Annotated in this window: 43 protein-coding genes, 1 pseudogene and 1 riboswitch; of the genes and pseudogenes, 31 read left to right on the forward strand and 13 right to left on the reverse strand. The window is 58.7% G+C overall.

The genetic code is table 11. The features are described from left to right. From IIC71_10300 to IIC71_10340, 9 genes are all read left to right on the forward strand, one after another. The coding region (locus IIC71_10300) for an acetyl-CoA C-acyltransferase (GenBank protein ID MCH7669568.1) at positions 1-854 on the forward strand (854 nt) is incomplete at its 5' end. Between the two features lie 7 nt (positions 855-861). Next, positions 862-3039 (forward strand): fatty acid oxidation complex subunit alpha FadJ, encoded by a 2178-nt coding sequence (gene fadJ, locus IIC71_10305; protein ID MCH7669569.1) that lies wholly within the window; start codon positions 862-864, stop codon positions 3037-3039. 143 nt (positions 3040-3182) lie between these two features. Continuing rightward, positions 3183-3488 carry a hypothetical protein gene (locus IIC71_10310; protein ID MCH7669570.1) on the forward strand — a complete coding sequence of 102 codons (306 nt, stop codon included), beginning with the start codon at positions 3183-3185 and terminating at the stop codon, positions 3486-3488. 48 nt (positions 3489-3536) lie between these two features. Next, positions 3537-3749: a hypothetical protein gene (locus tag IIC71_10315; protein MCH7669571.1), complete on the forward strand. Its 213-nt coding sequence runs from the start codon at positions 3537-3539 to the stop codon at positions 3747-3749. Between the two features lie 42 nt (positions 3750-3791). Then, positions 3792-4142: a hypothetical protein gene (locus IIC71_10320; protein MCH7669572.1), complete on the forward strand. Its 351-nt coding sequence runs from the start codon at positions 3792-3794 to the stop codon at positions 4140-4142. 58 nt (positions 4143-4200) lie between these two features. Then, entirely contained in the window at positions 4201-5751 is a 1551-nt protein-coding gene (locus IIC71_10325; protein ID MCH7669573.1) for an amidase, read from the forward strand. Then, positions 5748-6299, forward strand: coding sequence for a PAS domain-containing protein (locus tag IIC71_10330; protein MCH7669574.1), 552 nt, complete (start codon positions 5748-5750; stop codon positions 6297-6299). The genes IIC71_10325 and IIC71_10330 overlap by 4 nt, the downstream gene beginning before the upstream one ends. Then, on the forward strand, positions 6259-7320 hold the full coding sequence (locus tag IIC71_10335; protein MCH7669575.1) for a PAS domain S-box protein: 1062 nt from the start codon (positions 6259-6261) through the stop codon (positions 7318-7320). The genes IIC71_10330 and IIC71_10335 overlap by 41 nt, the downstream gene beginning before the upstream one ends. After that, entirely contained in the window at positions 7317-7532 is a 216-nt protein-coding gene (locus tag IIC71_10340) for an ATP-binding protein (GenBank protein ID MCH7669576.1), read from the forward strand. The genes IIC71_10335 and IIC71_10340 overlap by 4 nt, the downstream gene beginning before the upstream one ends. 21 nt (positions 7533-7553) lie before the next feature. Here IIC71_10340 and gcvP read toward each other — a convergent pair whose 3' ends face one another. Together gcvP and IIC71_10350 are read right to left on the reverse strand one after the other, a co-directional pair. Then, positions 7554-10406, reverse strand: coding sequence for an aminomethyl-transferring glycine dehydrogenase (gcvP, locus tag IIC71_10345; protein ID MCH7669577.1), 2853 nt, complete (start codon positions 10404-10406; stop codon positions 7554-7556). Between the two features lie 133 nt (positions 10407-10539). Further along, positions 10540-10629, reverse strand: a riboswitch (glycine riboswitch). Between the two features lie 103 nt (positions 10630-10732). Continuing rightward, on the reverse strand, positions 10733-11365 hold the full coding sequence (locus tag IIC71_10350; protein ID MCH7669578.1) for a hypothetical protein: 633 nt from the start codon (positions 11363-11365) through the stop codon (positions 10733-10735). Between the two features lie 177 nt (positions 11366-11542). Between IIC71_10350 and dnaK the strand changes: the two genes are divergently transcribed. The 9 genes from dnaK to IIC71_10395 all read left to right on the forward strand — a co-directional run bounded on the left by dnaK (position 11543) and on the right by IIC71_10395 (position 21305). Further along, complete coding sequence (dnaK, locus tag IIC71_10355; GenBank protein ID MCH7669579.1) at positions 11543-13432, forward strand: molecular chaperone DnaK; 1890 nt, start codon at positions 11543-11545, stop codon at positions 13430-13432. Beyond that, positions 13429-14112 carry a nucleotide exchange factor GrpE gene (locus IIC71_10360; protein ID MCH7669580.1) on the forward strand — a complete coding sequence of 228 codons (684 nt, stop codon included), beginning with the start codon at positions 13429-13431 and terminating at the stop codon, positions 14110-14112. Before dnaK ends, IIC71_10360 begins: the two co-directional genes overlap by 4 nt. Positions 14113-14136: 24 nt before the next feature. Next, entirely contained in the window at positions 14137-15051 is a 915-nt protein-coding gene (locus IIC71_10365; GenBank protein ID MCH7669581.1) for a J domain-containing protein, read from the forward strand. Position 15052: 1 nt separating this feature from the next. Beyond that, complete coding sequence (locus IIC71_10370; GenBank protein ID MCH7669582.1) at positions 15053-15439, forward strand: helix-turn-helix transcriptional regulator; 387 nt, start codon at positions 15053-15055, stop codon at positions 15437-15439. Positions 15440-15555: 116 nt separating this feature from the next. Further along, complete coding sequence (locus tag IIC71_10375) at positions 15556-16806, forward strand: branched-chain amino acid ABC transporter substrate-binding protein (protein MCH7669583.1); 1251 nt, start codon at positions 15556-15558, stop codon at positions 16804-16806. 209 nt (positions 16807-17015) lie between these two features. Beyond that, entirely contained in the window at positions 17016-17990 is a 975-nt protein-coding gene (locus tag IIC71_10380; GenBank protein MCH7669584.1) for a branched-chain amino acid ABC transporter permease, read from the forward strand. After that, positions 17987-19792 carry a hypothetical protein gene (locus IIC71_10385; GenBank protein ID MCH7669585.1) on the forward strand — a complete coding sequence of 602 codons (1806 nt, stop codon included), beginning with the start codon at positions 17987-17989 and terminating at the stop codon, positions 19790-19792. The genes IIC71_10380 and IIC71_10385 overlap by 4 nt, the downstream gene beginning before the upstream one ends. Then, complete coding sequence (locus IIC71_10390) at positions 19792-20583, forward strand: ABC transporter ATP-binding protein (GenBank protein MCH7669586.1); 792 nt, start codon at positions 19792-19794, stop codon at positions 20581-20583. The genes IIC71_10385 and IIC71_10390 overlap by 1 nt, the downstream gene beginning before the upstream one ends. Continuing rightward, positions 20580-21305, forward strand: a complete 726-nt coding sequence (locus IIC71_10395) for an ABC transporter ATP-binding protein (protein ID MCH7669587.1) — start codon at positions 20580-20582, stop codon at positions 21303-21305. Before IIC71_10390 ends, IIC71_10395 begins: the two co-directional genes overlap by 4 nt. Before the next feature lie 24 nt (positions 21306-21329). Here the strand turns inward: IIC71_10395 and IIC71_10400 are convergent, their stop codons facing one another. Beyond that, the gene (locus IIC71_10400; GenBank protein ID MCH7669588.1) at positions 21330-21962 is read right to left on the reverse strand and encodes a hypothetical protein; all 633 of its coding nucleotides are present in this window, start codon (positions 21960-21962) and stop codon (positions 21330-21332) included. Positions 21963-22152: 190 nt separating this feature from the next. On the opposite strand from IIC71_10400, the gene IIC71_10405 reads away from it, so the two are divergent. Further along, positions 22153-22980 (forward strand): amidinotransferase, encoded by an 828-nt coding sequence (locus IIC71_10405; protein ID MCH7669589.1) that lies wholly within the window; start codon positions 22153-22155, stop codon positions 22978-22980. Positions 22981-22988: 8 nt separating this feature from the next. On the opposite strand, the gene IIC71_10410 is transcribed toward IIC71_10405, so the two are convergent. Next, positions 22989-23276 (reverse strand): DUF427 domain-containing protein, encoded by a 288-nt coding sequence (locus tag IIC71_10410; protein MCH7669590.1) that lies wholly within the window; start codon positions 23274-23276, stop codon positions 22989-22991. A 382-nt stretch (positions 23277-23658) separates the two neighbouring features. On the opposite strand from IIC71_10410, the gene clpB reads away from it, so the two are divergent. The 4 genes from clpB to IIC71_10430 all read left to right on the forward strand — a co-directional run bounded on the left by clpB (position 23659) and on the right by IIC71_10430 (position 28429). After that, the gene (gene clpB, locus IIC71_10415; protein MCH7669591.1) at positions 23659-26232 is read left to right on the forward strand and encodes an ATP-dependent chaperone ClpB; all 2574 of its coding nucleotides are present in this window, start codon (positions 23659-23661) and stop codon (positions 26230-26232) included. A 138-nt stretch (positions 26233-26370) separates the two neighbouring features. Further along, the gene (locus IIC71_10420) at positions 26371-26718 is read left to right on the forward strand and encodes a PadR family transcriptional regulator (protein MCH7669592.1); all 348 of its coding nucleotides are present in this window, start codon (positions 26371-26373) and stop codon (positions 26716-26718) included. A gap of 237 nt (positions 26719-26955) precedes the next feature. Continuing rightward, entirely contained in the window at positions 26956-27468 is a 513-nt protein-coding gene (locus tag IIC71_10425; protein ID MCH7669593.1) for an NfeD family protein, read from the forward strand. Between the two features lie 43 nt (positions 27469-27511). Beyond that, on the forward strand, positions 27512-28429 hold the full coding sequence (locus IIC71_10430; GenBank protein MCH7669594.1) for an SPFH/Band 7/PHB domain protein: 918 nt from the start codon (positions 27512-27514) through the stop codon (positions 28427-28429). A 118-nt stretch (positions 28430-28547) separates the two neighbouring features. Here IIC71_10430 and IIC71_10435 read toward each other — a convergent pair whose 3' ends face one another. The 3 genes from IIC71_10435 to IIC71_10445 form a co-directional block, all read right to left on the reverse strand. After that, entirely contained in the window at positions 28548-30413 is a 1866-nt protein-coding gene (locus tag IIC71_10435; GenBank protein MCH7669595.1) for a hypothetical protein, read from the reverse strand. After that, positions 30361-30645 carry a hypothetical protein gene (locus IIC71_10440; protein ID MCH7669596.1) on the reverse strand — a complete coding sequence of 95 codons (285 nt, stop codon included), beginning with the start codon at positions 30643-30645 and terminating at the stop codon, positions 30361-30363. Before IIC71_10440 ends, IIC71_10435 begins: the two co-directional genes overlap by 53 nt. 84 nt (positions 30646-30729) lie before the next feature. Next, complete coding sequence (locus IIC71_10445; GenBank protein ID MCH7669597.1) at positions 30730-31647, reverse strand: prolipoprotein diacylglyceryl transferase; 918 nt, start codon at positions 31645-31647, stop codon at positions 30730-30732. 181 nt (positions 31648-31828) lie between these two features. Here IIC71_10445 and IIC71_10450 point away from each other — a divergent pair, with 181 nt between their 5' ends. Together IIC71_10450 and IIC71_10455 are read left to right on the forward strand one after the other, a co-directional pair. Continuing rightward, a complete protein-coding gene (locus IIC71_10450) occupies positions 31829-32968 on the forward strand; it encodes a M20 family metallopeptidase (GenBank protein ID MCH7669598.1) in 1140 nt (379 codons plus the stop codon). Then, positions 32950-33405, forward strand: coding sequence for a Cys-tRNA(Pro) deacylase (locus IIC71_10455; GenBank protein ID MCH7669599.1), 456 nt, complete (start codon positions 32950-32952; stop codon positions 33403-33405). The genes IIC71_10450 and IIC71_10455 overlap by 19 nt, the downstream gene beginning before the upstream one ends. 117 nt (positions 33406-33522) lie before the next feature. Here the strand turns inward: IIC71_10455 and IIC71_10460 are convergent, their stop codons facing one another. From IIC71_10460 to IIC71_10480, 5 genes and pseudogenes are all read right to left on the reverse strand, one after another. Further along, positions 33523-34245: an amino acid ABC transporter ATP-binding protein gene (locus IIC71_10460; protein MCH7669600.1), complete on the reverse strand. Its 723-nt coding sequence runs from the start codon at positions 34243-34245 to the stop codon at positions 33523-33525. Positions 34246-34287: 42 nt separating this feature from the next. Further along, positions 34288-36171 (reverse strand): amino acid ABC transporter permease, encoded by a 1884-nt coding sequence (locus IIC71_10465; GenBank protein ID MCH7669601.1) that lies wholly within the window; start codon positions 36169-36171, stop codon positions 34288-34290. Position 36172: 1 nt separating this feature from the next. Then, complete coding sequence (locus IIC71_10470; GenBank protein MCH7669602.1) at positions 36173-37174, reverse strand: ABC transporter permease subunit; 1002 nt, start codon at positions 37172-37174, stop codon at positions 36173-36175. Positions 37175-37300: 126 nt separating this feature from the next. Then, a pseudogene (locus IIC71_10475) lies at positions 37301-37480 on the reverse strand (ABC transporter permease subunit). Positions 37481-37932: 452 nt separating this feature from the next. Further along, positions 37933-39021, reverse strand: a complete 1089-nt coding sequence (locus IIC71_10480; GenBank protein MCH7669603.1) for an amino acid ABC transporter substrate-binding protein — start codon at positions 39019-39021, stop codon at positions 37933-37935. 560 nt (positions 39022-39581) lie between these two features. On the opposite strand from IIC71_10480, the gene IIC71_10485 reads away from it, so the two are divergent. Genes IIC71_10485 through IIC71_10500 form a run of 4 tightly spaced genes read left to right on the forward strand, consistent with a single transcriptional unit; the run spans position 39582 to position 43901 of the window. After that, positions 39582-40853: an adenylosuccinate synthase gene (locus IIC71_10485; protein MCH7669604.1), complete on the forward strand. Its 1272-nt coding sequence runs from the start codon at positions 39582-39584 to the stop codon at positions 40851-40853. Between the two features lie 6 nt (positions 40854-40859). Continuing rightward, positions 40860-42110: a phosphoribosylamine--glycine ligase gene (gene purD / locus IIC71_10490; protein MCH7669605.1), complete on the forward strand. Its 1251-nt coding sequence runs from the start codon at positions 40860-40862 to the stop codon at positions 42108-42110. Between the two features lie 49 nt (positions 42111-42159). Beyond that, a complete protein-coding gene (purE, locus tag IIC71_10495) occupies positions 42160-42606 on the forward strand; it encodes a 5-(carboxyamino)imidazole ribonucleotide mutase (protein ID MCH7669606.1) in 447 nt (148 codons plus the stop codon). Continuing rightward, positions 42603-43901: an adenylosuccinate lyase gene (locus tag IIC71_10500; GenBank protein ID MCH7669607.1), complete on the forward strand. Its 1299-nt coding sequence runs from the start codon at positions 42603-42605 to the stop codon at positions 43899-43901. The genes purE and IIC71_10500 overlap by 4 nt, the downstream gene beginning before the upstream one ends. A 34-nt stretch (positions 43902-43935) precedes the next feature. Here the strand turns inward: IIC71_10500 and IIC71_10505 are convergent, their stop codons facing one another. Beyond that, positions 43936-44358: a group II truncated hemoglobin gene (locus IIC71_10505; protein ID MCH7669608.1), complete on the reverse strand. Its 423-nt coding sequence runs from the start codon at positions 44356-44358 to the stop codon at positions 43936-43938. 131 nt (positions 44359-44489) lie between these two features. On the opposite strand from IIC71_10505, the gene IIC71_10510 reads away from it, so the two are divergent. Then, positions 44490-45185: an AzlC family ABC transporter permease gene (locus tag IIC71_10510; GenBank protein MCH7669609.1), complete on the forward strand. Its 696-nt coding sequence runs from the start codon at positions 44490-44492 to the stop codon at positions 45183-45185. Continuing rightward, a complete protein-coding gene (locus IIC71_10515) occupies positions 45178-45483 on the forward strand; it encodes an AzlD domain-containing protein (protein ID MCH7669610.1) in 306 nt (101 codons plus the stop codon). Before IIC71_10510 ends, IIC71_10515 begins: the two co-directional genes overlap by 8 nt. Positions 45484-45694: the final 211 nt, after the last annotated feature.

The raw sequence follows: 45694 nt of genomic DNA on the forward strand, positions 1-45694 counted from the left end.
TTCCGACCAGACTCAAGGCCTTTGCGAAGATTCGACCGAAAGACCTGGCACCGAACCCGCCGGCGATTGCCGAACGCACCACCGGCGAATCGATGGGTGACTCCGCCGAGAAGATGGCCCGCGAGAATGGTATCGCACGCGAAGATCAGGACGCGTTTGCGCTCCGCTCGCACCAGCACGCAGTCGCGGCTTGGGACGAAGGGATCTTCGCCAACGAAGTCATGAGCTTCCCGGTCGGCCCCACATACAAAACAGTCGTCACCCGCGACAACATTCCCCGAAAAGACTCCACCGCGACCAAGCTGGCGTCGCTGAAACCTGTCTTCGATCGCAAGTACGGCACCGTCACTGCGGGGAACGCATCCCCCCTCACCGACGGTGCCTCAGCCGTGATTCTCATGGAGGAAGCAACGGCGAAACGGCTCGGGTTTGAAAGCAAAGCAGCGATCCGATCGTGGGCTTTTGCATCAATCGACCCAGGGTGGCAACTATTAATGGGACCATCGTTTGCCACACCAAAAGCACTCGACAGGGCCGGCATGACACTTGCCGATATCGACGTCATCGACATGCACGAAGCATTCGCAGCACAGGTGCTTTCCAACGTGCAGGCCTTCGAGTCGGATAGCTGGGCGAAGAAATACCTCAACCGCGACAGCGCCATCGGAACTATCGACATGGGCAAATTCAACATCTACGGAGGCTCGATCTCGCTCGGCCACCCCTTTGCGGCAACCGGCACCCGCCAGATACTCACCATGGCGAACGAGCTTCAACGCCGCGGTGCCGGCACCGCGCTCGTCACCCAATGCGCGGCCGGCGGTATCGGCGCGGCGCTCGTGCTCGAGCGATAGGAACACGATGACCCAGCCAACATATAAAAACTTCTCATTCTCGATCGACGATGGAATCGCCACAGTCCTTATGGATAAGGCCGGGGCCAAGATGAACTCGCTAACACCAGAGTTCGGCGCGGAGCTCAACGACATAGTGGGACTCGTCGAAACCGACCCAGACATCAAGGCTCTCATCATCGGGTCTGCAAAACGGAACAACTTCCTTGCGGGGGCCGACATCCCATGGCTGTTCTCGCTCGACGATGCCGACGAGGCAATCGCCCTCCTGACGGATGGTCAGGCCATGTTCCAACGCATCGAGGACCTGCATACCAAACTGGGGAAACCCGTGGTTGCAGCAATCAATGGGGCATGTCTCGGCGGAGGGTGCGAGCTGGCCCTTACAGCGAGCATCCGAATTGCAACCGACAACAAGGCAACCGTTCTCGGCCAACCCGAGGTGAAGATTGGGCTGTTGCCCGGCGGCGGCGGGACGTATCGGCTCCCCAAACTTGTCGGTATCGCCACGGCGCTCGACCTCATCTTGACCGGAAAAAATGTCAGGGCTGCAAAGGCCAGAAGAATCGGTCTGGTCGACGAGGTCTGCCCGCAAGAGGTGCTCATGGATGTCGCCAGAGCACGCGCCAAGGCAGCTATCGGGGCAAAAACCTCGACACCTTCTGGTCTCGATCGGTTGAGGAGATTGCTTTCACCGCAGGGCATCCAGCAGCTCGCTCTAGAGGAGACACCGGTTGGCCGAAATCTGCTGTTCTCGAAGGCCGACGAAAAGCTACTCGCCAGCACAGGCGGCAACTACCCGGCGCCGATCGCTGCGCTGCGCTGCATACGCGCGGGTGTCGAACAAGGGGCGGAGGCCGGCAGTCGAGCTGAACTCGAAGAGTTCGCAAAGCTCGTCACCTCCGCCAAGGCAAAGGCCCTGATGTCTGTCTTCTTTGGCTCTACCGAACTCAAGCGCAACACCGGGATCGATAGCGATGCACTACCCAGAAAGGTTGAGAACGTGGGTGTACTCGGTGCCGGGCTCATGGGTTCTGGCATTGCAACGGTGAACACGACGAAAGCCGGTGTGCACACGAGGCTCAAGGATGTGTCGGACGAGGGCATCACAAAGGGTTTGTCCTACATACGAAGAGTCCTCGGCAAACAAGTCAAACGCCGCTGGATGTCTAAGGGTGATGCCGACAGGTTGATGTTCAAGGTCACCGGTTCCACCACATACGCGGGCTTTGAAAACATGGACGTCGTCATCGAGGCGGTGTTCGAAGACGTCGACCTCAAACGGTCGATGGTTGCCGAGATTGAAGCAATCACCCCAGACACGACAATCTTTGCGACGAACACCTCGTCGATCCCGATCACGGAGATCGCCAAAGGGGCAAAACGCCCCGGCAACATCATTGGCATGCACTATTTTTCGCCGGTCGAGAAGATGCCGCTCCTTGAAGTCATCGTCACTGACGCCACCGAGGACTGGGTGACAGCAACGTGTGTCAAACTCGGCAAGCGTCAAGGTCTCACGGTCATTGTGGTTCGTGACGGCGCCGGGTTCTACACCACCCGTGTCCTCAGCCCGTATATGAACGAGGTCGGACACCTCCTAGAAGAGGGGGTGTCTATCGAGGCGATCGACACTGCAATGGTCTCATGGGGGTTCCCCATCGGCCCGATCACACTGACGGATGAAGTCGGTATCGATGTCGGCGCCAAGATTGGCAAGATCATGCACAAGGCGTTCGGCGACCGGATGAAACCCGTGTCTGGATACGTCGCGCTCGTCGATGATGGGCGGCACGGACGCAAGAACGGCCGTGGCTTCTACACCTACACGGATGGGAAGAAGGGCGGTGTCGACGACTCGGTGTACGACGTGATCGGCGCTGCGGACCGCATCGATATGGACACGGAAACAATCCAACGCCGACTGTCGCTGCTTTTCATCAACGAGGCTGCGTTGTGCCTTGAAGAGGGCATCCTGCGATCAGCCCGCGATGGTGACATAGGCGCCATCTTCGGTCTTGGCTTCCCACCGTTTCGCGGTGGACCGTTCACCCACATTGACCAGGTCGGGGCCGTCACCATCGTCGAACAACTCGACGACCTTGCCGCCGCACACGGCGACCGCTACCAACCAGCCCAGATTCTTCGCACCCACGCCGCAGACGAGACCATGTTCCGAAACTAAGCCAAACGCAGCGGACCCGGCCAGTCTCGCCGCGGCCCGCGTGCTAGAACATTCGCGGCCCTGATGTTGACCCAGGTTGCCCCTGAAAGGGCGTAGGGGAATCCCTGATAGTTGTCTTGCGGTAGGTATGCGATCGTGTTTGGATGAGGAACATCGCACAGCGACTATTGGCAACCTTCGGTCTCACCGTGGCGACGGTAGCCATTTCTGCGGCGGCGTTTTGGGTGCGGTGGCGGGCTGAGGACTCGGTGGCGTCGTACGTCGAGCTGGTCCTGATGTACATGATTCCGGTGTGGCTGACACGGGTCGCGATTGAAAAATGGCGTCTCAAGGACCGGCGTCTGCTGTTTGTCGCCGGGTCGCTGTTCGGGTGGATGGTTGAGGGTGTCCTTGTCGCAGCCACCTACGAAGCGCTTCCATTGTCAGTCTCATGGACCGCATTTGCATGACATGCGCTGCTGTCGGTGGTGTGGCTGTGAGATGTCTTTCCGCGCTGGATGATGTCACGTCCGTGGATGCCGCTCGCCGCCGGGATCGGTATCCTCCAGGGTGCGTGGGCGATCATGTGGTGGACGGAAGACCCGACGCGGACAACACCGGCGGCGTTTACGATCTACACCGCAGCTACGGTTGTCGCGCTCGTTACCGGGTTTGGTCTGTGGCAATGGGCTCGCTCGCAGCATCCACTCAGTCAGCGGGCGGCGCAATAGGGAATCGCCGCACTCGCAATGTGGGGAACCGTAGCTGTCTTCATGCCTCTCCCGCTGGCCGTGCCTGTTGCGGTGTTTTTGTTCGGTGGCTCGATGCGGATACTGAAACACCGCACCCACCTCGAACCAGAGACACCGAGCTACCTGTCAACACCGAAGGTTCCAGCGACCCGGCTTTTGGTATTCGGGGCTTCCGCGGTGTCATTCGCAGCCGTCACCTACACCGTTGCGTACAACATGAACGTGGTGGCCCAAACCTCGATCTGGGTGTATGTCGTGACCGTCCCTGTCGGCTGTTGGCTGCTGTTGCGCGGCCTGCGTGCGGCACACCACTCGGTCCCCGGCGCGGCCCGAACGCCCATCCCCCAATCAGAAGTGACCATTCTGCGCTAACACGCGCCAGTAGCCACTACAGTGCGGCAAACTCTAGAGACACCGTCGAGGGAGTCACGTGCCGTTCACCGAGTATCAGGATTATGACGCCGTCGGGCTCGCTGAACTTGTGAGAACGGGGCAGGTCAAGCCTGTCGAAATCACAGAAGCCGCGATCGACGTCATCACCGACCGCAACCCCGCAATCAACGCGGTCATCGATACCTACTTCGAGCGCGCCCTTGAGATTCTCAACAGCGAATCGCTGCCATCGGGTGCGTTCCACGGCGTTCCGTTCCTTCTCAAGGATCTCCAGGCCGAAGCCGGACTACCGGTCAGCTACGGGTCGGTGTTCTTCAAGGACTTTGTTGCGCCAGCCAGCGACACGATCGGTAAAAGGATGCGCAACGCCGGCTTCAGCGTGCTCGGGCGCACCGCGTCCCCCGAGTTCGGTCTCCTCCCGACCACAGAGTCTCGCCTGTACGGCCCGACCAACAACCCGTGGGATCTGACCCGCTCGCCGGGAGGCTCGAGCGGCGGCGCTGCGGCTGCCGTTGCAGCGGGAATGGTGCCAATGGCTCACGGCGGCGACGGAGGCGGGTCGCTTCGTATCCCGGCCTCGAACTGCGGATTATTTGCCCTCAAACCATCCCGCGGCACAATGCCACACCGCCCGAACTCTCTCGCAGACCGTATCGCAATCGACGGATGCATCTCACGCACCGTGCGCGACACGGCGGCGTTTCTCGACGCGGTCGGGGGCGCAACGACCGGTGACTTGTGGCGGATGTCGATCGAGGGCCGCTCATTATTCGACGCGATCGACGTCACGGTCCGCCCTCTCCGCATCGCCGTGCGGACCACAGATCACCGCGGGAGACCCGTGCACCCAGCGTGCCGAGACATGATCTCGAGCGTGGTTTCTCTGCTCGAAGAGTTGGGCCACACGGTCGTCGAACACACGACCAAGGTTGACGCGGAGCGGATGGAGGACGCATTCATGACACTGTGGGCAGTGTTACCTGCGACTACCTTTCGGGCCATTCTCGACGAGGCTCAAGAAACACGGAAGGGACTGAAGGCTCTCCGCAAAACGTTGGGTGACTACGCGACAATGCGAATCATTGCGAACCGCGTGGAGAAAGCGACAGGAAAGCCGGCCTTTGAGCCGTTCACCTGGGCTCTAATCAAACGAGCGCGCAGGCTTGGTGCTACCGACGTTATGCAGGCGTTTCAGAGACTCCAAGAGACGGCATACGTGTACGGTGACCTTTTCGACGAGTACGACATCGAGCTGACACCAGTGCTCAGCACTCCCCCGGTCCGGACCGGCGAGATCGACCAAGACCAGCGAACAAACACTCTCGTCGACCAGCTCGCACGGTATGTTGCCTTTACACCGATTGCGAACTTCGCAGGGCTCCCCGCAATGTCGGTGCCGCTGCATTGGACCGAAAATGGTCTTCCCATTGGGGCCCACTTCACGGCTGCACACGGTGGAGATGAGTTACTGATGCAACTTGCCCGCCAGCTCGAAGTCGCCCGACCGTGGAAGGACCACCGCCCGCCGGCACCGCCGACAGCAGCGCCGGCGTCCGAAACGCAACCTGATCCGAATGGGTCCAGATGACAGACCAGATCCGAAAACCGGAGCTCGAATCGACAGACCCATCGCCTGCGGACCTCGTCAACTCGCTTGGTGTCGCAATGCTTCAAACGACAGGCGCGGGCGTCATTGTGTACGCAAACCGTGCCGCTACCGGCTTGCTTGGCTACGAGACGCGGGAGCTTGTCGGGACTCAACTTGGCGACCTTTGCGACGATGTCAAGAAACCGTCCAGTTGGTCGCGACTAGACGGCACTGCACTCTGGCTACACACGAAAAGTGGGCGGTCGATCCGATGCGTCGTACAGTCACGACTACACAACGAGCACGGCGGGCGATCTCGATGTGTCGATCTGTTGCTAGTCCCCCTCAACTCGGGCGGAGGCTGTTGGTCCATCAGAAAGTCTCTCCAGAACTGCCCTGGACCGGTCTCCAGCCGGAATAGTGATCACGGACAGCAACATCGAGATCATCTACTCGAACCAGGCGATCCAGACCATGTTCGGTCGTACCGACGCGCAGCTACGCACTATGACGTTCACCGATATGATGCCCAAGGAGACCGCCGCTGAAGCAGTCGTACTCTCACAGCAGTTCATACGGGGAACGTTGGACGCCGGTCAGGTCGAGACCGACGCATTTCGAAGCGACGGCAGCACATTCAACGTCCATATCACTGCATCCGCGGTGCGCGACGATTCGGGGGAACTCCTCTTCTCAATTTCCCATTGGGTCGACCTAACAACCAACCGCCACATAGCCGCCAGGCTCGCCCGTTCACAGGCGACGTTCGAATCAGCGTTTGTGGATAGTCCTGCGGGCATGTCCTTGCGGGACAAAACATTCGGTGCAATCCGCACCAACCGGGCAATGCGGGAGATACTCGGAAACCCAGCTCACCCTAGCGAAGGCGTCTTCAGCGTTCCTGAGGACGACACCGATTTCTGGGGATCGGTGCAGGATATTCGCGACGGTCGGTCGTCATCCTTCTCTCGCGAGTTGAAGCTGACCAACTCGCAAGGCGACACCGTGTGGGGTCTTTGCACCGTATCGGGCATTCAGACAAACGGTTCCCATGCCGGATTCTTGGTCCACTTTGTCGACGTCACCGGACAGCGAGTGGCGCGTCAGCGACTTACCGAGCTTGCCGCGTCAAAAGACGCTCTGGTGCGATCGGTCAGTCACGAACTCAGGACACCATTGACCATTATCGTCGGGCTCGCATCCGAACTGACGGACCGCACTAACGACTTCGCCGCGGCCGAGCGGGATGAATTTATCCAAATGATCGCCAACCAGGCTACCGAAATGGCAGACCTGGTCGAGGACCTTCTGTCAGCAGCCCAATCGTCCGTGAGTGAGATACAAGTCGACATCGTCGAACTCGATATCGTCGCGGTTGCAAAACAGGTCGTCGACTCGTTGAACATAGGCGCCGTCTCGATCAATGCCGAGCCGCAGCCGCTTGCGATGGGCGACGCATTCAGGGTGCGTCAGATCGTCCGAAACTTGCTCGTCAATGCTACAAAGTACGGCAAACTTCCATATGAGGTTGCCGTCACGAGCGAAGCGACCATGTGCATCTGCGCGTGATTGACCACGGTGACGGCGTCCCAGACGCCGAGGCCGACGCTATTTTCCGGCGGTACTACCGCGCACACGACCCGGCCGGCCAACCCGGAAGTGTCGGCATCGGGCTTTCGCTATCGCGCCAACTTGCGGAATTGATGAACGGAACCCTTACCTATCTACGCGACGGTGACTCCACGGTATTCGAGCTGCTGATCCCCAGGGCTGAGACCTAGCTGGTGGGACCCGTTACGCAGTCACTCCAGGTAGGCGTCGATCGGTGGGCACGAGCACATCACGTTGCGATCGCCGTACTGGTTGTCAATGCGGCTCACCGGCGGCCAATACTTGTCGGCCCGTAAGCCGGCAACCGGATAAGCGGCCACCTCGCGCGAATACGGATGCACCCATTCGTCGACCAGGAGGTTCTCCGCCGGATGGGGCGCGTTGCTCAGAGGGGAGTCGTCCAGCGGGTAGGTGCCATCGGCGACAAGGTCGACCTCTGCCCTGATCGCAATCATGGCATCGCAGAACCTGTCCAGCTCCTCAAGGCTCTCGCTCTCCGTCGGTTCGATCATGAGCGTGCCAACAACTGGAAACGACATCGTCGGGGCGTGGAAGCCGTAGTCGATGAGACGTTTGGCGAAGTCGTCGACTGTAACGCCAACCTCGTCCTTGATGGGGCGGAGGTCGATGATGCACTCGTGAGCGACAAGACCGGCGTTCCCGGTGAACAAAAGCGGATAGTGCGCGCTCAGACGCCGAGCGATGTAGTTGGCGCTGAGGATCGCAACCTTGGTTGACTTGGTGAGACCGCTGCCGCCAAGCAAAGCCATGTACGCCCACGAGATCGAAAGAACCCCTGCGCTGCCCCACGGCGCGGACGCCACAGCACCAACACCATCACGGTGATCGTCCTGATCTGGGACGAGACCGTGCCCGGGGAGGAACGGGGCGAGATGCTTTTTGACACCGATCGGGCCGACCCCGGGTCCACCGCCACCGTGGGGGATGGCGAACGTTTTGTGCAGGTTGAGGTGCGAGACATCGCCGCCGAACTTGCCAGGTTTCGCCAAGCCGACCATTGCGTTTAGATTCGCGCCGTCCAGGTACACTTGCCCGCCATTCTCATGGACGATGTCGCACGCTTCGACAATCCCCTCTTCAAACACACCGTGGGTTGACGGGTACGTCACCATCAGCGCTGCCAGGGAATCCGCGTGTTCAACCGCTTTATCCCGCAAGTCGCTCAGGTCGATGTTTCCGTACTCGTCGGTGTTCACCACGACGACTTTCATACCAGCCATTGCAGCCGAAGCCGGGTTGGTCCCGTGCGCCGATGCAGGAATGAGGCACACAGTTCGATCGTGGTCGCCGCGTGACTGGTGGTACGCACGAATTGCTAACAGTCCAGAAAACTCGCCCTGCGACCCGGCATTTGGTTGCAACGACACCGCGTCATACCCGGTGATCTCACCGAGCCACGTCTCGACCTCATCGAAGAGTTCAAGGTATCCCGCCGCCTGATCAAGGGGGATGAACGGGTGCAGATTTCCAAATTCGGGCCATGTGACTGCCGCCATCTCGGTTGCAGCGTTGAGCTTCATCGTGCATGACCCGAGCGGGATCATCGCCCGGTCCAAGGCGATGTCTTTATCTTGAAGCTTGCGGAGATAGCGCATCATTTCGGTCTCGGAACGATACGAATGGAACACCGGGTGTTCCATAAAATTAGAGGTCCGAAGCAGCGACCTTGGAATGCCCGTCGTTTTCTCGCCGGCGTGCTGGGCTCCAAAGATTTCGAGAACCGCATCCACGAATGGCGCCGTAGTGGTCTCGTCGAACGAAATCCCCACGGTGTCGTTGTCGACGAAACGAAAGTTGATCCGCCGCTCACGTGCCTTTGCGAGAATCTCGTCGGCACGATGCGGCACCGACACCGTGATGGTGTCAAAGAACGTGTTGTTCTTCACCTCGACCCCTGCCGCCTCCAGCCCTGCAACCAATGCAGACATATCGCCGTGGATTCTTGTAGCAATGGCAGTGATGCCGTCGGGGCCGTGATACACGCCGTACATGCCAGCCATCACAGCAAGCAGAACCTGCGCCGTGCAGATGTTGGAGGTTGCCTTCTCGCGGCGAATGTGCTGTTCGCGTGTTGCCAAGGTCAGCCGGTACCCGACTCTGCCGTCGGCGTCCTTAGAAACGCCAACCAACCGACCCGGCAAGGCCCGCTTGTACTCATCCTTCGTCGCAATATATCCCGCATGCGGTCCACCAAACATCATGGGGACGCCGAACCTTTGCGACGTGCCGACCGCGACATCGGCGCCCAACTCGCCAGGCGATACCAGCAACGTGAGTGCCAAGAGATCGGCGGCCATTGCGACCTTGATGCCACGCTCTTGGCACGAAGCCACAATTGGCGCTGTGTCTGCGATCGCTCCCGACACGCCCGGGTACTGCAACAGAACGCCAAACGGCTCAACGTCGGGCAGATCAGTGACGGGATCACCGACGATCAGAGTCAAACCAAGTGGCTCGGCGCGCGTGCGCAACACCTCGATCGTTTGCGGCAAAGCGTCTTGGTCAACAAAGAAGATACCACCGCGCCGCCCCTTGGAAAGGCGATGCAACATGGCCATTGCCTCGGCCGCTGCGGTCCCCTCATCCAACAGCGATGCGTTCGATATTTCCATGCCGGTGAGATCGGCAACCATCGTCTGAAAGTTGATGATCGCCTCGAGGCGGCCCTGGGAAATCTCAGGTTGGTACGGCGTGTATGCGGTGTACCAACCCGGGTTCTCAAGCACGTTGCGCTGTATGACCGACGGGGTGATCGTGCCGTAATATCCCATGCCGATCATCGACGCAAACACCTCGTTCTTGGCGGCGAGTTCCTTCAACCGCTGGACGACCGCCACCTCCGACCGCGGGGCGGGAAGATCGAGGGATTCGTGAGAGCGAATGGATTCTGGAACCGCCGCCTGAACCAGATCGTCGAGACTGTCATATCCAATGGACGACAACATCGCGGCGATGTCGGGTTCACGAGGGCCGATGTGGCGAGCGATGAAGTCGGCATCTTGGCTATCGGTTGTTGATGACATAAGCACAGCTCCTAACAACACACGAGGGGTGCCTCGTGACTCGCCCCGTTCTGTCGCTAGGACCTGAGAGTTTCGCCGGAAATCCGGTTTTCCCCTTCGGTGAGACGCTGGTGCGGCTACTTTCCAGAGGCGTTTCTGTACTGCGGTACCTGGTGCCTGAGAGATTCCCGGGGCGGTTGCTCCTTCGGCGCCGACACAGTGCGGACTCTCCCGCAGCACGTCATCAACGCGGGAATTGTACCAGTGATGTCAGAACCGTTCCAGTGTTCGTGCGCAGTAACACCCTGCAGCCGCGCGGCCCACCCTTGCGACGCCGACGAATCGGTTCAGACCGTCCCGCCATACTTCTGCGCGTACAGTCTTGCCGCCGAGCCGACCCAGTCATCGCGTTCGATGCGCCCACGAAAAGCGTCAAGCGCGTCGTCTAGCTGCGAGACATCGTCCGCAGTCAGCGCCGCGATCTGTTGGAAGCTAGAGAACCCCATCTTGCGGAGAATGCCGTCCATCTTGGGGCCAACTCCATGAATGTGCTGCAGGTTGTCTTCAACGGATATCTCGCCCGCCGTGCGTCTGGCGATTTCGGCCACCCTTGCACGAGCGTTCTCTTCGTAGGAATTGAGTTCGACAATTGGAGGCACGATGTCGGGCACACTATCCACACGTGAGAACAGTGTCGGCACTCCGCCATCGGCATCGATGGCCTTATTGGTCAGATCGATGGTGAGATCTGAACGGACGGTATCGTACCGCTCAACGAGGGCAGCGTGGTCCGAAACAAGCCGCTCGTGCTCTGCGCGCAGTTCGGTGAGCCGGACCTCGGCGAGCGTTGCCCGCCGCGCCGCGTCGATCATGTCTTCGTTCGAGCGCTCAGCTTCTACAGCGAAAAAAGCGCGTGCGAGAAACCATGCGGCGACCGCGCCAACCAGCGCTGCACCAATCAATATTGCTAACGACCCCACATGTTCCTATTTCGCTCGGCTGGCGTCCGATCGACGCTGACTGACTTAGTGTAGGTCGACTTCCGCCGATAAACCCAACAAGATGGAATATGACAATGTGTGACTCAGGTTATACTATTGAAATACACTTAGACAATCACAACATCTGACGAAGACACGTTCGGCAGGAGGATACTCATGGGACAAGCAGTCGGAATCGACCTCGGAACCACAAACAGCGTCATCGCGGTGCTTGAGGGCGGCAAGCCAAAGATCATTGCGAACGCCGAAGGACACCGCACAACACCGTCGGTAGTGGCATTCGCCAAGAACGGCGATGTCCTCGTCGGTGACCAGGCCAAACGTCAAGCCATCACCAATCCAGACCGCACGATCCGTTCGGTGAAACGCCAAATGGGCGAGGATTGGTCTGCGAAAATCGATGGCAAGGACTACAGCGCACAAGAAATCTCAGCCCGCATTCTGCAGAAACTGAAGCGCGACGCCGAGAAGTTCCTCGGTAACACGGTCACCGAGGCAGTGATCACCGTGCCCGCCTACTTTGGTGACGCGCAGCGGCAAGCGACGAAAGAAGCCGGCCAAATCGCCGGCCTCGAAGTTCTTCGTGTCGTCAACGAACCCACCGCTGCTGCGCTGGCGTACGGCATGGACAAGGATAACGACCATCAGATCCTCATTTTCGACCTGGGTGGCGGCACGTTCGACGTGTCGATACTCGAAATCGGTGAGGGTGTTTTCGAGGTGAAAGCAACGTCCGGTGACACGGACCTCGGCGGCGACGACTGGGACCAGGCTGTCATGGATTGGCTCATCACTGGGTTCAAGAACGACCACGGTGTCGACCTCGGCGCAGATCCAATGGCACTCACCCGTGTGAAGGAGGCGGCGGAGAAAGCAAAAATCGAACTGTCGTCGGTTACCGAAACCGAGATAAACCTACCGTTCATCACCGCAACCGCCGACGGTCCGATCCATCTCCTCAAAAGCTTGACCAGGACCGAGTTCGAGCGGATGACTGAGTCCCTCGTCGAGAGAACACGCAAACCATTCGACCAAGCGGTGAAGGACTCGGGTGTGGCTCTTAAGGACATTGCCCACGTCATCCTCGTCGGCGGGTCCACTCGAATCCCGGCAGTTCAGGCGTTTGTCGAACAACTCTCGGGCAAGGAAGCTCACCAAGGTGTGAACCCGGATGAGGTAGTCGCTCTCGGTGCCGCGATCCAGGCCGGTGTGCTCAAGGGCGACGTCAGCGGCATCCTGCTGCTCGACGTGACACCTCTTTCTCTCGGTGTCGAAACCGAGGGCGGGGTTACAAACGTCATGATCGAGCGCAACACGACCATTCCCACCAGACGCGCCGAGATCTACACGACAGCGGCTGACAATCAGTCCGAGGTAGAGATCCACGTGCTCCAGGGTGAACGTTCGATGGCAACGGACAACAGCTCGCTAGGCCGGTTCAAGCTGATGGGGATCGTCTCTGCCCCCCGTGGTGTTCCGCAGATCGAGGTCACGTTCGATATCGATGCGAATGGCATCGTGTCGGTGTCAGCAAAGGATCTCGGCACAGGCAAGAGCCAGTCCGTAACGATCACTGGTGGCACGGCGCTGAGCAAGGACGAAATCGAGGAGATGATCGAGGATGCTGAAGCGCACGCGAACGAGGATAAGGAGCGGCGCGAGGCCGCGGAAGTCCGCAACCAAGCAGATCAGCTTTCGCACAACATTGGAAAGCAGCTGGAAGAGCATGGCGACAAGTTGAGCGACGACGAGCGCGCCCCGATAGACGAGGCGCTCGAAGGACTCAAAACCTTGCTCGCCAGCGACGACCCATCGACTGAAGACCTGAAGTCTGCCACCGAGACCTTGGCTACATCTAGCCAAATCCTTGGACAGAAAATCTATGAGGCTTCGCAGGCAGATGCAGAGAGCGACGCCACAGACACATCCGATGATGACGGCGTTGTTGAGGCAGAGGTCGTTGACGACGATGGGGCCGCCGATGACGTGGTCGAGGCAAATGCAGACGATTCAGACGACGAAGCGGGAGACGAGGGCTCATCGTGAGCAAAGGCACTCCCCCATCTGATGGTGCGGAGAATGTTTCCGCACCATCAGACCCTCCCGTTGTTGAGGTCGAGATCGTCGAAGCAGATCCCGGTACACAAGAGCCGGCAGCCAGCCACGAATCTGAGCTACCGCCGCAAGAGGGTGTCAGTTTTGTCGAAGAGGTCGGTGACGGCGGAGGTTTTGATTGGCCGGCCGACCCAGACGAGGCGTTCACCGCCGCGCTCGAACAACTCCGCGCAAGCCGCGAGGAGGCCGTCGATCTACGAGACAAGCTTCAGCGGATGACGGCGGACTTCGACAACTACCGCAAACGAGTCGAGCGAGACCAGTTCGACATGATTCGCAGGGCTGGAGAGCGAGTCATTGTGCAGCTCCTCCCGACACTCGACGCCTTCGATGCCGCACTCGCGTTTTCTCCCACGACGGATGGCGAGAAAAAGCTCCTCAAGGGCCTGGCGAGCACCCACTCACAGCTCATGGATATGTTGAGCAAGGAAGGGCTTGAGACTACACCTGGCGCCGGCGTGGAGTTCGATCCGAAAATCCACGAAGCGGTGGCGGGCCCCGCCGACGGATCCGATGACCTGACAGTCTCACAAGAACTACGACGGGGTTACACGTTGCACGACAGAGTCGTCCGCCCGGCGCTGGTCGCGGTGGACAAAACGCCCAGTTAGTCAGAGCAAACGGATGGTGAAGTGATGCGCAAGGAATGGATCGGAACGGACTACTACTCCGTGCTCGGCGTTTCTCGCGACGCGTCCGCCAAGAGCATCAAGAAGGCGTATCGCAAACTCGCCCAAGAACTCCACCCAGATACCAATACCGGCGACAGCGCAGCGGAGTCCCGTTTTAAGGAAGTATCCGAAGCGTACGACGTGATCGGCGACAATAAGAAGCGGCCCGAATACGACAAACTCCAAAGGCTCGGGCCGATGGGTGGTGGATTCGCCGGCCGCGGCCGCTCGGGTAGCGTCACATTCGAAGATCTGTACCAGAGCACGGGCGCCGGCAGCGCGTCGTTTGACATGCTCGGTGGTCTTGGTGATCTCTTTGGCGGCAGCAGACCACGGAACCGCCCCGGTCATGACATCAGTACGTCGCTGGCCATCAGCTTTCACGAGGGCATATCTGGGACGACAAAACAGATCAGCATCGACGGCGAGAAGATCAGGGTGCGGTTCCCAAAGGGCACGGTCGACGGCGCCAAGCTGCGCTTGCGGGGCAAGGGTGGCTACGGGTCGTCACCATCGAGTCCGCGAGGTGATCTCTACGTCGACGTACAGGTTGGATCGCACCCGATCTTTGACCGGCATGGGATCGACCTTCTGGTGGACGCCCCAATTACTTTTGTTGAGGCGACTCTTGGCGCAAATATCACCGTACCGACCCTTGACGGCAAGGTGACGTTGAAGATCCCGCCTGCAACGCAGACAGGGAAGATCTTTAGTGTCAAGGGACGCGGGGTGATCCCCGAAAAGGGCGATCCCGGGAACCTGTTGGTGACTGTCAACGTTGTGATCCCGGCCGACGTGACAGCAGAACAGCAGGCGCTGCTCAAGAAATTCGCAGACAACAACGATGGCCCCGGCCCTCGCGAACACCTGGGAGTATGACATGAACGAACGAGCACAGGCCGTCTACATCATCTCGGTTGCCGCGGAGCTCGCTGGCGTGCACCCCCAGACGCTACGCATCTACGAACGCAAGGGACTGATTGAGCCGTACCGTACCCCCGGCGGTACCCGGCGCTACTCGAACGAAGACATCGAGCGGCTGGCGCTCATCCAAGAACTCACCAGCGTTGGGGTCAACCTCGAAGGAGTGCGGCGAGTTCTTGCCCTGCGCGAGGACAACAAACGTCTACGGAGCCAGGTGGACAGGCTGCGACGACTCCTCGGCGACGCCGATCTACGAGCAAGCGGACGGACTGGGGCTGTCGTACACACGGTCGCGATACGCACTCTGCGGCGTCTTCCAGGGTCGCCCGAAGAGCTTTCCTAAACGATTCGTCGGCATCCGGCTGGAAACGCGCGCACGATAAGGCGTACAATCAGCTCCGATTCGGGCGAGCGCCCGCCAATGGACGCAGGCTATGAATGTTTAGGAGATATAGGCTTATGAAAAAGACAAGACTTTTCGGTCTCGCGGTCGGTTTCGCACTGATAGCCGCTGCATGCGGCGGTGGGGTCGATTTCGACGCTGGAGTTCTCGGGGCCGTTGAGGTAGGACCTGATGAACAAATCCAGATCCGTTCGCTCCAGGCCATCACAGGAGATGTTGCCTTTCTCGGTATTCCAAACCAGCGAGGTACCGAGCTAGCGATCACCGACTTCGGCGACATAGAGGGGCACAGTGTCACAATCGGCACCGGTCTCGATGACCTCTGCAACGCAGAGGGCGGACAGGCCGCCGCACAGACGATCACTGCCGATGACAAGGTCGTCGGAGTAATCGGTACGTCCTGTTCGGGAGCGGCCGCCGCGGCTTCACCGCTTATCAGCGACGCCGGCTTGGTGATGATTTCACCATCGAACACGTCGCCGAGCTTGACGTCAGACCTGAAGGGCAACGCCGGCAAGGACTACCGCCCTGGGTACTACCGGACCGCACACAACGACTTGTTCCAAGGTCAAGCAGTTGCGGAGTTTGCGTACAACGATCTCGGCATGCGCAAGGCCGCAGCGATCCACGACGGTGACCCATACACCGACGGCTTAGCGACGGCGTTCTCGGACGCGTTCCAGAAGCTCGGCGGTGAGATGGTCGTCTACACATCCGTCAACAAGGGTGACACCGACATGAGCGCAGTGCTCACCGAAGTCGCCGCGGGCTCGCCCGATATGTTGTTCTTCCCGATATTCCCGGCTGAAGGAATCCCCATTGCCCAACAGGTCGGTGGCGTCCCCGGTCTTGAGAACATCACCCTGATCGTGGCCGACGGGCTACTTGTCGACAACTTCATGGAGATCCCTGAAGCGAGTGGCATTTACTACTCCGGGCCTGACTTGAACTTCGGCAACAACACGTCGCCGACCGGCACCAACGCCGAGTCGTTCCTGGCGGCGTACGAGGCTGCATACGGCGAGGCCCCGACGGCGCCTTTCTGGGCGCATTCCTACGATGCGACGATCATGCTGCTGACAGCGATTAAGAAAATCGCTGTGGTCGATGGCGACACTATCTTCATCGACCGCCAGCTTCTGCGTGACGAACTGGACAAGACGTCCGGCTTCTCGGGCATCATTGGGACTATCACGTGCGACGACTTCGGTGACTGTGGTGCTCAGCGCATTGCAATCATCTTGAACAACTCGCCAAACGACCTGGACGCGGCGAAGGCAAACGTCGTGTTCACGTTCTCTCCCTGAACGACACTCATAAGTGAGCAGTAGGTGTGGCGCCGCCGAAAGGTGGCGCCACACTTGGTTCACGGGAAAGGCAGCACGGAGTGGTCTCCGCGACAAAAACCAAAAAGACAATCACACAATTCCGCGACGGTTGGGTCGACGGATTTCTGTTGTTTATTCGTGTTGCGGCGCTCGTTGTCATCAGCATCGGAGCCATCCGGTCGATAGCCATGACCATCAACGGCGACGGGACGACGATCGAAGCGTGGACCAACCTCGCCATTGCGGGTGTCGCCCAGGGTTCGATGTACGGCATGCTCGCGCTTGGCTACTCCATGGTCTACGGCGTGCTCGGTTTCATCAACTTTGCCCACGGGGAGGTGTTCATGGGTGGTGCCATGGTCTCATTCTTTGCTGCCCAGAACCTGTTCGAACGCGGGGTCTGGGAGAGCAATTTTGCGCTGTCTCTCACCATCGTGCTGGTCGTGGCGGTGCTGACATCGACGCTGATAGCGGTCATTGTGGAGCGGGTTGCGTACCGGCCGCTGCGGAACGCACCCAGAATCATCCCGCTAATTACATCGATCGGGATCTCCTTTTTCATCCAATACACCTTTGCCGGTCTCTTTGGCGAAGGCATCAAGAACTATCCCCCACCCCCTAGCTACCTCCGGGATAAAGTCGACCTCTTTGGCGTTCTCCCCATTGAGGGGACGAAGATCCTTGTGATAGTCGTCACGACCGTATCGATGCTTGGGCTGTACTACTACGTGCAGAAAACCAAAGCCGGCCGATCTATGCGGGCGGTGGCCGAGGACAGAGAGATCGCCGCGCTGATGGGAATCAACGTCGATCGAACAATCGTGTCGACCTTTGCAGTGGGCGGGGCAATGGCCGGCGTAGCTGGCATCCTGTGGGCACTACTGTTTCGTAGCATTTCGTTTATCACCGGTTTTCTACCGGGGATCAAGGCGTTCACCGCGGCAGTGCTTGGCGGGATCGGCAATCTTGCTGGTGCCATGGTGGGCGGCCTCGTTCTTGGTTTGCTCGAGAGCGTCGGGACGATTCTTATACTCGGCGGCTGGGGAATACCGGGCGCCGGCAACTTGAAAGATGTCATCGCGTTTAGTGCTCTGGTGCTCGTCCTCATCTTTAGACCCCGCGGCCTGTTTGGGGAACGCTTGACACACGAGGATCGTCCATGACCGCGCTAGCGGCAGGACGCCGTAGGTCAGTTGCGGATTTCGATATCAAGGAAGTGGTCGTACACGGCGCGCTTGCGGCGCTCGTGATTTCTTTCATTGCCGCCATCGGCATGCTCGAAGAGCTCGACAACCGCATCCTCATCACACCGGTACTCAGCCTCGGCTACCTAACCATTGCGTGGGCGCCCTTCCTATTCGGGTACAGAGCGAGCCACGAGAAGACCATCGAGGGGGTTGAGCCACCAACCAAGGGTCTGCGAGACATCGTCGTCGGCGGTGTCGTCGGTTTGGTTGCCGGCCTCATCGTGTCAAGCTTTGGATGGCTCGCCCAAACCATGGATCTCACCGGCGTGTTCATCCACACCGGCGAGCGCATGCAGTCAGCGTTGTTGTTTGGAAAAAGTCCCGCCGTCGGATTTCTACTCATGGTTCTGTTCTCGGTGACACTCGGCGTCTTTGGTGGCGCACTCCACGTCATTCGTCCCCGCATACGCTCGCTCGTAGCCGTCTCGGTTGGGACGACGCTAGTTTTCGCTCTTTTCGAGGCGGATGTAAAGCAGCTGTTCAAGGGGTTGCGTATAGAGGGACTCGGAAAGATCGTATACGCCCCGGCCGGCGGCCTCACCGTGGTCACAGCAGTGGCCGTCACGGCAATCGTGGTGCTGATCAAGATCTACGGCAAGGGGCGAGGACCAACGGCGACGTACCAGCGGATCAAGAAACACCACAAGAACCTGACCCCAGAAATCAGGAAACGCAATAACTGGTTCTGGACTGCAGCGGGGATTGGTGCGTATCTGGTAATTCCGCAGATCCTTGGACGGTCCTTGAGCGAGACCGCGGTCAACATCGGGCTCTTCATCATCCTCGGCATCGGGCTCAACATCGTCGTTGGACAGGCCGGCATGCTTGATCTGGGTTACGTTGCGTTCTTTGCGGTTGGGGCGTACGGCATTGCGATGCTCACATCACCGTTCCGCCCGGCACAGTGGATCCCGCAACTCGACTTCTGGGTTGCGCTCCCGATCGTCATCATCGTGGCAGCGTTTGTCGGGATACTCGTCGGCACACCGGTTATCAGAATGCGTGGAGACTACCTCGCCATCGTAACTCTCGGATTCGGAGAAATCACCCAAAAGTTGTTCCTCTCTGACTGGTGGAAGCCAGTGGTCGGCGGCGCTCAAGGCATCACAAATGTGCCGTCGGTAACCATCGGTCCTATCGAATTCGCCGGGGCGAATTCGAAAATGGTGTTCTATCTCGTCGCGGTCCTGGTTGGCGGAACGTTCTTGGTCTCGCAACGTCTGGAACACTCTCGGGTCGGTCGATCGTGGGCCGCATTGAGAGAAGATGAACAGATCGCAGAGGCGACAGGGATCAACACCGTCACATCGAAGTTGCTGGCGTTTTTGATCGGCGCGGTGATCGCAGCGCTCGCCGGTGCCTTATTCGCTGCGAAAGTCGGCTCTGTGTTCCCGTCAAGCTTCAAGCTCTTGGTGTCCCTCATCATCCTCGTCGTCATAATCGTCGGCGGCCTAGGAAGCTTGCGTGGCGTTGCGATCGGGTCAGTTGTGCTTATCGGTCTGCTTGGCGGCCCAACGCTGCCCGGCCTCCTGAGAGAATTCGGTCGATTCAAGCTGCTAATTTATGGAATCATCCTCATCTACATGATGCTCAAGAGACCCGAGGGGCTGTTGCCAAATGTGACGCGCGCGCGAGAACTCCACCACGACGAGCTGAAACAAGACGACTGGCTCAACAAGGTCTCAGACGTGGACGGCGAGTCGGGGGTGACGGCGTAGTGGCCATTCTCGAAGTGACTGGCCTGAAGAAGACCTTTGGTGGGGTGCAAGCTCTTGGCGGCATCGACTTCCATGTTGACGAGGGGGAGATAGTCTCGGTGATCGGGCCAAACGGCGCCGGGAAAACGTCTTTCTTCAACGTTATCACCGGGATCTTCACCCCCGACGAGGGAGACATCGTATTCGAGGGAGAGAACATTGCAGGACTCACCCCTTCTGCAATCACCCACCGCGGTATCGCACGAACCTTTCAGAATGTGCGGCTCTTTCCGAACTTGAGCGTAATTGAAAACGTCATGGTTGGCCGCCACTGCCGCACAAGCCAGGGTGTGCTCGGTGCCCTGTTTCGAACAAAGGCGTTCCTCAAAGAGGAGCAAGAAATCGAAGATCATGCACGCCATGTGCTGTCGTTCTTTGGCACTCGATTGCGCGGCTACCGCGAAGACCAGCCGGCGTTTGCATTGTCATACGCCAACCGCCGCCGCCTCGAAATCGCCAGGGCAATGGCGACGGAGCCGAAGCTGCTGCTGCTTGACGAACCGACCGCCGGGATGAACCCCCAAGAAACGATCGAACTCGCCGGCCTTATCGGCAAGCTCCGCGACGACCGGGGTTATACGATCGTCCTCATCGAGCACGACATGAAGGTCGTCGGCCGCGTATCCGATCGTGTCTTTGTGCTCGACCACGGTGTCAAGATCGCCGAGGGCGACTACGAATCAGTGTCGACCAACGAAGACGTGATCGAGGCATATCTCGGGAGACCGGCAAGCAATGCCGCAACAGCATGACGGATGCCAGGACGCCGGTCCTCGAGCTCAAGGACGTCAACACGCACTACGGGCCTGTTCAGATTCTCAGAGATGTCAACCTCACCATTTACGAGGGTGAGATGGTGTGTCTCCTTGGAGGCAACGCCTCTGGCAAGACCACAACCCTCAAGACGATTCTCGGGATGGTCACGCCAACATCGGGAGCAGTCCTTCTCAACGGCGAAGACATTTCGGGCATGTCGACCGCCCATATTGTTGAACGGGGCGTTTCGATGGTGCCGGAGAACCGCCGGCTTTTCGCCCGCATGACCGTTCGAGAGAACCTCGAAATCGGTGCCTACCTACGCAAAGATGATATCTCAGACGACCTGGAGCACATCTTCGAACTGTTCCCGCGGGTGAAGGAACGCCTGAGTCAGAAGGCGGGAACCCTCTCGGGCGGCGAGCAGCAAATGGTGGCTGTCGGTAGGGCCCTGATGTCACGACCGAAGGTTCTGCTGATGGACGAGCCGTCGATGGGTCTCGCCCCCGTGCTCGTCGCCCAGAACTTCGAGATCATCGACACGATCAATAAGGCAGGCACAACGGTGTTCATGGTCGAACAGAACGCCAACATGGCCCTGTCGATCGCTGACAGGGGTTACGTATTGCAGACTGGCGAGATCGTGCTGCACGACACTGCCGAGAACTTGTTAGCGAACCCCCAAATGCGCACCGCCTACCTAGGTCACGCCGAGTAGCTGATTCTCCACCAAAGCTCTACCTCACGCAACGAACGTGTCTCCGCCGGACTCTTGCACTACGAACGAAATCACCAGGTTCTGTCCAACCCAGCTTTCAAGCACTTCCGTCGCCCTCGCGTTTGCCACACCTTCGAAAATATCCCACGGCATAGCTTTCTCCACACGAGTCACCATCTGGAGACCCAATTTCGGCTTCACCTCGCCGCGAACGAGGTCCATGCCCTCCATCTCGACAACAGCGAGTCCCAGCGACGCACATCGACCGATGAACGTCGCCGCAATGTCCTTTGCGAAAAACCCTTCGCCCTCCTCGGCTCGGTACGCCGCCTGAGGATCAAACTCCTCAACGAGCGCGAGAGTTGCAGGATCTTCGTCGCCCCAAGTAGCGCCCTGGGGTTCACCGAGCGGACCGACCTGGTCGTCATCCTCGTAGAGGTCCTCGGGGGTGACGATCCGTTCGGCAAGCTCAAGCACCTGCACCAGATACCCAAGATCGAGATCAAAGACCTCATCATCCGAATCGGAGTACACCTGGACGATTGGTGCGCCGCCGTCCCAGAACACCATTCCGATGAACTCTGAGTCACGCCATATTTCAACGACCGGCTCGTCAAAGTCTTCGCGTTCGGTTTCGACTATTCGTAGTGGGAGCATTCGGGGATTCTACGCAAAACGCGACCAACATGCTTCGAGACAGCCGATAACGATATCGGCACCGATGATCCAACGGACAAGCAAGCGCGCCGCGTGACGATTTGTGGCGACGTCTTGGACCGTAGCCGAAGCCTCGGTCGGTATGCTAAGACGCCCGGGCCGACGTGGTCAACCGTCTCTTGGAGGTGACGTGATGAACTGGGGCCGCCACTACCTGATGTGTCCACCCGATCATTTTGATGTCCTGTACGCCATCAACCCATGGATGGACATGGACAATCCCGTGGACCGCGACCTCGCCAAGGCACAGTGGCAGGCGGTAAAACACGCCATCAAGACGGCCGGCGCAAGGGTTGACGTGCTACCGGCGCAGCCCGGCCTGCCCGACATGGTGTTCACCGCAAACCACGGAGTTGCCAAGGACGGCGTCTTCGTGCCGTCGCGGTTGCGTTACGAGGAACGCCGCGCAGAGAGTGATCACTCGACCGACTGGATGTCGCGGCACGGCTTCACGATTCTGCGGGCCGGAACCGAAACGGCGCACGAAGGATCTGGAGACTGCCTCCCCTGGGACGGGGACTTCATTGCCGGCTACGGGCAGCGCAGCGACCTGGCTTCGTGGGAAGACTGGGAAGATAGAACCGGCTGGACGATCCACAAGATTCGTCTCGTCGACAAACGGTTCTACCACATCGATCTCGTGCTGTGCCCGCTCGACGGCGAGCGGGCAATCATTGCACCAACCGGTGTCGCCGCCGACGATCTCCCCCGCTTGCTCGAGCTTGTACCCGAGCCTCTCGTGTTGACTCCCCAAGAGGAGGTCTTGTTCATGATGAACTCGGTGGTTGTCGGTTCCACGATTGTGATGCCGGCGTGCAACGACCGCGTCCGAGAAATCCTGACCGGGTGGGGCTTCTCGGTGGCAGTTGTAAACGTGTCCGAGTTCATCAAAGCCGGTGGCGCGGTCCGATGCCTCACGATGCCGCTCGATATCGCTGCGACTGACGCTGCAAAGTAGCCGGCAAACTACCGGCTAGAAACCTCGACGCCGCGCCAGAACGCCACATAGTCGGTGATCTCTGAGGCCGCGCCCTTTGGCTTTGGGTAGTACCACGCCGCGTCACGGTTTGAGGCACCGTTGACCTCGACGTTCAGATAGGAGGCCTTGCCCTTCCAAGGACACTTCGTGTGCGAACGAGAATCCGAGAAAAACTCGCGGTTGATAGAAGCAGGCGGAAAGTAGTGGTTTCCCTCAACCACGATCGTGTCGTCGCTCTCGGCTATCACGACGCCGTTCCATATTGCTTGAACCATGAGTCTTCCTTTTGTCAGTCAACGAATCAACGACATCCGGGGCAACCGTATTCCAGGGAGAGCACCACCGTCAACAATACTCGCCCCGGAATCATCGAACGTCGTTTACTTCCTGAGCGCGTCCCGGATCTCGGTGAGCAGAACCGTGTGCTCATCCGGCGCTGGGGCTCCCTCTTCACCGCTGGCCTGACGCACCTGGACCGCCAGGATTGGTGCACAGAGCGAAATCGTAATGGATCGGTCTGATGGATCGGTCTGATGGATCGAATCGCAAGACGCACGAGATGGCATACTTGACAATGTCTCACTTAGATTTTCTGGCATAGAACGTCTATACTTTCGGTTGTAATGGTCGACAGGCAAGACCGAAGGGGAGTACACCATCGACTCACAACGCTTTACGACAACAGCAAGCCAGGCAGTTAGGGACGCCCAGACGCTCTCCAAAGTTCGCAACCATGCATCAATTACGCCGGTGCATATCCTCAGTGCGCTGCTCGGTCAGAGCGACACGACCGTGCTGCCGACGCTTCAAGCCGCCAAGGCCGACCTCGGATCGCTTCAGCGGGCGATCGAGGAGTCGCTCGCCAAACTCCCGTCGGTGTACGGAGACAAAAGCGACGCAACTCTCGACGCCGCAGCGTCCACCGTGTTCGACGTCGCCGAAAGCGAGCGGACCACGCTCAAGGACGACTACTTGGCCGTCGAGCACATTCTGCTTGCCATCAGCAAGACCTCGTTGCAAGAGCTTTTGACATCAGTCGGTGCGGACCACGCTTCGTTGCTCACCGCCCTCATATCCGTTCGTGGCTCGCAGCGGGTGACATCGACCGACCCGGAAGCCACGCTCAATCCCCTCGAAAAGTATGGTCGCGACCTCGTCGCGGTCGCTCGCCTCGGCAAGCTCGACCCGGTGATCGGCCGAGATGACGAGATTCGCCGCGTCATCCAGGTGCTGTCGCGCAGGAGGAAAAACAACCCGGTGCTTATCGGTGAACCCGGAGTCGGGAAGACCGCAATCGCCGAGGGTCTCGCCCAGCGAATCGCAAACGGTGACGTCCCAACCGGGTTGAAGGACAAGAAAATCTTCGCACTCGACCTCGGTCTGTTGATCGCGGGGGCGAAGTACCGCGGCGAATTCGAGGAGCGCCTCCAGGCTGTGCTGAAAGAAATCACCGCCTCCGATGGGGAGATCATCACCTTCCTCGACGAGCTGCATACCTTGGTCGGGGCCGGCGCAGCCGAGGGATCGATGGATGCGTCGAACATGTTGAAACCGCTTCTTGCAAGGGGCGAGTTGCGCATGATCGGTGCAACCACTCTCGATGAGTTCCGCAAGTACATCGAGAAGGACGCCGCCTTAGAGCGCCGCTTCCAGCCGGTGCTCGTCGAAGAGCCGACCGTTGCTGACACAGTTGGAATCTTACGCGGCTTGAAGGAGCGCTACGAGATTCATCACGGCGTACGAATCACCGACGCCGCCCTGGTGGCCGCCGCGACCCTGTCTGACAGGTACATCACCGCGCGCCATCTACCCGACAAGGCGATCGATCTGATCGACGAAGCGGCCAGCCGTCTTCGCATCGAGATCGACTCGATGCCCGAGGAGATTGACGAACTCGAAAGACGCGGACGCCAGATCGAAATCGAGATCGCTGCGCTCGAGAAGGAAACGGACAAGACGGCTTTGGCGCGCCTGGAAACCCGCAAGTCAGAACTTGCAGTCCTTTCAGAGCAACTCGAAGAGCTAACAGCTCACTGGGACCAGGAGCGAGTGGCCATCGAAAAGATCCGCGAAGCAAAACAAGCGATCGAGGGTCTGAGGGCGGATTCAGAGCGGAGCGAGCGTGAGGGTGACCTGCAGCGGGCCGCTGAGATTCGCTATGGGTCTCTTCCCGCCGCCGAAACCGCGCTTGGTGACCTCCAGACGGCCCTAGCAAGCCTTCAATCTGACCTCACCATGCTGAAGGAAGAGGTCGACGAGGAGGACGTGGCTGAAGTCGTCGGCAGATGGACCGGCATCCCCGTGACGAAGCTCGTCGAGGGTGAATCCGCAAAATTGCTCAACCTCGAGTCACACCTCCACGACCGAGTGATAGGCCAGGACCGCGCCGTGGCTGCGGTTGCGACAGCGGTGCGTCGGTCACGCGCCGGCCTCGCCGACCCCCACCGCCCAATCGGATCATTTCTCTTCCTGGGTCCGACCGGAGTCGGCAAGACCGAACTAGCTCGAACTCTCGCCAACTACCTGTTCGACGACGAACAGGCAATGGTGCGGTTGGACATGTCCGAGTACATGGAGAAACACTCGGTCAGTCGGCTGCTGGGCGCCCCTCCCGGATACGTAGGTTATGAAGAGGGCGGCCAGCTCACCGAAGCCGTGCGCCGGCGTCCATACTCGGTGATCCTGCTCGACGAGGTTGAGAAGGCCCATCCAGACGTCTTCAACGCCCTCCTCCAGGTGCTCGACGACGGCCGTCTCACCGATGGGCAAGGTCGCACTGTGGACTTCACCAATGTTGTCGTCATCATGACGTCCAACCTGGGCTCGGAGTTCATCACCGATGCCGACGACTCACAGACGATCCGAGAGAGAGTTATGGATGTTGTGCGGACCCACTTCAGACCAGAGTTCTTGAACCGTATTGATGACGTGGTGGTGTTCGACAGGCTCACCAAGGACCACCTGGCTGACATCGTAACGATCCAATTCCAACAGATTCAGCAGCGGGTCGCCGATCGGCAGATCAGTATCAGTCTTGACGATAAAGCGGTGACGTGGCTGGTGGATCACGGGTTCGACGACGTGTACGGAGCACGCCCGCTCAAACGCCTCATGCAGCGCGAGATCATCGACCGCCTCGCTAACCAGATCCTCGACGGCACGTCACAGAACGGTGATTCGATTCGAGTGACGGTATCGGGCGATGACGAGATCGAACTCACACCCGCCTGACAAAAGCATCAGGCCTGGCGCGGCGAGCGCTGTCGCGTTTGGCGTCTTGGACGTCCGCATTCGAGAAGCAACTTGGACTATCATGTTATGTATGGTATTATAGATAACAAGGTAAGCAATATTGCAAGGTACCTAGCAATGCCCAGTGATCACAACTCACAACTCCTCAAGGGAGTTCTCGATATGTGCCTCTTGGCCATCATCAATGACGAACCGTCATATGGCTATGAGATGGCAACGAAACTCCAGGGGAGGGGTCTTCATCTGATTAGCGAGGGAAGCATTTATCCGCTTCTCAGCAGACTTCAGAAACAGGGCCTCATCGACGGATACTTTGTCGAGTCTGCGGGAGGACCACCCCGCAAGTACTACCGAATCGAACACACTGGTAGGCAACGGCTCAAGGAATGGACACAGGAATGGGACAGTCTCACGAACGGAGTGAAAGAGGTTCTCAATGGCGGCGGTTATGACATCACAGCGTGACATCGACAAGATCGTCGCTGAATGCTCCGAGTATTGGACCGCCACCGGCGTGCCTCGCAAAACGGCGAGAGACATGACGGCAGAGCTCACGGCACATCTGTACGATTCCGTCGCCGCAGGCAATGCGCCGGCAACCGTCATAGGTCCCGATGTCAGGGGCTTCGCCGAGAGCTGGGCATCTGCGTATCGCGACCCGCGCGATCCCTCACAATTCATAAAAAGCCGCCAGTCACAACCGTGCCGTGGTGGACCGCAATCGGAGCTACCGCGCTCGTCATTGCAGCAGCGTTGGCAGTCGGAAAGGACAGCGAAGTGGACGAAGTTGGCATTCAGATCGCGTTTTGGGCGGCAACTGCTGTTGCGCTCGCGATTGGAGAGATATTCACTGCGGGATTTTTCCTCATCAGCTTCGCCGCCGGCGCAGGTGTGGCCGCGGCGCTAGCGGCAGCAGGAGTGAATCCACCAACGCAGATCGTGGCGTTCCTAATCGTCTCAGTAATCGGTCTGCTGTGGACACGAAAGTACGCCATCCAAGACAGACCCCCGCTCATCCCAGTGGGGGCGAACAGATTTCTCGGCAAACAGGCCGTCGTCGAGCGCGACATCAGCCGACACACGGCTGGTCGAGTTCGCATCGGGTCCGAAGACTGGCGGGCAGTCACAGACGCCGATGAGGTGTACGAAACCGGTACAACGGTGAAAATCGTCGCGATACGAGGCACGAGTCTTGTCGTGACCGCCCAAGAGTAAGTTCACACAACAAACATCGTAGGAATACGAAGAGGAGGAAAAAATGGAAATAATTCTCGGAGTGGCACTCCCGCTGATCATTCTGGCGGCTGTCTTTGCAGGGGTGGCGTTCAAGATCGTCAGACAGTTCGAGCTGGGCCTTATCGAAAGGTTCGGCGAGTACAAGCGCACGACGGGACCCGGGCTTCAGTTCGTGTTCCCGTTCATCGAGAGCATCCAACGCATCGACATGCGAGAAATCGTCGTCGACGTGCCACCGCAGGAAGTCATCACTAAAGACAACGTCGTCGTCACCGTCGACGCCGTCGTGTACTACCAGGCGGTCGATCCCAAGTCGTTGGCGTACAACGTGCAAAACTTCGTGCTTGCCGCAACGAAGCTGGCGCAAACCAACCTGCGCAATGTTATCGGCGACCTCACTCTCGACGAGGCCCTTACATCTCGCGACATCATCAATACGCAGCTTCGAGATATTCTCGATGAGGCGACTGATGTCTGGGGTACCAAGGTCGTCCGTGTTGAGATTCAACGCATCGACCCACCCGCCGACGTGACCCAGGCAATGCACCGCCAGATGAAGGCGGAGCGCGACCGGCGCGCCAACGTGACCGAAGCCGACGGTGAGCGTGAGGCACAGATACTGCGCGCCGAGGGAGTCAAGGAGTCAAGGATTCTCGAGGCCCAGGGCCAGGCCGGAGCGATCAGGGAGGTTGCTGACGCCGAGGCGTACCAAAAGCGCGTCGTCGCCGAGGGTGAGGCGCTTGCCATCATCCAGGTGTATGCCGCCATCCACGAAGGTCGACCAACTGATGATCTCATCAAGATCAAATATCTCGAGGCGTTGCAAGGCGTGGCTAACGGTACCGCAACCAAGATATTCCTCCCGATGGAAATGGGCGCAATCATGGGCGCACTCGGAGCGGCGGGCGAAATGCTGACGGGCGGAGGCAGCAGCTCGTAACCGGCTGATCAGAAGCTAGCTACGGAGGGGACGGCCGGTTGGTCGTCCCCTCTGTTGATCAACGGGTGCCCACAACTTGGCCACAACCCCGCTGGGTCTCCCGACACGGAGACCCAAATCACACCGTGGAGTCCCCGCCCCACGGATCTCCATCGTGCGACCCAGAATCCTGAGCCTGCATGGGAAGGGCAGCTTCTGCGGTTGAGCTAGCCCACGCGGCATGTCCCACCAGTCGCCGGTGACCGCGCCGCCTGCTGATCAGCAGGATCGATAGGCCGACGATCGCGGCAACAAAGAAACCAACCACACCGGCCGCAATCCTCAGCCGCGTCTCCCCTAGAGTCTCGGCGTCGTCGAGAACTTGCGTGGCGAGCGCTGCATCGATCGGCACAGAGTCAATGTCGCCACGTTCGTAGGCGGCGCGGGCGGCGTCAAGGTTGTCTTGCGGGTCTGCTCCAAGCCACAACCCCAGTCGCATCGCAAGACTACGATCGGCTGCGACAACATCTTCGGAGGCGGCTAGCGCGTCAAGGCCCCGGTCGTGCTGGTTGATCGATGCCCGCACGGAGCTAAAACCGCCGCGGGTCATCTCGAAGTCGAGCGAGAACACGTCTTGAGTTGTGAGGCCCATGTCGGTAGCGCGAGCGACGAGCGTCAGCTCGAGTTCGTAGACCGCAAGCCCTTCATCCATGCGTTGCACAGCGTCATCGAAATCCCAGTCCCCCATGGATTTGCGGATGAGATACGACGGCTGTCTTCCGGTCGTGGTCTGGAACGCCTGATACTTCTCGCGCGCAACCCTGCGAGCTTCCAATGTCTTCACCTCGTCTGTCTTCACGACTAGGTCGGCGAAGACATCAGTAGCAGTCTCGGATTCCCCAATCTCTTCGAAAAGATCGAGAAGGCGGCGCCAATCGTCCGGTTCCGCCCACGTCTCGGGCTCTGGTCGTCCAACGTATGCAATGGTGTCGCTCGCCGCATACAAGAGCACTTCAGCGAAGGCATCGCGACCAATCTCGGTGGTCAGATCATGGATCACCGACCACGATGCGTTATAGCCGTAGGCCTCGTGAGCATCCGTGAGATCAGACTGGACGTTCGGAAACACCCAAGCGTTGAGGTTCACAGCGCTCGTATCGAAGGCCGAGACCACGGTTGGAAACTCCCTCTCGTTGAACACTTCACGCAACACTATGGATGCGGCCTCCTCAGCAAACCCTTCGGTGATCCAACGTCCAACAAACAGATCGTCGTTGAACCAGGCATGCGACATCTCGTGGAGCACGATCTGTCGATCGACTTCCTCACCGATCTCGATCTGGATGCCATCCTCGACAAAAAACCACCCTCCAAACCCGGATATGTTGGGAGCGATCGACTCGGTGACGACGAGCGTGTCGTCGATCGGCCAGGCCAATCCGACAAGGTCTGCCAACGCGGGGAGCCCAAGTTCGAAAGTGTCAGATACCGTGTCGTACCATTGGTCATCGCCAGGCCAGTTTCTGATGGTGATGTTCTGGCCAGTGAATTCGTGGTCGGTAATGGTGAGAGCGTCATCGTTGATAGCGCCCACCAACACAAACCACTCTTGAGGGTCGGCAATAGCCTTGGCGACTCGAACATCCTTGCCGGCCTCGTCTGTTTCCAGGGTCATACGCTCGCCGTCAAGGCTCACCTGGTAGTCATCGAGACCAACGAGCCTGACTTCGGCACCATCAGGATCGCCAAATGCAACCAGTTGGAAACCAACAAATGCGGAGTTCACCCGGGTCGAGTCTTCGGACCGAGGCTCCCCGCCGGGGATCTCGTACGTCACCGTGACCGTACGAGACCGCTTGAAGAAAAGGTTCGAGCGGAAATGCACAAGGGCAACCGAAAACGAGTCTTCGTCTTCGGAGTCTTCGACCGTAACACGAAGCTCGCGTGTCCCGTCAAAGGCTGCTATGTTCGCAGCCTCGACTGGTAGCGGAACAAAAAAACCCATCGTAGAAGTAGCGGGTCGTGACACCACCCTTCGTCGTGTTCGGCGTAGCGTTTGTCGCCTCGACATCGATGGTCACAGAGATCTTGGAATCAATGGACACGACTTCGTACGTAGTCACCGCGTCGATGTGCAACCCCTCCGAAGCATCGGCGGTGGGCACCACGACGCCGACAATGGTGACAAGAATCGCAAAGGCAAACGAGCGACCCAGCGCACGAGTCACCAAATCCACGACCCTCACATGGATTCTGGCGTCGAATCATGCCGGATACGGGCTGATTCGACGCCAGAATCCATGGGTTGGACGCTGAGCCTGTCAGTCGGCGTCGGCAACCGATTCCTCCGTAGCGCCCAACTTTGCACCTCGCTGAGCGTCCCCCTCTTGCGAGACGATATCCCCCCGTTTGAACGCGACAAAGAGTGCAACCCCGATCAAACCAGCCCCAAGACCTCCCCATTGGCTTCCCGTAAACGGCCCCATGACCGAGTCCGCAACCGTCCCAAGCTTGGCAGCGCCGAGGCGGGTGAAATCGATGAGGAACCGCTGAAAGCCGTACCACGCAAGCCACAACGCAAATATCTGCCCATAACGAAATCGCCTGCTGCTGCGCACAAGCCAGACAAGCACACCAAGCAATATCGCCGCCCCGATCATGTCGTATAACCATGTTGGGTGATAGATGCCGCATATGCCGTTGATAGCTTCGGCCGGACCGCACTCGAGCGAGTCGTGCTGCGGCGAAAGGTCGTTACCGGGCTTGACTGCATACCCAAGAAAAAACGTCGTTGCTGACCCGAGGTGCTCGACAATGAAGAAGTCCCCGACGCGGCCGACAACGGCGCCGATCGCAAACCCTGGCGCCGCCATGTCAAGCATCGATGCAGTGTCCATCCCGATACGACGCATCTTGAACCAAGCAACCAAGATGCCTCCGGCGTACCCGCCGAGAATCGAGAAGTCTCCCGCAAGGGATATGGCATCAGAAAACTCGTAGCCGACGTCTCCGATGTGCGCCGGAACGGTGAAAAACCGGGCGCCGAGAATGGCGCCAACAAGACCCCAAGTCAGCACGCTGGAAACCTTGTCCGTATCGAATCCACGCCGTTGAGCGGCCTTGATGAGGAGTCCTGCGCCGACGATAAAACCGAGGCCTGCAAAGAGTCCATGGAGTGACAACGCAAGGGGGCCGAGTTCGAAAATCGGGACTGGGGGGTATGAGATAGATGCAATCATGCTGACAGCCTATTGCATTTGCCACGCTTGCGCAGGTCGAACCACATCGATTGCCGCGGCTGGCACGCACCGAAGATCCTCGACCACGAACTGATGGAGCTGCCAGATCCCCACCGCCCAACGGCACTCCGCTACGCTGCCTGTCAACGCAACCCAGAGCCAGGAGACCTCGTACATGTCGATGAAGGACCGAGCAGAGCAAGCGTTCGACGCGGTGCAATCAGAACTCCACACCATCTCGCAGTGGATGTACGACAACCCGGAAACAGCGTTCGAGGAGTTCGCCATTTCCGCCCGACTCGCCTCGTTCCTCGGACAGAACGGTTTCACGGTTGACTATCCAGCATGGGGTCTGGAAACGTGTTTCGATGCGGTTGCGGGTAGTGGAGGTCCAGAGGTCATCATCTGTGCCGAATACGACGCGCTACCCGAAGTTGGCCACGCCTGCGGACACAACATCATCGCTGCCGCGGCACTAGGTGCCGGCGTCGCCCTTGCATCTGTGGCTGACGAACTCGCTATTCGCATCAGGGTTCTTGGCACGCCGGCCGAGGAAGCTTACGGCGGCAAAGTCGATCTTATCAACGCGGGTGCGTTCAAGAGTGGTACGGTCGCCATGATGATCCATCCGGCACCACACGATGTTGTGGACCCCAACTTTCTCGCCGTTGCACACATCGACATCGAATTCACTGGCAAGGAATCGCATGCATCGTTCGCACCACAGCTCGGTGTCAACGCCTTAGACGCCGCCGTGCAGGCGTACAACAACGTCTCGATGCTGCGCCAAGCGATCTACCCGACGGACAAGATCCACGGCGTGATCACCTACGGCGGTGGCGTGCCAAATGTCATTCCAGCGTTCACGTCGATGTCGTGGTACGTCCGAGCCGCGACCAAGGAACGGCTCGACGAACTCTACGCCCAAGTGATCGCCTGCTTCGAGGCGGCAGCCACCGCGACCCGAAACACCCTCGAAGTGAAGAGCCGCGGCCATGTCTACAAGGACATTCAGAACAACAAGGTCATGGCAGACCTCTATGCGGACAACAGCGCATCGCTTGGACGCACAATGGGCAGAGGCGCGGATTATGACCCAAGCGCCGCCGGATCGACCGATATGGGCAACGTATCGCACGAGCTACCGACGATCCACCCAATGCTGGACATCCACTCGAACGGCGCTGTAAACCACCAGAAAGAGTTCGCTGCCCACACAACAACGGCAGACGGTCAGCAGGCCATCCGAGATGGAGCGCTTGCAATGGCGTATACCGCCATCGATCTTGCGGAAGGTGACCGTTGGGAAGAACTCGGGTAGTTGTGCCCGAGAAGACCAACGCCATGAGGGCGCTCGACGCAGCAACGGTCAACTACAGCGTGCATGAGTATGCCCTAGCCGAAGATGAGTTTTCGGCGGTAGCCGTGGCCGATCAACTCGGGCTACCGCATGGGCAAGTCTTCAAGACACTCTGTGTCCAAGCCAGCACGGGCGAGTACTGCTTTGCGATCGTCCCGGCAGGCACCAACCTGAGCCTCAAGGCGCTGGCGAAGGCAGCCGGCCACAAAAAGGTCGAGATGGTGCCGGTCCGTGATGTACGAGCGGTCACCGGGTACCCACGAGGATCGGTGACGGTCATGGCCGCGAGAAAGATATTCCAGTCTACGTCGACACCTCAGCGCAGACATGGGACAAGATCGCAGTCTCAGCAGGGACGAGTGGTCTCCAGCTATTGCTCGTACCAGCAGCGTATCTGAGGGTCACATCCGCGAAGCTGATCCCGATTGCCCACGGACCCTGACACTAAGACCCCCTTCATTCGAGCCTCGGGCACCAGCCTCGGATCGATTTACACAGCAGCCCGTTGTCGACGATTACAGGATCTGGCTGAGGAACAGCTTCGTCCGGTCGTGCTGTGGGTTCTCGAAGAAGTGTTCGGGCGTTCCTTCTTCGACGACGAGTCCGTAGTCGAAGAACAACACTCGGTCGGCAACCTCTCTTGCGAAGCCCATCTCGTGGGTCACAACGATCATCGTCATCCCAGTCTCCGCAAGTTCCTTCATGACATCGAGGACTTCCTTGATCATTTCAGGGTCGAGCGCCGAAGTCGGCTCGTCGAACAGCATGATCTTTGGCTTCATCGCCAGAGCCCGTGCAATGGCAACGCGCTGCTGTTGACCGCCGGAGAGCTGTCCCGGAAACTTCTCGGATTGCTCGGGGATACCCACTCGCTCGAGGAGAGCTTGTACGTCTTCTTCAACTTCGGCGCGGGGCAGCTTGCGAACCCACAGTGGGGCCAGGGCGATGTTGTCGAAGACGGTGAGGTGTGGGAACAGGTTGAACTGTTGGAACACCATGCCGACCTCAGAGCGGATCTTGTCGATGTTACGAACATCGTTCGTCAACTCGATCCCGTCCACAATGATCGTGCCCTCTTGATGAGCTTCAAGCCGGTTGATACACCGAATGAACGTGGACTTTCCGGAACCAGAAGGGCCGATGACAACGACCACTTCCTTTTCCTTGACGACAGCGTCCACTCCCTTGAGAGCCTGAAAGTCACCGAACCACTTCTTCACGCCTTCACAGACGATCATGTCTTTATTGCCTTGTACGCTCATCTCAACTCCTCTAGACCTTTACCGCTCACCGACGCCGAGCTTCTTCTCAAGACGTTGGCTCATCCGGGACACCGTGAAGGTGAACATCCAGTAGACAAACGCCGCGAAAATCAGGGGCTCAAGGAACACCCCAATAAAGTTATACGGCCGCGACTGCTGGTTGATCGCCTGTCTTGCGATGTGCAAGAAATCAAACAAACCTACGATCGTCACCAACGACGTGTCCTTGAAAATCGCGATGACCTGACCGACAAGGGCTGGGATCACTGCACGTAGTGCTTGCGGCAATGTGATGAACACCGTCATTTGCAACGTCGTCATGCCTAGGGCCTTGGCGGCTTCGGCCTGGCCACTGCCGACGGCCTGCAATCCGCCTCTGACATTCTCGGCGAGGTACGCAGCCGAGAACAGTGTCATAAAGATCAATGCCCGCATCACCAGCGACAAGCTAACGCCGGCCGGAAGGGCAACCGGCAACATGACGACAGCTACGAGTAGCCAAGTGATTAGCGGCACACCGCGAACGACCTCAATGTAGACAGTACTCATCATGCGGAAAATCGGCATTGACGAGGTCCGACCCAGGGCGAGCAAGACGCCCAGCGGGAAAGACAACACAATTGCGGTGATTGAGAGTAAGAACGTCAAGCCAAGACCGCCGATGAAGAAACTCACCTGAACATCGACGGTCGACACGGTTGTGATAATGATCACCGCGAAAGCAATGACAACTGCAGTGACCGCCCATCCAATCGCATATCGGACTAGGGCTCTGCCAGCCCCACCAAAGGTTGGAGCGGCGAGCGCGAATAGGGCAAATGCAGCCAAGAGAATTCGGAAATTGAACGGTTCGATGAAGGGTGTCAACCCGTCAGGTATAGGAAGGATGCCCGGGAACGCGAAAACGACGAAGGCAACAACACCCACGATCGAAGCGAGGGCACCTCTCGCCTCTCCGGCTTCGGGTGACCCGAACCACAGAAGGGCGAATGCCCCGAGCACGGCGAACACCGCACCGGTCACCATAAACTTCACCAAGGTGTCAGAGTTAATTTGGGGATCGCGCAGAATCACAAGGGCGATAACGGGGAGAGACACCGAAAACGCAATCGTCAGCCACCTTCTGACTCGGGACTGATCGCCCTCAAAATTTGTGCGCAGATAGCTCACCACCACAAAAGTGGCGATTGTCAGAGCAAAGATGTACATCCACGGGTTTGCGGTGGTCTTGGCAATTGGTAATGCGTCGAGAATCCGGTCCGCCGGGACCTCGGGAGGACCTGCCCCCTCGATCGGAAACGCCAGTGTCGCAGTCTGCAAGAACACGATGATCGCAACCATCGCACCGCCCACCAACCCCATGATTGGAATAGATTGAGCCTTACGCGTCTGCTCAGGCAAGCGCCCGAGGATCAATCCGCCACCCAGCGCAACGACACCGCCGATGCCCCAGAACCACGCGCTACCGACGGTTTGCCATTTCTCCGCACCGTCTGGCAGAAGAGCGGTTATCGCCAACAAGATAATCCCGACGCCAATCAGGAGTTTGGCGAGATCCCGAGGTGCGATCTTCCCGCCAGCCTTATTCCAAGCAAGCATCGCTGCGATCAGGACAAACACGATGCCGACAGAAATCCACACCCGATGGATCTGTTCCTGGGGATACGACTGCACCATGAGGAGGCGGAGATTTGCAGTTACCGCGTCCCATCGGCGATCAGGGGCGAACCCCCACGAGACTGCGGACACGAACGAAAACAATGCGATGACTATTGACACAACCGAAAGCACGCCTGAACCCACCGACGAAAAGAGGTTCTCGCGCAGCCACAGGACGGGACCACCAGGCGGAGGCTCTGGCGGAAGCTCTAGGACGTCGAGAGGTGAGAGATGGTCAGTCATATCAACGCTCCACCAGTGCCATTCGTCGGTTGTACCAGTTCACGACCGCGGATAACGACAAACTGAGGGTGAGGTAGAAAATCATCCACACAAGCACGATCGGCAATGACTGGCCCGTCTGATTCATCAACGTCGAACCAACAGCAACAATCTCGGCGAAAGACACAGCAGTCCCGAGCGATGTGTTCTTCGCAAGGTTGAGGTATTGGTTTCCAAGCGGCGGAAGGATGATGCGGAACGCTTGCGGCAGAATGATCAACCGCAGATACTGCGAACGCTTGAGACCGAGCGCTTGGGAGGCCTCCGTCTGCCCCTTGGCTACGGCGAGAATCCCACCACGAACGATCTCGGCTATGAACGAAGCGGTATACAGCGTGACCGCCACCCACACCGAGAAGAACGCGACAGTTGCGAGAATGCCTGTGGTCCCGTATTGCACGAACCCGCCAGTCCCTCGCAGCTCGACGACCGGCTGCTGAACGACGAGCGGCGCACCCGAATCGCCGGTGAACTTGTCAGCAAACCAGTGGAACAAGTTGGCAACGCCATCTCGCAGTATCTCCGCGACGTTAGCAATCTCACCGCTTGGCTTGGTGAGATCGGTGCTTCCCAGTTTGAATGCAATCCACACAGCTACGACGGCAGAAAAGCCCGCAAAGATAATCCGGAAAATGTCGTCGTCGGTGAACTTGCCGAGTCCGGCAGGAGTGCGTTTGGAATCTAGAAACCGCTTGATCCACCAAGTCGCCGCCGCCACGGCAAGTGCAGCAAGCCCTGCCGACACCAAACCGGACGGGATTCCACCAATCGCGTCGCCGATGCCGTCCCACAGACCACTCAAGAATCCCAAAATTGGATGGGCGAACCACCCGACAATCGCAACCCCAAGGACCGTGAGGAATGCAAACAACCCGGAGTGGCCAGCTTCGCCGGTGGCGTCTTGATGTGCCCGGCGCTTTTTCGCGACCTTGCGGGCAAGGTAGATTCCGAAGGCCACGATCATCAGCCATGGCCAGAACCCAGTGGATGGAAACACCCACGTCGATGCAATTCCCTTGTTCGACACCGAAAACAGCTTGGTCCCGATCGTGTCCTCGGTGAGACCGGGCCTCGAGATCAGTAGAGCCTGCCAGAAGAATATCTGGAGGAGCAACGGAATGTTACGAATCGTCTCGACATACAGTCCCGCCAGTTTGCTCACAATGAAGTTGCTCGACAACCGGGCGATCCCGATTACGGTGCCGAGGATTGTTGCCGCAATGATCCCCGAGAAGGCAACTCGAAGCGTGTTGAGGGCACCGACGGCCATGATTCTGAGACCGCTGTCGGGTTGCAAGTCAAAACCCTCGCGGACGGCGAAACCTGGTGGGCTGCCGAGCCAGTCGAATCCGAAGCTGATGTTCGACCGCCTGAAGTTCTCCGAAGCCTCGTTACCGAGAATCCTGAAGAACAGCAGCACGAGCGCTAGCACACCGAGCTGTGCCAGCCACTTGAGAACCGTGGCGTCCCGCCAAAACGGGGGCCGCTCCTGGGTGCGCACGGTTACCGCCAAGTCCTGGATCCTTTCTAGACAACGGATAGTGGGTGATCGTCACGGTAACTTAGCTAGCCGAACGTGTCATGCGCCACTAGCTAGACGACCCTTACGAACACGACAGTCACTGGCGGGCGAAAAACGGACCCTAGCGGAGGCAAAACAGCCAAACGAAAGGGAGGGCGCACCCTCGTGCGCCCTCCCTTTGAGATTCAACTTGGAGTTGATTAACGCGCTGGTGGAGCGTAAATCAGCCCGCCTTCGTTGAAGCGTGCGTTGAAGGTGCCCTCGCGGAACAACCCAATTGAGTTGAGGTTCTGGTTGTACACCTCTTCGTAGTTACCGACCTGCTTGATGACCTGGAAGAAGGCGTCTGCGGCCAGACCCATTGCGGTCTGAAGCTCACCCTCTTGGCCGAACAGGCGTCCGATCTCTGGTCCGTGGTCGCCGTCGACGTTCGCCGAGGTCACGCCGTTCTCATCAGCAATGATCATCGCATAGACGGTCCAGTTGATGATGTCGCCCCACTGATCGTCACCCTGACGGTAAACAGGACCAAGTGGCTCTTTCGAGATTGGCTTCTCTGGGAAGATCACCCAGTTGTCGCCACCTTTGTCATTGGTTGCCTTGTGACCGACAAGCCCCGAACCGTCTGTTGTGACGAGGTCACAAGTGCCGGCGATGAACTTCTCAATGGCCTCAGGGAACACCTCAACCGTTTCGAGCACAATCGATGCACCGGCGATGTTCGCCCACTCAGTGATGTTCTTCTCAGTGGTGGTACCAGCGTTGGTACACAGGATTGCGCCATCAACGTCGGCAGCGCCTGAAGTTGTGGTGAATCGGCTGGCAAGACCCATGAGCTGCTGACCGTCGTAGAACGTGGTCGGAGCAAAGTTCATACCAATGTCCGTGTCGCGAGACTGCGTCCATGTGGTATTACGGATCAGGACGTCAATTTCGTTGTTCTTCAGAGCTTCGAAACGCTCTTTGGATGTCAACGAACGGAACTCGACAGCGCTGGCATCACCAAGAACGGCAGCAGCAACGGCGCGACAGAAATCGGCATCAAAGCCGGTCATCGAACCATCAGGCTGCAACTCGGAGAAACCAACAGCGGTTCCACCGACACCACAGATCAACGTGCCACGAGCTTGCACTGCGGCGAGCGTCGTACCAGCGGTGACCTGAGCTGCCGGAACGGCTGTTGTGTCAGGTGCCGACGTGGTTGTGGTGTCATCGGCATCGCCACCGCCACCGCATGCTGCGGCGACAAGGGCGAACACAGCGACAAGAATAATTAGGCGCTTTTTCATAGAGGGACCCTCTCTTCTAAATCAGATTTACCCACCTTTCAGAGACGCCACTAACTCGAACTACGGTCTAGAAAGCGGAGCCTGCGAAAGGCGCCCTGAAATTTAGCCCCATCGCGTCGTTCGCGCCACCCAACTTCGGGAACTACCCCGACCTCCACGACGTTTGACCCTTACACAACCTAAATGCACGCTCGACGAAAATGCAGAGTTATCGCAAGAATTACGCTCCAACCGACCCATGCGAACTACGCATCCGGGCCCAAGACCCGCTGCCCGCCCCTGCCAAATGGTGACCTCGACCCGATGCCGACACCGCGGCGCAACGCGTTGTATCGAAACTAGATGCTACGCAGGCCGCATCTGTCCGCGCCAAATCTCTCGACACGCGTCCTTGGGAGCAGGAACACAGACCCAACTCCGAACCGAAGCTGACGACGATGGGAACGCCGCTTCCGACCTTGGTCCGCGTATAGACCGAATGGTTCTTGGGGAGGGGCCGCGATGTGGACGGAACGCGTCTGGCGCCTACACTCGCATAACGGTCGAACCCGGAGGTGAAGATGCCGGCCACGGTCGTAGTTGGGTCACAGTGGGGCGATGAGGGCAAGGGAAAAATAACGGACATTCTGTCCGAACACGCCGACATCGTGATGCGTTATCAGGGCGGGAACAATGCCGGACACACGATCGTTGTCGATGGCGAAATGTTTGCCTTGACGCTGATACCGAGTGGCGTCCTCTACCCCCAAGTCACACCCGTCATCGGCAACGGCTGCGTCGTGGACCCGGCCGCGTTGCTCACCGAGATGGACATGCTTAACTCGAGAGGCATCGACGTCACCCGGGTCCGCCTCTCTGCAAACGCGCATCTCATCATGCCGTACCACCGCAAGCTCGACGCAGTAATGGAACGGTTTCTTGGAAAGCAGCAGATCGGAACTACCAAGCGCGGTATCGGTCCGGCCTACATGGACAAATACGCACGTCAGGGAATACGAACCCAAGACCTCTTCGACCCAAAGATCTTCCGCTCAAAAGTCGAGATTACGCTCAAAGAGAAGAACAAACTCCTTACCAAGGTATACAACCAACTGCCGATGGACCCCGAGCCGATCATCCAGGAATACCTTGGGTACGCGGAACGCCTCCACGACCACATTGCTGATACATCCCTCTTGGTGTGGACCGCAATCCAGGAAGGCAAGAACGTGGTCTTCGAGGGCGGCCAAGGCACGTTGCTCGATGTCGACCACGGCACCTACCCGTTCGTGACAAGCTCGAACCCCGTTGCAGGCGCTGCTTGTGCCGGTGCAGGCATTGGACCGGGCGCAATCTCAGACGTCCTCGGTGTGACAAAGGCGTACATTTCAAGAGTAGGCGCCGGGCCGTTCCCGACAGAACTCGACAACGAGATTGGGGACAAAATGATCGAGATCGGCCGTGAGTTCGGCACTGTGACCGGACGCCGCCGCCGTTGCGGGTGGCTCGATCTGCTCGCGTTGCGCTACGCCGTTCGAGTCAACGGGATCACAAAGATCGCTCTGACCAAGATTGACGTGTTGTCCAGTTTCAGCACCATCAAAGTCGCTGTTGCGTACGATTCGCTTGACCAGCGTTATACAGATTTTCCTCGCCAACAGCGGGTGCTGTACAACTGCACGCCGGTATACGAAGAACTCCCTGGGTGGGAGCAGGACATCACCGCGGTCCGCTCCTTCACCGACCTCCCTAAACAGGCTCAGTCATACATTGAATACATTGAAGACGCCGCCGGAGTCCCCATCTCCATCATCTCCGTCGGCCCCGAGCGGGCAGCAACTTTCGATCGGTAGGTCCCAGTGAACGTGATGTTGATCGGCGGCGGCGGACGAGAACACGCCATCGGCTGGAAAATTCGCCAGTCGCCGCTCCTCAAAAACCTCTTGAGCGTCCCAGGAAACCCCGGACTTGCTCAGCTCGGATCGGTGTATCCCGACCTCGATCCGACAGATGTTGAAGCCGTGTGCGACCTCGCGGTGGCAAACGCCATCGACCTCGTAATCATTGGACCGGAAGCACCGCTCGCCGCGGGACTCGTCGACGCGCTCAATGCCGTGGGAGTGCGCGCCTTCGGACCGACCAAGGCGGGTGCCCGGCTCGAATCGTCCAAAGCATTCTCCAAGGACGTCATGCGCCGCGCCGGCGTACCAACCGCGAAATCTGCAACATTCACAGACGCAGACGAAGCCGCTGAATATCTGGCCAATTCAGAACCTCCTTACGTCGTCAAGGCGGACGGTCTCGCTGCCGGCAAAGGCGTTCTTGTCACTGAAGGTTTGCTGGCAGCACAGGGGTGGGCACGAAGCTGCATCGCCGGCCACTTTGGTCCCGCCGGAGAGGTCGTTGTTATTGAGGAGTTTCTCGAGGGCCGCGAGATTTCGATTTTCATGCTGTGTGATGGCAAAACCGCGATCGGGCTAGAGCCGGCACGCGACTACAAACGACTCCTCAACGGTGCATACGGGCCGAACACCGGTGGCATGGGCAGCTACTCCCCCGCCAGGGACCTCCCAGCGAATCTTGTCGCAACCACGATTGCTGAGATCGTCCTTCCTGTGCTCCGAGTGCTCGCCGACGACGGCATCGTCTACAAGGGTTTCCTTTATGTCGGCCTGATGCTGACGGCAGATGGGCCAAAGGTTGTTGAGTTCAATTGCCGTCTCGGCGATCCTGAGACACAGGTTGTCCTCCCTAGGCTCGAAGATGACTTTCTCCAACTGGTCAGCGACGCCGTCGACGGGAATCTGCCGACAGACAGCCTTACGTGGAGCGCCGATGCACATGTCAACGTCGTCCTCGCTTCACCGGGCTACCCGGACAACGTTGAGACCGGGCATCTTATAACCGGGGTCGACGACCTCGAAGGTTCCCTGGTTTTTCACGCCGGCACATCGCTCACCCCACGCGGTTTGGTCACGGCCGGGGGCCGAGTCCTCCACATCGTCGGGAGCGGACCGAACGTTGACGAGGCTCGTGCCAATGCGTATACCAGCGCCGAACTCGTATCCTTTAGCGGCAAGCAGAACCGCACAGACATCGCCACGAATTGAACTTACGGCCGCGCCACTTGCAGATGCGGCTCGACATAATGGGAGAAAAATGAAGGTCGCCATCCTGATGGGCTCAGACAAAGACAGGCGGATCATGGAACCTGCCAGCACCGTACTTGATGAACTCGGCGTGCCACACGAGGTCTATGTGATGTCCGCCCATCGAAATCCAGAACAGGTGAACACATTCGCCACGCAGGCCCGCGGCGCGGGATACGCGGCGATCATCTGCGGCGCCGGCAAAGCCGCCCACCTTGCTGGCGCGGTTGCCGCAAAGACAACGATTCCCGTTATCGGAGTCCCCATCGCAGCAGGGGCGTTGCAGGGCATCGACGCGCTGTATTCGACCGTCCAGATGCCGACAGGAATACCGGTAGCCACGGTCGCAATCGACTCGGCTGCAAACGCGGCGTATCTTGCCGCAGCCATCATCTCAATTCACGACGACGAAATCGCAGAAAGACTTTTCGAATACAGAGAAAGCTGGAATTCATGATCGAGCGTTACACCCGCCCCGAGATGGCAGCGATCTGGTCAGAAGAACGCAAGCTTGCTGTGTGGAAAGAGGTCGAGACGCTTGTCGTTGAAGCGTGGGTGGAGGAAGGGGTGGCACCTGCCGAAGCGGCAGAAGCTGTCCGTCGCGCTCCCGAGGTTGACCCTGTGGAGTGGAAGGAACGCGAGTGGGTGACCCACCACGACGTCGCGGCGTTCATCGACCTCCTCTCGGAGTCGACAGAGACGGGTGCCGAGTGGATTCACTACGGCCTTACCTCGTCGGACATCCTCGATACCGCGCAGGGTGTAACAATGAAGGCTGCAGCCGAACTCCTACTGGGCAAGATTCGAGAATTGTTCGACGTTGTCAGCGAACGGGCTGTCGAGCATCGTGACACGCTGATGGTCGGCCGCACGCATGGAGTCTGGGCGGAACCGACATCGTTTGGACTCAAGCTGGCGAACTGGGCCTTCGAGATCCAGCGTGGTTATGACCGGCTCAGCCGAGCTAGGGACACGGTTGCTGTCGGCAAAATCTCTGGGGCTGTCGGTACCTATGCGCATACCCCACCGAACATTGAAGCGTACGTCTGCGACAAGCTCGGAATCGGCATCGAACCGGCGTCGACGCAGATTACGCACCGTGACCGACACGCCGAGTTCGTCACGACGATGGCAATCATCGCCGCAGGTATCGAGCGATTCGCAACCGAGATACGACACTTGCAACGTTCCGAAGTATCCGAGGTACGCGAGGCTTTCCACCCCGGCCAGAAGGGTTCTTCGGCCATGCCTCACAAACGTAATCCGATCGGATCGGAGAACGCATCTGGAATGGCGCGACTGTTGCGGGGCAACGCTGTTGCGGCGATGGAGAACATCGCGTTGTGGCATGAGCGCGACATCTCGCATTCGGCTGTCGAGCGCGTGATCCTCCCGGACACCTGTCTTGTGCTGGACTACACGCTGGCGAGGATGACCGCGATCATCGAGAATCTTATGATCGATACCGACCGCATGCTTTCGAATCTCGAAAACACTCGAGGCCTCGTATTCTCCCAAGCGGTGTTCCTCGCGCTCATCGAGCACGGTTCTACCCGAGATGACGCGTACCGCATAGTGCAACGCAACGCCATGATCGCCTGGGACACCGGTACCCAGCTCAAGGACGCATTGTTAGAGGACGACCGGGTGGAATTGGACGCAGAAATCATCGAATCATGCTTTACGGCTGAACGTTTTCTCCGCAACACCGGAATTGTGTTTGACCGACTAGCCGCGGTCGAGTTGTCATAGAAACATTACCGAGCGTTATCGAGAGTTGGTGGAATCAGCCGGACTGGTTCTGCATGTGATGAGCCAGATCGTGCATACGCGATTCGAGAAACACTCGTATCTGATCGCCGATTCCGCAGTCGTCCATGGCTGCGTGCATGCATGAAAGCCACATCTCCACTTCGGCAGACCCGATTGCAAAGGGTGCATGACGCATACGCATCCGAGGGTGGCCGTACGCTTCGATGTACAGGTTTGGTCCCCCAAGCCATCCGCTCAGGTACTTAAACAGTTTGCCGACAGACACCGAGAGGTCGCGTGGCAGCATCGCCCGAATGATCGGGGCTTCCTCATGTATGCGCTTGTAAAACGACTCACACAACCTGCGGACACTGTCCTCGCCGCCAATTTCGAGGTAAGGGGTGTCAGCATCGCCCCACGGATGACGCGTTGTTGGCTCGCTCAGCGGTTGATCCATGAATCAATGTTACGCGAGTGACAATGGCCCGATCCCGCTCGGGTGCTGAGGTCGCGTACCAGCCCGCAGTGCACGTGTGAGAATCGGCTGCACTCGCTGCTAGCCTCCGCGCTTCGCAAGGGAGATGTGTGGTGAAGACGAGTGACAGTCCGCTCATTAGGCGGGCGGCGACAGATATGATCCCCCTGCTCATTGGTGCCCTCCCGTTTGGCATCCTATTGGGCATTACGATCGTTGAAGCTGAGCCGGTGAACAATGTGGTTGGCTGGCTGGGCAGCGTGATGATCTTTGCTGGCGCTGCACAAATAGCGATGACCAGCTTGCTCGGATCCGGAGGGTCGCTGTTGATTGTGATCGTCACGGGCCTCGTGATTAATGCGCGACACATGATGTACTCGGCTGCCCTTGTCGACCGGTTTCGCAGTCAACCCCGATGGTTTCGATTCTTGGCGCCGTACTGGTTGATAGATCATGTATTTGCATTGATCGATACCCGCATTGACGACGAAATGTCGGACAGAGACTTCCGGGTCTACTGGCTGACGATCGCCTTGACGTTCTACAGTTTTTGGCACGTGTTCGTCACCGCAGGGATGCTGCTGGGTCCGACGATCCCGCCGACGTGGCCCGTCGAATTCGCGGTTCCGGCGATGTTCGTAGCGATCGTGGTGCCTGCGATCAAGGACCGGCCAGCCGCAGTTGCGGCAGTCGTGGGGGCTCTTATCGGAGCCACAGCATCGACACTCCCGCTTGGTCTCGGCCTGATCGTGGGTGGGGCTGTCGGCATGGTTGCGGGTACGGTTGCGGATCGGCGAACCTATGCATGAACTCTTTGCGTACGCAGTCGTAGGTGCAGGGACCTACGTCATGAGATCAGGATTTATCCTTGCCGGTGCGGGCGCTGAATTGCCACCCGCCTTCAAGAGAACCCTCCGGTTTGTTGGACCTGCCGTCTTGTCCTCACTAGTCGCGGTCGATGTGGCCAACGGAGAAGGTATCTCGGCGTTCCTTTCAGGCCGCCCCGAGACGTTTGGCATTCTTGTCGCGGTCGCTGTTGCATGGTGGAAGAGCAACGTCATCCTTACCATCGCGGCGGGCGTTGCGGTGGTCTGGGTTCTTCAGTAGTTCACCCCGTAGCTGTCGAGGCGACTGCTAGGGCTTTCCGTGATTCGAGCGAAGACCACCAACCCGTCTAAATCTGAAGGCTGTGACTAGACACCCCAGGCGCGGATCTTGTCAAGCTGCTTTTGTGGTGACGGCTGGTTGGCGGTGTGCCCAGGCTGTGTCTTCGTTGTAGATGGTGCCGTGTTGGAGGCATCCGTGGAGTATTCCGACG

It is taken from the genome of Acidobacteriota bacterium, from assembly GCA_022562055.1.
Lineage (GTDB): Bacteria > Actinomycetota > Acidimicrobiia > Spongiisociales > UBA5794 > BMS3BBIN02.

What these genes read in the sequence shown, in the direction of transcription:
- fadJ (MCH7669569.1), top strand. Translation starts at nt 862, where the DNA reads ATGACCCAGCCAACATATAAAAACTTCTCATTCTCGATCGACGATGGA.
- IIC71_10310 (MCH7669570.1), top strand. Translation starts at nt 3,183, where the DNA reads ATGAGGAACATCGCACAGCGACTATTGGCAACCTTCGGTCTCACCGTG.
- IIC71_10315 (MCH7669571.1), top strand. Translation starts at nt 3,537, where the DNA reads ATGATGTCACGTCCGTGGATGCCGCTCGCCGCCGGGATCGGTATCCTC.
- IIC71_10320 (MCH7669572.1), top strand. Translation starts at nt 3,792, where the DNA reads ATGCCTCTCCCGCTGGCCGTGCCTGTTGCGGTGTTTTTGTTCGGTGGC.
- IIC71_10330 (MCH7669574.1), top strand. Translation starts at nt 5,748, where the DNA reads ATGACAGACCAGATCCGAAAACCGGAGCTCGAATCGACAGACCCATCG.
- IIC71_10335 (MCH7669575.1), top strand. Translation starts at nt 6,259, where the DNA reads ATGACGTTCACCGATATGATGCCCAAGGAGACCGCCGCTGAAGCAGTC.
- gcvP (MCH7669577.1), bottom strand. Translation starts at nt 10,406, where the DNA reads ATGTCATCAACAACCGATAGCCAAGATGCCGACTTCATCGCTCGCCAC.
- dnaK (MCH7669579.1), top strand. Translation starts at nt 11,543, where the DNA reads ATGGGACAAGCAGTCGGAATCGACCTCGGAACCACAAACAGCGTCATC.
- IIC71_10365 (MCH7669581.1), top strand. Translation starts at nt 14,137, where the DNA reads ATGCGCAAGGAATGGATCGGAACGGACTACTACTCCGTGCTCGGCGTT.
- IIC71_10370 (MCH7669582.1), top strand. Translation starts at nt 15,053, where the DNA reads ATGAACGAACGAGCACAGGCCGTCTACATCATCTCGGTTGCCGCGGAG.
- IIC71_10375 (MCH7669583.1), top strand. Translation starts at nt 15,556, where the DNA reads ATGAAAAAGACAAGACTTTTCGGTCTCGCGGTCGGTTTCGCACTGATA.
- IIC71_10380 (MCH7669584.1), top strand. Translation starts at nt 17,016, where the DNA reads ATGACCATCAACGGCGACGGGACGACGATCGAAGCGTGGACCAACCTC.
- IIC71_10385 (MCH7669585.1), top strand. Translation starts at nt 17,987, where the DNA reads ATGACCGCGCTAGCGGCAGGACGCCGTAGGTCAGTTGCGGATTTCGAT.
- IIC71_10395 (MCH7669587.1), top strand. Translation starts at nt 20,580, where the DNA reads ATGACGGATGCCAGGACGCCGGTCCTCGAGCTCAAGGACGTCAACACG.
- IIC71_10400 (MCH7669588.1), bottom strand. Translation starts at nt 21,962, where the DNA reads ATGCTCCCACTACGAATAGTCGAAACCGAACGCGAAGACTTTGACGAG.
- IIC71_10410 (MCH7669590.1), bottom strand. Translation starts at nt 23,276, where the DNA reads ATGGTTCAAGCAATATGGAACGGCGTCGTGATAGCCGAGAGCGACGAC.
- IIC71_10420 (MCH7669592.1), top strand. Translation starts at nt 26,371, where the DNA reads ATGCCCAGTGATCACAACTCACAACTCCTCAAGGGAGTTCTCGATATG.
- IIC71_10430 (MCH7669594.1), top strand. Translation starts at nt 27,512, where the DNA reads ATGGAAATAATTCTCGGAGTGGCACTCCCGCTGATCATTCTGGCGGCT.
- IIC71_10435 (MCH7669595.1), bottom strand. Translation starts at nt 30,413, where the DNA reads ATGGGTTTTTTTGTTCCGCTACCAGTCGAGGCTGCGAACATAGCAGCC.
- IIC71_10445 (MCH7669597.1), bottom strand. Translation starts at nt 31,647, where the DNA reads ATGATTGCATCTATCTCATACCCCCCAGTCCCGATTTTCGAACTCGGC.
- IIC71_10450 (MCH7669598.1), top strand. Translation starts at nt 31,829, where the DNA reads ATGAAGGACCGAGCAGAGCAAGCGTTCGACGCGGTGCAATCAGAACTC.
- IIC71_10460 (MCH7669600.1), bottom strand. Translation starts at nt 34,245, where the DNA reads ATGATCGTCTGTGAAGGCGTGAAGAAGTGGTTCGGTGACTTTCAGGCT.
- IIC71_10465 (MCH7669601.1), bottom strand. Translation starts at nt 36,171, where the DNA reads ATGACTGACCATCTCTCACCTCTCGACGTCCTAGAGCTTCCGCCAGAG.
- IIC71_10470 (MCH7669602.1), bottom strand. Translation starts at nt 37,174, where the DNA reads ATGATCGTGGCCTTCGGAATCTACCTTGCCCGCAAGGTCGCGAAAAAG.
- IIC71_10480 (MCH7669603.1), bottom strand. Translation starts at nt 39,021, where the DNA reads ATGAAAAAGCGCCTAATTATTCTTGTCGCTGTGTTCGCCCTTGTCGCC.
- IIC71_10485 (MCH7669604.1), top strand. Translation starts at nt 39,582, where the DNA reads ATGCCGGCCACGGTCGTAGTTGGGTCACAGTGGGGCGATGAGGGCAAG.
- purE (MCH7669606.1), top strand. Translation starts at nt 42,160, where the DNA reads ATGAAGGTCGCCATCCTGATGGGCTCAGACAAAGACAGGCGGATCATG.
- IIC71_10500 (MCH7669607.1), top strand. Translation starts at nt 42,603, where the DNA reads ATGATCGAGCGTTACACCCGCCCCGAGATGGCAGCGATCTGGTCAGAA.
- IIC71_10505 (MCH7669608.1), bottom strand. Translation starts at nt 44,358, where the DNA reads ATGGATCAACCGCTGAGCGAGCCAACAACGCGTCATCCGTGGGGCGAT.
- IIC71_10515 (MCH7669610.1), top strand. Translation starts at nt 45,178, where the DNA reads ATGCATGAACTCTTTGCGTACGCAGTCGTAGGTGCAGGGACCTACGTC.